At 65.6% G+C, this 55,701-nt stretch carries 59 protein-coding genes and 1 tRNA gene (2 of these 60 only partly in view); 20 read left to right on the top strand and 40 right to left on the bottom strand.

The genetic code is table 11. The features are described 5' to 3' along the window. On the top strand, positions 1-312 hold the 3' end of the coding sequence (phoU, locus tag HOP03_00805; protein NOT86703.1) for a phosphate signaling complex protein PhoU. Its footprint begins 393 nt before the window's first position; only the last 312 of its 705 coding nucleotides appear in the window; its start codon lies off the left edge, out of view; it ends in the stop codon at positions 310-312. A gap of 107 nt (positions 313-419) precedes the next feature. Here the strand turns inward: phoU and HOP03_00810 are convergent, their stop codons facing one another. Next, positions 420-764: a helix-turn-helix transcriptional regulator gene (locus HOP03_00810; GenBank protein NOT86704.1), complete on the bottom strand. Its 345-nt coding sequence runs from the start codon at positions 762-764 to the stop codon at positions 420-422. Between the two features lie 236 nt (positions 765-1,000). Here HOP03_00810 and HOP03_00815 point away from each other — a divergent pair, with 236 nt between their 5' ends. The 5 genes from HOP03_00815 (at position 1,001) to rnt (ending at position 4,598) form a co-directional block, all read left to right on the top strand. After that, positions 1,001-1,564, top strand: a complete 564-nt coding sequence (locus HOP03_00815) for an RNA polymerase sigma factor (protein ID NOT86705.1) — start codon at positions 1,001-1,003, stop codon at positions 1,562-1,564. A 49-nt stretch (positions 1,565-1,613) separates the two neighbouring features. Continuing rightward, positions 1,614-2,189 carry an EF-hand domain-containing protein gene (locus tag HOP03_00820; protein ID NOT86706.1) on the top strand — a complete coding sequence of 192 codons (576 nt, stop codon included), beginning with the start codon at positions 1,614-1,616 and terminating at the stop codon, positions 2,187-2,189. Between the two features lie 106 nt (positions 2,190-2,295). Continuing rightward, positions 2,296-3,153, top strand: coding sequence for a DUF692 domain-containing protein (locus tag HOP03_00825; GenBank protein NOT86707.1), 858 nt, complete (start codon positions 2,296-2,298; stop codon positions 3,151-3,153). A 1-nt stretch (position 3,154) separates the two neighbouring features. Next, entirely contained in the window at positions 3,155-3,922 is a 768-nt protein-coding gene (locus tag HOP03_00830; GenBank protein ID NOT86708.1) for a DUF2063 domain-containing protein, read from the top strand. An 85-nt stretch (positions 3,923-4,007) separates the two neighbouring features. Continuing rightward, entirely contained in the window at positions 4,008-4,598 is a 591-nt protein-coding gene (gene rnt, locus HOP03_00835; GenBank protein ID NOT86709.1) for a ribonuclease T, read from the top strand. Between the two features lie 59 nt (positions 4,599-4,657). Here the strand turns inward: rnt and HOP03_00840 are convergent, their stop codons facing one another. Together HOP03_00840 and rlmB are read right to left on the bottom strand one after the other, a co-directional pair. Continuing rightward, the gene (locus HOP03_00840; protein NOT86710.1) at positions 4,658-4,927 is read right to left on the bottom strand and encodes a hypothetical protein; all 270 of its coding nucleotides are present in this window, start codon (positions 4,925-4,927) and stop codon (positions 4,658-4,660) included. A gap of 26 nt (positions 4,928-4,953) precedes the next feature. After that, positions 4,954-5,730 (bottom strand): 23S rRNA (guanosine(2251)-2'-O)-methyltransferase RlmB, encoded by a 777-nt coding sequence (gene rlmB, locus HOP03_00845; protein ID NOT86711.1) that lies wholly within the window; start codon positions 5,728-5,730, stop codon positions 4,954-4,956. Between the two features lie 76 nt (positions 5,731-5,806). On the opposite strand from rlmB, the gene HOP03_00850 reads away from it, so the two are divergent. Further along, entirely contained in the window at positions 5,807-7,096 is a 1,290-nt protein-coding gene (locus tag HOP03_00850) for a TIGR03862 family flavoprotein (GenBank protein NOT86712.1), read from the top strand. A 48-nt stretch (positions 7,097-7,144) separates the two neighbouring features. Here HOP03_00850 and rnr read toward each other — a convergent pair whose 3' ends face one another. Continuing rightward, on the bottom strand, positions 7,145-9,694 hold the full coding sequence (gene rnr / locus HOP03_00855; GenBank protein NOT86713.1) for a ribonuclease R: 2,550 nt from the start codon (positions 9,692-9,694) through the stop codon (positions 7,145-7,147). 105 nt (positions 9,695-9,799) lie between these two features. Between rnr and HOP03_00860 the strand changes: the two genes are divergently transcribed. Further along, positions 9,800-9,884: transfer RNA gene (locus HOP03_00860), tRNA-Leu, on the top strand. Between the two features lie 384 nt (positions 9,885-10,268). Further along, positions 10,269-11,252: an NAD(P)-dependent alcohol dehydrogenase gene (locus HOP03_00865; GenBank protein ID NOT86714.1), complete on the top strand. Its 984-nt coding sequence runs from the start codon at positions 10,269-10,271 to the stop codon at positions 11,250-11,252. A 150-nt stretch (positions 11,253-11,402) separates the two neighbouring features. Here the strand turns inward: HOP03_00865 and HOP03_00870 are convergent, their stop codons facing one another. The 6 genes from HOP03_00870 to ffh form a co-directional block, all read right to left on the bottom strand. Beyond that, a complete protein-coding gene (locus HOP03_00870; GenBank protein NOT86715.1) occupies positions 11,403-11,801 on the bottom strand; it encodes an RNA-binding S4 domain-containing protein in 399 nt (132 codons plus the stop codon). Positions 11,802-11,898: 97 nt separating this feature from the next. Next, positions 11,899-12,297 carry a 50S ribosomal protein L19 gene (gene rplS / locus HOP03_00875; protein ID NOT86716.1) on the bottom strand — a complete coding sequence of 133 codons (399 nt, stop codon included), beginning with the start codon at positions 12,295-12,297 and terminating at the stop codon, positions 11,899-11,901. A 122-nt stretch (positions 12,298-12,419) separates the two neighbouring features. Next, positions 12,420-13,190 carry a tRNA (guanosine(37)-N1)-methyltransferase TrmD gene (gene trmD / locus HOP03_00880; protein NOT86717.1) on the bottom strand — a complete coding sequence of 257 codons (771 nt, stop codon included), beginning with the start codon at positions 13,188-13,190 and terminating at the stop codon, positions 12,420-12,422. A 17-nt stretch (positions 13,191-13,207) separates the two neighbouring features. Continuing rightward, positions 13,208-13,720 carry a ribosome maturation factor RimM gene (gene rimM / locus HOP03_00885; GenBank protein NOT86718.1) on the bottom strand — a complete coding sequence of 171 codons (513 nt, stop codon included), beginning with the start codon at positions 13,718-13,720 and terminating at the stop codon, positions 13,208-13,210. A gap of 35 nt (positions 13,721-13,755) precedes the next feature. Continuing rightward, positions 13,756-14,037: a 30S ribosomal protein S16 gene (gene rpsP, locus HOP03_00890; protein NOT86719.1), complete on the bottom strand. Its 282-nt coding sequence runs from the start codon at positions 14,035-14,037 to the stop codon at positions 13,756-13,758. A gap of 196 nt (positions 14,038-14,233) precedes the next feature. Next, positions 14,234-15,601, bottom strand: a complete 1,368-nt coding sequence (gene ffh / locus HOP03_00895; GenBank protein ID NOT86720.1) for a signal recognition particle protein — start codon at positions 15,599-15,601, stop codon at positions 14,234-14,236. Between the two features lie 75 nt (positions 15,602-15,676). Between ffh and ccsA the strand changes: the two genes are divergently transcribed. The 3 genes from ccsA to aqpZ all read left to right on the top strand — a co-directional run bounded on the left by ccsA (position 15,677) and on the right by aqpZ (position 17,949). Next, positions 15,677-16,465: a cytochrome c biogenesis protein CcsA gene (ccsA, locus tag HOP03_00900; GenBank protein NOT86721.1), complete on the top strand. Its 789-nt coding sequence runs from the start codon at positions 15,677-15,679 to the stop codon at positions 16,463-16,465. A gap of 203 nt (positions 16,466-16,668) precedes the next feature. After that, complete coding sequence (locus tag HOP03_00905) at positions 16,669-17,136, top strand: hypothetical protein (protein NOT86722.1); 468 nt, start codon at positions 16,669-16,671, stop codon at positions 17,134-17,136. Positions 17,137-17,232: 96 nt separating this feature from the next. After that, a complete protein-coding gene (gene aqpZ / locus HOP03_00910) occupies positions 17,233-17,949 on the top strand; it encodes an aquaporin Z (GenBank protein ID NOT86723.1) in 717 nt (238 codons plus the stop codon). A 78-nt stretch (positions 17,950-18,027) separates the two neighbouring features. On the opposite strand, the gene HOP03_00915 is transcribed toward aqpZ, so the two are convergent. Beyond that, entirely contained in the window at positions 18,028-18,900 is an 873-nt protein-coding gene (locus HOP03_00915) for a pirin family protein (GenBank protein ID NOT86724.1), read from the bottom strand. Between the two features lie 178 nt (positions 18,901-19,078). Between HOP03_00915 and HOP03_00920 the strand changes: the two genes are divergently transcribed. After that, positions 19,079-20,242 carry an extracellular solute-binding protein gene (locus HOP03_00920; GenBank protein ID NOT86725.1) on the top strand — a complete coding sequence of 388 codons (1,164 nt, stop codon included), beginning with the start codon at positions 19,079-19,081 and terminating at the stop codon, positions 20,240-20,242. Positions 20,243-20,294: 52 nt separating this feature from the next. Here the strand turns inward: HOP03_00920 and rlmKL are convergent, their stop codons facing one another. The 3 genes from rlmKL to HOP03_00935 are packed head-to-tail and all read right to left on the bottom strand — an operon-like array spanning position 20,295 to position 23,514. After that, positions 20,295-22,463 carry a bifunctional 23S rRNA (guanine(2069)-N(7))-methyltransferase RlmK/23S rRNA (guanine(2445)-N(2))-methyltransferase RlmL gene (gene rlmKL, locus HOP03_00925; GenBank protein ID NOT86726.1) on the bottom strand — a complete coding sequence of 723 codons (2,169 nt, stop codon included), beginning with the start codon at positions 22,461-22,463 and terminating at the stop codon, positions 20,295-20,297. Continuing rightward, entirely contained in the window at positions 22,460-23,014 is a 555-nt protein-coding gene (locus tag HOP03_00930) for a hypothetical protein (protein ID NOT86727.1), read from the bottom strand. The genes rlmKL and HOP03_00930 overlap by 4 nt, the downstream gene beginning before the upstream one ends. Then, a complete protein-coding gene (locus HOP03_00935; protein NOT86728.1) occupies positions 23,014-23,514 on the bottom strand; it encodes an MOSC domain-containing protein in 501 nt (166 codons plus the stop codon). The genes HOP03_00930 and HOP03_00935 overlap by 1 nt, the downstream gene beginning before the upstream one ends. A 23-nt stretch (positions 23,515-23,537) precedes the next feature. On the opposite strand from HOP03_00935, the gene HOP03_00940 reads away from it, so the two are divergent. Beyond that, positions 23,538-24,116 (top strand): N-acetylmuramoyl-L-alanine amidase, encoded by a 579-nt coding sequence (locus tag HOP03_00940; GenBank protein NOT86729.1) that lies wholly within the window; start codon positions 23,538-23,540, stop codon positions 24,114-24,116. Between the two features lie 25 nt (positions 24,117-24,141). On the opposite strand, the gene HOP03_00945 is transcribed toward HOP03_00940, so the two are convergent. From HOP03_00945 to putP, 9 genes are all read right to left on the bottom strand, one after another. Beyond that, entirely contained in the window at positions 24,142-25,434 is a 1,293-nt protein-coding gene (locus HOP03_00945) for an adenylosuccinate synthase (protein ID NOT86730.1), read from the bottom strand. A gap of 270 nt (positions 25,435-25,704) precedes the next feature. Beyond that, positions 25,705-27,456: a hypothetical protein gene (locus tag HOP03_00950; protein NOT86731.1), complete on the bottom strand. Its 1,752-nt coding sequence runs from the start codon at positions 27,454-27,456 to the stop codon at positions 25,705-25,707. Between the two features lie 276 nt (positions 27,457-27,732). Further along, positions 27,733-27,918, bottom strand: coding sequence for a DUF2065 domain-containing protein (locus tag HOP03_00955; GenBank protein NOT86732.1), 186 nt, complete (start codon positions 27,916-27,918; stop codon positions 27,733-27,735). A 16-nt stretch (positions 27,919-27,934) separates the two neighbouring features. Continuing rightward, positions 27,935-28,798 (bottom strand): protease modulator HflC, encoded by an 864-nt coding sequence (gene hflC / locus HOP03_00960; GenBank protein ID NOT86733.1) that lies wholly within the window; start codon positions 28,796-28,798, stop codon positions 27,935-27,937. Then, on the bottom strand, positions 28,795-29,922 hold the full coding sequence (hflK, locus tag HOP03_00965; protein NOT86734.1) for an FtsH protease activity modulator HflK: 1,128 nt from the start codon (positions 29,920-29,922) through the stop codon (positions 28,795-28,797). The genes hflC and hflK overlap by 4 nt, the downstream gene beginning before the upstream one ends. A 77-nt stretch (positions 29,923-29,999) precedes the next feature. Further along, positions 30,000-31,370, bottom strand: a complete 1,371-nt coding sequence (gene hflX / locus HOP03_00970; protein NOT86735.1) for a GTPase HflX — start codon at positions 31,368-31,370, stop codon at positions 30,000-30,002. 221 nt (positions 31,371-31,591) lie between these two features. Continuing rightward, complete coding sequence (gene hfq, locus HOP03_00975) at positions 31,592-31,879, bottom strand: RNA chaperone Hfq (protein ID NOT86736.1); 288 nt, start codon at positions 31,877-31,879, stop codon at positions 31,592-31,594. 168 nt (positions 31,880-32,047) lie between these two features. Continuing rightward, entirely contained in the window at positions 32,048-33,007 is a 960-nt protein-coding gene (gene miaA / locus HOP03_00980; protein NOT86737.1) for a tRNA (adenosine(37)-N6)-dimethylallyltransferase MiaA, read from the bottom strand. Between the two features lie 72 nt (positions 33,008-33,079). Continuing rightward, positions 33,080-34,588: a sodium/proline symporter PutP gene (putP, locus tag HOP03_00985; GenBank protein ID NOT86738.1), complete on the bottom strand. Its 1,509-nt coding sequence runs from the start codon at positions 34,586-34,588 to the stop codon at positions 33,080-33,082. A gap of 122 nt (positions 34,589-34,710) precedes the next feature. Here putP and HOP03_00990 point away from each other — a divergent pair, with 122 nt between their 5' ends. Both HOP03_00990 and HOP03_00995 read left to right on the top strand, forming a co-directional pair. Further along, on the top strand, positions 34,711-35,781 hold the full coding sequence (locus HOP03_00990; protein ID NOT86739.1) for an alkane 1-monooxygenase: 1,071 nt from the start codon (positions 34,711-34,713) through the stop codon (positions 35,779-35,781). A gap of 455 nt (positions 35,782-36,236) precedes the next feature. Next, complete coding sequence (locus HOP03_00995; GenBank protein NOT86740.1) at positions 36,237-38,525, top strand: hypothetical protein; 2,289 nt, start codon at positions 36,237-36,239, stop codon at positions 38,523-38,525. A 26-nt stretch (positions 38,526-38,551) separates the two neighbouring features. Here HOP03_00995 and folP read toward each other — a convergent pair whose 3' ends face one another. From folP to rlmE, 3 genes are all read right to left on the bottom strand, one after another. After that, complete coding sequence (gene folP / locus HOP03_01000; GenBank protein ID NOT86741.1) at positions 38,552-39,454, bottom strand: dihydropteroate synthase; 903 nt, start codon at positions 39,452-39,454, stop codon at positions 38,552-38,554. 68 nt (positions 39,455-39,522) lie between these two features. Further along, positions 39,523-41,430 carry an ATP-dependent zinc metalloprotease FtsH gene (gene hflB, locus HOP03_01005; GenBank protein NOT86742.1) on the bottom strand — a complete coding sequence of 636 codons (1,908 nt, stop codon included), beginning with the start codon at positions 41,428-41,430 and terminating at the stop codon, positions 39,523-39,525. Between the two features lie 63 nt (positions 41,431-41,493). Further along, positions 41,494-42,129, bottom strand: coding sequence for a 23S rRNA (uridine(2552)-2'-O)-methyltransferase RlmE (gene rlmE / locus HOP03_01010; GenBank protein NOT86743.1), 636 nt, complete (start codon positions 42,127-42,129; stop codon positions 41,494-41,496). Positions 42,130-42,260: 131 nt separating this feature from the next. Here rlmE and yhbY point away from each other — a divergent pair, with 131 nt between their 5' ends. From yhbY to HOP03_01025, 3 genes are read left to right on the top strand one after another with little or no spacing between them, the layout of a single operon-like run. Continuing rightward, on the top strand, positions 42,261-42,566 hold the full coding sequence (gene yhbY / locus HOP03_01015) for a ribosome assembly RNA-binding protein YhbY (GenBank protein ID NOT86744.1): 306 nt from the start codon (positions 42,261-42,263) through the stop codon (positions 42,564-42,566). Between the two features lie 15 nt (positions 42,567-42,581). After that, on the top strand, positions 42,582-42,956 hold the full coding sequence (locus HOP03_01020; GenBank protein ID NOT86745.1) for an Xcc1710-like domain-containing protein: 375 nt from the start codon (positions 42,582-42,584) through the stop codon (positions 42,954-42,956). A gap of 36 nt (positions 42,957-42,992) precedes the next feature. Next, positions 42,993-43,640, top strand: a complete 648-nt coding sequence (locus HOP03_01025) for a peptidase M15 (protein ID NOT86746.1) — start codon at positions 42,993-42,995, stop codon at positions 43,638-43,640. A 28-nt stretch (positions 43,641-43,668) separates the two neighbouring features. Here the strand turns inward: HOP03_01025 and HOP03_01030 are convergent, their stop codons facing one another. The 6 genes from HOP03_01030 to surE all read right to left on the bottom strand — a co-directional run bounded on the left by HOP03_01030 (position 43,669) and on the right by surE (position 49,576). Next, positions 43,669-45,993: a TonB-dependent receptor gene (locus tag HOP03_01030; GenBank protein ID NOT86747.1), complete on the bottom strand. Its 2,325-nt coding sequence runs from the start codon at positions 45,991-45,993 to the stop codon at positions 43,669-43,671. Between the two features lie 125 nt (positions 45,994-46,118). Then, entirely contained in the window at positions 46,119-46,553 is a 435-nt protein-coding gene (locus tag HOP03_01035) for a DUF2946 family protein (protein ID NOT86748.1), read from the bottom strand. 114 nt (positions 46,554-46,667) lie between these two features. Further along, on the bottom strand, positions 46,668-47,441 hold the full coding sequence (locus HOP03_01040) for a peptidoglycan DD-metalloendopeptidase family protein (protein NOT86749.1): 774 nt from the start codon (positions 47,439-47,441) through the stop codon (positions 46,668-46,670). Next, positions 47,438-48,052, bottom strand: a complete 615-nt coding sequence (locus HOP03_01045; GenBank protein NOT86750.1) for a DedA family protein — start codon at positions 48,050-48,052, stop codon at positions 47,438-47,440. Before HOP03_01045 ends, HOP03_01040 begins: the two co-directional genes overlap by 4 nt. A 13-nt stretch (positions 48,053-48,065) precedes the next feature. Beyond that, on the bottom strand, positions 48,066-48,752 hold the full coding sequence (locus tag HOP03_01050) for a protein-L-isoaspartate(D-aspartate) O-methyltransferase (protein NOT86751.1): 687 nt from the start codon (positions 48,750-48,752) through the stop codon (positions 48,066-48,068). Then, positions 48,749-49,576: a 5'/3'-nucleotidase SurE gene (surE, locus tag HOP03_01055; GenBank protein ID NOT86752.1), complete on the bottom strand. Its 828-nt coding sequence runs from the start codon at positions 49,574-49,576 to the stop codon at positions 48,749-48,751. The genes HOP03_01050 and surE overlap by 4 nt, the downstream gene beginning before the upstream one ends. Positions 49,577-49,716: 140 nt before the next feature. Between surE and HOP03_01060 the strand changes: the two genes are divergently transcribed. After that, the gene (locus tag HOP03_01060) at positions 49,717-50,304 is read left to right on the top strand and encodes an SMR domain protein (protein ID NOT86753.1); all 588 of its coding nucleotides are present in this window, start codon (positions 49,717-49,719) and stop codon (positions 50,302-50,304) included. A 25-nt stretch (positions 50,305-50,329) separates the two neighbouring features. Here HOP03_01060 and HOP03_01065 read toward each other — a convergent pair whose 3' ends face one another. From HOP03_01065 to kdsA, 8 genes are all read right to left on the bottom strand, one after another. Next, positions 50,330-50,575, bottom strand: a complete 246-nt coding sequence (locus HOP03_01065) for a hypothetical protein (GenBank protein ID NOT86754.1) — start codon at positions 50,573-50,575, stop codon at positions 50,330-50,332. Positions 50,576-50,715: 140 nt separating this feature from the next. Beyond that, complete coding sequence (gene truD / locus HOP03_01070; protein ID NOT86755.1) at positions 50,716-51,747, bottom strand: tRNA pseudouridine(13) synthase TruD; 1,032 nt, start codon at positions 51,745-51,747, stop codon at positions 50,716-50,718. Between the two features lie 41 nt (positions 51,748-51,788). Beyond that, entirely contained in the window at positions 51,789-52,274 is a 486-nt protein-coding gene (gene ispF, locus HOP03_01075) for a 2-C-methyl-D-erythritol 2,4-cyclodiphosphate synthase (GenBank protein NOT86756.1), read from the bottom strand. A 24-nt stretch (positions 52,275-52,298) separates the two neighbouring features. Further along, positions 52,299-52,817 (bottom strand): hypothetical protein, encoded by a 519-nt coding sequence (locus tag HOP03_01080; protein ID NOT86757.1) that lies wholly within the window; start codon positions 52,815-52,817, stop codon positions 52,299-52,301. A 24-nt stretch (positions 52,818-52,841) separates the two neighbouring features. Further along, positions 52,842-53,555, bottom strand: a complete 714-nt coding sequence (locus HOP03_01085) for a 2-C-methyl-D-erythritol 4-phosphate cytidylyltransferase (protein ID NOT86758.1) — start codon at positions 53,553-53,555, stop codon at positions 52,842-52,844. Continuing rightward, positions 53,552-53,887: a cell division protein FtsB gene (gene ftsB / locus HOP03_01090; GenBank protein NOT86759.1), complete on the bottom strand. Its 336-nt coding sequence runs from the start codon at positions 53,885-53,887 to the stop codon at positions 53,552-53,554. Before ftsB ends, HOP03_01085 begins: the two co-directional genes overlap by 4 nt. 22 nt (positions 53,888-53,909) lie before the next feature. Continuing rightward, positions 53,910-55,199, bottom strand: coding sequence for a phosphopyruvate hydratase (gene eno, locus HOP03_01095; protein ID NOT86760.1), 1,290 nt, complete (start codon positions 55,197-55,199; stop codon positions 53,910-53,912). Between the two features lie 156 nt (positions 55,200-55,355). Next, on the bottom strand, positions 55,356-55,701 hold the 3' portion of the coding sequence (gene kdsA / locus HOP03_01100) for a 3-deoxy-8-phosphooctulonate synthase (protein ID NOT86761.1). Its footprint extends 494 nt past the window's final position; 346 of the gene's 840 nt are visible here — the last part of the coding sequence; its start codon lies off the right edge, out of view; its stop codon occupies positions 55,356-55,358.

Here is a 55,701-nt window from a genome sequence, read left to right on the forward strand (position 1 = left end):
CTGGTCGTGCGCCAGGTGCGCAAAGTGCTGGCCGCCTATCGCGATGGCGATATCGAAGCCGCACAGCAGGTGCGCGCCGAGGACGCGGAGATCGACACGCAATACACCGGCCTGTTCCGCGAACTGCTGACCTACATGATGGAAGACCCGCGGGTGATCACGCCCTGCACGCATCTGCTGTTCATGGCCAAGAATCTGGAGCGCGTGGGCGACCACGCGACCAATATCGCCGAGAACATCTGGTTCCAGGAATACGGCGAAGGCCCGATGCCGCCGCGCGTGAAGCGCGACGAAACCAATATCGCGGGTTGAAGCATTTGCGATCCGGAACGAGGCCGCCGCAGGGCGGCCTCTTGCGTTCAGGCAACTATGGCCTGCGCATGCCTGATGCGAACGAAGGCCGGACTCGGCTGAGCCGCTTAAGGCTTGCCCTTCGTGGCCCTGCCCGGCCCGCAGGCCATCGGTGCGCAGACGTCGGCATTGCCGCCGCAGCAGTTTTCGGTCAGGAATCCGAGCAGCGCACGCATGGCATCGAAATCGGCGCGATAGCAGATGAAGCGGCCACGCGGCTCGGCCTGGACCAATCCGGCCGCCGCCAGCTCCTTGAGATGAAAGGACAACGTGGCCCCGGCGAGCGACAGGGCTTCGGCGATCTCGCCCGGCATGCGCCCCTCCGGTCCAGCCTGGACCAGGCATCGGAAGACGGACAGACGGGTGGACTGGCCGAGGGCGGCAAGGGCGGCGGTAGCCTGCTTGATTTCCATTAATCCATAATCCCGGAATGATGGAAGGATTATCCTTCAAAGACGGCACTTTCCACGAAGGGCGTCCGGACTGCCGATGGCCTGACCCGCCGCCTCCTGATTCTCGACTTTAAACGACGCCTGAATCCAGTCGCCATCGAAGCACCCGCTGCGCACCCGGCACGCCCCGGCCTAACTCTTTGTGCACAACCGCAGACGCCGCAACGCGTAGATTGCGGACCTTCGAAGGAGAGACCGTGCAACAACAGCCCCCCGCATTCCAGGATTCGCTCGCCGCCGCCCGCGACGGAGACCTCCGTGCGCTCGAACGGGTTCTGGTGCGTTCGCGCCAGGATCTGCGCCGCTACGCCGAGTATCACTGCGGGATCAACGACATCGAAGATGCCGTGCAGGAGAGCCTGTTGCTGGTGTCGCGCAAGCTCAAGGCGCTGCGCGAACTCGACGCCTACAACTCGTGGCTGTTCCGGATCGTCAAGCGCGAATGCACGCGGATGAAACGCGCCACGCGCTACCTGCTGATGCAGCCGACCGATCTCGAAGAAATCGATGGCCCGCATTACCCCGCACCTACCGGGCTGCTCCGCGATGTCGCCCATGCGCTCGCCGCGCTGCCCGCCCATTACCGCGAGATCATCCTGCTCCGCGATCTTGAAGGCCACACCATCGGTGAGATCGCGGCGTCACTGTCGCTGCACCCGGAAGCCGCCAAAGCGCGGCTGCACCGCGCACGCAGTCTCGCCAGACAATATCTCGCGCCGCAGCCGGCGCCGCAGATGCAAACCGTTGCTGTTCCACGCTAGGATTCCCCACCCCAGCGTCCCGATTCCACCACTCAGGAGTAATACGTTCATGACCAGCACCAAGAAACCCGTCGCGATCGCCGTCTCCGCAGCCTTGGCCAGCGGCCTGCTGCTGTCCGGCTCCGCGTTCGCTTCGACCCACCTGACCCAGGGCTATCTGCTCGGCGCCGACGCTGCTGCTGGCGACAAGGCCACACAGGGCAGTTGTGGTGCCGACAAGAAGCCGGCCCAAGGCAGCTGTGGCGGCGACAAGAAGCCGGCCCAGGGCAGCTGTGGCGGCGACAAGAAGCCGGCCCAAGGCAGTTGCGGCGGGGCCAAGGCCGCCGAAGGCAGCTGTGGCATGGCGAAGATGGACACCGACAAGGACGGCAAGCTCTCCCGCGCCGAATTCGCTGCCGCCCATGACGGCAAGGACGACAAATTCGCATCGCACGATGGCAATGGCGACGGCTTCATCACCGCCGAAGAAATGAAAGCTGCCCACGAAGGCAAGTGCGGCGGTGACCACAAGGCCGCTGGTGAAGGCAAATGCGGTGAAGGCAAGTGCGGCGGCACCCAGCCGGCTGCCGACGGCAAAGCCGCCGAAGGCAAGTGCGGCGAGGGCAAATGCGGCGGCAGCATGTAATGCGATCGCGCCGTCGTCGCTGACGACGGCCTTCGTTCCGGGGCGGCCGCACTGCGGCCGTCCTGCGTTTCGGGCCAAGCATGCTTTACCAGCCACGGTTCACCCGATGACACCATTTCCGCTCCCGACAGACGCCGCTGCTGGTCTCGGCCTGCGTCGCCCGCTGCTGGCGGCGATGCGCAACGCCCCCGCCGGCAGCTTCGATTTCCTCGAAACCGCACCGGAGAACTGGATCGGCGTCGGCGGCGCGCTCGGCGAGGGCTTCGCCGATCTGGCTTCGCGCTATCCGGTGGTCTGCCACGGCCTGTCGCTGTCGGTAGGGGGGCCCGCGCCGCTGGACGACACGTTCCTGATCAAGGTGCGCAGGTTCATGGAGACGCACCGCTGTCCTCTGTACAGCGAACACCTCAGCGCCTGCGGCGACAGTCGCGGCCAACTGTACGACCTGCTGCCGCTGCCCTTCAGCGAAGCCTCCGTGCATCACGTCGCCGCGCGCATCCGCCGCACCCAGGAGATCCTCGGCCAGCGGATCGCGATCGAGAACATCTCGTACTACGCAGCGCCATTCCAGCGCATGAGCGAAATCGACTTCATCAACGCCGTGCTCGCCGAAGCGGACTGCATGATGCTGCTCGATGTGAACAACATCATCGTCAACGCCACGAATCACCGCTACGACCCGTCGGAATTCCTCGCCGCATTGCCTGGGGAACGCGTGGCGTACATCCACGTTGCCGGCCATTACGACGAGGCCGAAGACCTCAAGATCGACACCCACGGCAGCGCGGTCAACGCGCAGGTCTGGGCGCTGCTCGAGGAAGCGTATGGATTGTTCGGTCCGCGCCCCACCCTGCTGGAACGCGATTTCAACCTGCCGCCGTTCGAGGATCTGCTCGACGAACTCGGCCAGGTCCGACGCCGCATCGCCGGAGCGCCCGCGCATGACCAGCGCCACGCCGCCTGACATGAACGACATCCTTGCGAAGCAACAGGATGCGCTGGCTGCGCATATCCGCGATCCGGAACGCGTGCCACCGCCGTCCGGCATCGAAGAGCGCAGAGTGAAGATCTATCGCGAACTGTTCTTCAACAACGTCGAGAATCTGCTGGCCGGCAATTTTCCGGTGCTGCGCAGGCTTTACGGCGACGGTGGCTGGCAGGCGCTTGTCCGTGCGTTCTATCGCGATCACGACTGCCAGACGCCGCTGTTCACCGAACTGGCGCGCGAATTCCTGCGCTATCTGGATGCGCGCGCCCATACCGACGCGGGTCGCGACGATCCACCATGGCTGCGCGAGCTGGCGCATTACGAATGGATCGAACTCGCGCTGCAGATCAGCGAAGCGCGCAACGACGAGACCGCGCACGACCCGGAAGGCGATCTGCTCGAAGGCCGCCCTTGGGTCTCGCCGCTGGCGTGGCCGCTCGCGTATGCCTGGCCGGTGCACAGGATCGGCCCGGACTACCGGCCGGACACGCCGCCCGAGGCGCCGACCCTGCTCATGCTGCGCCGCGAAGCCGACGGCACCGTCAGCTTCCATGCGCTGACTCCGCTCGTGTTCCGGCTGCTGCAGCGACTCGACGCCGAACCGGCGCTGAGCGGCCACGAACACTTGCTGGCGCTGGCCGCGGAAGCCGTCGCGACTGATCCGGATGCTTTCCTCCACGAGGGCGCGACAATGCTCGCGCGGATGCGCGCGGAAGGCACGATCCTCGGCACCCGTCTGGACTGAGACTTCCGACAGCGGGGATGCGTGCGGCGTCTGCTAGGCTTGCCGCATGACCGAAGTCGCTGCCGCCCCCGTGCGCCATAAAAAGATGTCGGAGCGTTTCCGCGGCTATCTGCCGGTCGTGGTCGATGTGGAAACCGGCGGCTTCGACTGGAACCGTCACGCCCTGCTCGAAATCGCGGTGCAGCCGGTCGATCTCGACGAAAACGGCCTGCTCGTGCCCGGCGAAACCGCCAGCGCGCACCTGATCCCGGCGCCGGGCACCGAAATCGACCCGAAATCGCTGCAGATCACCGGCATCGATCTCGATCATCCGTTCCGGCTCGCCAAGGAAGAACGCGACGCGCTGGATCATGTGTTCGCCGCCGTGCGCGCCGCCGTGCGCAAATACGACTGCCAGCGCGCGATCCTGGTCGGTCACAACGCGCACTTCGATCTGAATTTCCTCAACGCCGCAGTCGCGCGCACCCAGCACAAGCGCAACCCGTTCCACCCCTTCAGCGTCTTCGACACCGTCAGTCTGGCCGGCGTGGCCTACGGCCAGACCGTCCTCGCGCGCGCGGTGCATGCCGCCGGGCTGTCGTGGAACAGTGAGGAAGCGCATTCGGCGGTGTACGACACCGAACGCACCGCCGAACTGTTCTGCAAGATCGTCAACGCCTGGCCACGGATGGCCTGAGCACGGCCGTTCGATGCTGATCCGCAGTCATCGCATGGCGACCGATACGGTCGCTGGCGTCAGCCGGGCTGCACAGTGATGGTTTGCCTCTGACGCCACCCGCGCGCGATGCCATAGATGCTGATCACGATCCACGTCATCTGCAGCAGGCAGACCGCAAGATTGAAACCGCCGAACAGCGAGACCAGGATGCAGCTCGATCCGGCGATATTGATCAATTGATAGGGCAGGCCAGTGCCGGAAAGCCGTCCACTCTGCAGCAGGAAATAGCTGCCGACCACCAGGAAAGAGCCCAGCAATCCAACCCAGTCGTACCATTGGAGATTCATTCGCGCTTCTTTCCTTCTTGTGATTTTTATTGCCGCTGACGCACGGCTTCGAACAACACGACACCGGTCGCGACCGACACGTTGAGGCTTTCCACGCCGGGCGATGACGATGCGAGGCCCGGCATCGGAATCATCACCAGCTCATCGCAATGCTCGCGGGTGAGCCGGCGCAGGCCATCGGCTTCTCCGCCGAGCGCCAACGCGACATTGCCGCGCAGATCGAGTTTGTACAGCGAGCCCGTGGCTTCGCCGGCAAGCCCGTAGATCCATACCCCGAGCTGCTGGATGTCGCGCATCGCACGGGCGAGATTGGTCACCCGCACCACGGGGATGCTGTCGGCCGCGCCGGCCGAAGTCTTGCGCACGGTCGCATTCACCTGCACCGCCTTGTCTTTGGGAATGATCACGGCGGTCACGCCTGCCGCAGCCGCACTGCGCAGGCACGCGCCCAGATTGTGCGGGTCCTGCACGCCGTCGAGCACCAGCAGCAGCGCCTTGCCGGCGGCGGCTTCGATAAGCTCGGGCAGATCGTCTTCGTTGTAGGTCTTGGCGGCGGCATAGCGCGCGACCACGCCCTGGTGGCGCAGGCCGCCAGCGACACCGTCCAGCGCATTGGTCGCGACCCGGCGCACGTCGATCTCCTTGCGCCGCGCGTTCTCTTCGATCTCGGTCAGGCGCGGATTCTTGGCGCTGGCTTCGATCAGCACTTCGCGGACATGCTCGGCATCGTGCTCGACCGCGGCAGCGACCGCGTTGATACCGACGATCCACGCTTTCTGGCTATTGGTTGATGGGTTGCTCATGGCGCTATTGTGCCGGGATGGGCAGCATTTTGCCCGCACCGCGCTATCATCCGCCGCCCTGCCCGAACCCTTGCGCATGTCGCCCAACCTGCCTTCCAGCACCGATGTCGCCATCGTCGGCGGCGGCCCCGCCGGGCTGATGGCGGCCGAGGTCGCGATCGCGGCCGGATTGCGGGTCGATCTGTTCGAGGCCAAGGGCTCGGTCGGGCGCAAATTCCTGATCGCCGGCAAGGGCGGACTCAACCTCACCCACAGCGAGCCGCGACCGGCATTCGATGCGCGCTACCGCGAACGGGCGACGCAGGTCGGGCACTGGCTCGATGCCTTCGACGGCGATGCGCTGCGCGAATGGACGCGTGGATTCGGCATCGAAACCTACGTCGGCAGCTCCGGACGCGTGTTCCCGATGGATCGCAAGGCCGCACCGCTGCTGCGCGGCTGGGTACGGCGGCTGCGCGAGCGCGGCGTGCGCATCCACGTCCACCATCGCTGGACCGGTTGGAACGAAACCGGAGCACTGCGCTTCGATACTGCCGACGGCGAACGCAGCACCGATGCCAAAGCCACGGTACTCGCACTCGGCGGCGCGAGCTGGCCGCAGCTCGGTTCCGACGGCATCTGGGTTCCGGTGCTGGACGAACGCGGCATCGACATCGCACCACTGCGCCCGTCGAACTGCGGTTTCGATATCGGCTGGAGCGAACATCTGTCGACCCGTCACGCGGGCGCACCGCTGAAACCGGTCATTGCGCACTGGCAGGGGCCGGACGGCGCGATGCATTCGCTGCAAGGCGAGTGCGTGATCACGGCCACCGGCATCGAAGGCAGCGCGATCTATGCGATCTCCGCCGACCTGCGCGAACGCATCCTGCGCGACGGCGAAACGATGCTGTGGCTGGACCTGGCGCCGGGTCGCGACGAAACGCGCCTGCATCGCGACCTGGAAAAACCGCGTGGCAAACGCAGCCTCGGCGAACACCTGCGTCGACAAACAGGGCTGGACGCCATCAAGATCGCGCTGCTGCATGAAGGATTGCCCCGCGATGCGATGACCGACATCGACACGCTGGTGCGCACGATCAAACGCCTGCCGCTGCGCCTACGCAGCGCGCGACCGATCGCCGAAACGATCAGCACCGCCGGCGGCGTGCGGCTGGAGGCGCTCGACGATGCACTGCAGGCGAACGCAATGCCCGGCGTGTTCTGCGCCGGTGAAATGCTGGACTGGGAAGCACCGACCGGCGGTTATCTGCTCACCGCGTGCTTCGCGAGCGGAATCATTGCGGGACGCGGGGCAGTGGCTGCATGTGGAAGCGACGGAAGTCGCGATCTGTCACCGGATTGCGGATCACACGACGGGGCTTGACCAGCCATTCGGCTCTTGAGAACCGCCCCTTCAACACACCCCACTTCGTCAATACTTCTGCTTCGGTCGCTTCGCCGGCTGCCCACGCGGCGGCGGCGGTGCGACGCCGCGTTCTTCCGCCAGCCGGAAATCGATCTTGCGTTCTTCCAGGCTGGCTTTGAGCACGATGATGGTGACGGGGTCGCCGAGCCGGAATATACGGCCCGTGCGTTCGCCGCTGAGCGTTTTCCGGATCGGATCGAAGTGGTAATAGTCGTTCGGCAACTGGGTCACGTGAATCAGGCCGTTGACCTTCGAGTCGTTCAGTTCCACGAACAGTCCGAAACTGGTCACGCCGCTGATGATGCCGTCGAACTTGCTGCCGACGTGTTTTTCCATCCATGCCGCACGATAACGCTCGTCGACTTCGCGCTCGGCTTCATCGGCACGGCGCGCGCGCTCCGAACACTGCAAGGCCAGCGCGGCCATGCCGCTCGAGGAATACGCGAACGCGGCGGGTTTCGCGCCGCTCAACGCATGTTTGATCGCGCGATGCACCAGAAGATCGGGATAACGCCGGATCGGAGAAGTGAAATGCGCGTAGGCATCGAGTGCGAGCCCGAAGTGGCCGATATTGTCGGGCGCGTACACGGCCAACGACTGGGTGCGCAGCAGCACCGACTCCAGCAGCGCGGCATCGGCGCGCTCGCGGATCTTGCCGAGGAATACCGTGAAATCCCGCGGCTCCACCGTCGCCCACGGCGGCATCCGCAGCTTGAATTCCTTCAGGAATTCGAGCAGATCGGCATACTTCGATTCCGGCGGCTTGTCGTGGATCCGGTAGGGTGCAGGTACCCGCTGCTTCAACAGATAACGCGCAGCCTCGACGTTCGCCGCGATCATGCATTCTTCGATCAGCTTGTGCGCGTCGTTGCGCTGGACCATGCCGGCCTGCACCACTTCGCCCTGCGGACCGAGCACGAAACGCACTTCGGTCGATTCGAATTCGATCGCGCCGCGCGCCTTGCGCGCCTTCGCCAGCACCTGATACAGCTGATGGAGTTGCTGGACCTGCGGCAGCAGCGAACCGATCCTGGCGATGGCGTCGGCGTCTTCCTCACCGACCGCCTGCCACACCTGGTTGTAGGTCAGGCGCGCATGCGAATGCATCACCGCTTCGTAGAACTTCGACTTGCCCACTTCGCCATCGAGTCCGACCTGCATGTCGCAGACGAAACACAGGCGGTCGACTTTCGGGTTCAGCGAGCAGATGCCGTTGGACAGGGTTTCCGGCAACATCGGCACCACGAAGCCCGGGAAATATACCGATGTCGCGCGCTTCTGCGCTTCGTCGTCGAGTGGTGCGCCGGGACGCACGTAATGCGAGACATCGGCGATCGCAACGATCAGGCGGAAACCGTTGCGGTTCGGTTCGCACCAGACGGCATCGTCGAAATCCTTGGCGTCTTCGCCATCGATGGTCACCAGCGGCAATTGGCGCAGGTCGACGCGTCCGACGATGTCGCGATCAGTCACCTGCAGCGGCACCGCAGTGGCTTCGGCGCTCACCTCGGGCGGAAATTCGTGCGGCAGGTCGTGGCCGTGGATCGCGGCTTCGACCACCAACGAGGGCGTCAGCTTGTCGCCCAGCACCGCCAACACCCGGCCGATCGGCGGCCTGTACGCATCGGGGGCGTGAACGATCTCGCACACCACGAGCTGGCCATTGTTCGCGTCCAATCGTGCGTCGGCGGGAATCTGCACATTGCGCTGGATACGGGCATCGTCCGGAATCACATAGCTGATCCCCGCTTCGAGCGTGAACCGGCCGATCAGGCGGTTGATGCGACGTTCGAGCACTTCGACGATCGCGCCCTCCCGACGACCGCGACGGTCGACGCCGGTGACACTGGCCATGACCCGATCGCCGTGCAAGACCTTGCGCATTTCCACCGGCGACAGGAAGAGGTCGTCGCCGGGGCCGGTGTCGGGGCGCAGGAAGCCGAAGCCATCGGGGTTGGCGATCACCGTACCGGCGATCAGATCCATCCGCGCCGCCGGCAGATAGCCGCCTCGGCGGTTCTGCAGCAGTTGCCCGTCGCGCAGCATCGCCGCCAGGCGCTTGCCTAGCGCATCGCGACGTTCAGGAGTGTCGAGACCAAGACGGTCGGCCACGATCTCCAACAGCATCGGGCCGTCTGCATCGCCCAGGAGCTTGAGGATCGCCTCGCGGCTCGGAATGGGATCGGCGTAACGGGAGGCTTCACGGGCCGCATGGGGGTCCTGTACGAAAGCACCGTGATGGGCAGGTTTGCGTACGGACGGTTTCGACGCACCTGTCGTGCCGAAGCTGTCGGGCAGCCAAGGCGCCGCCTTGGCGGACTTTCCGGCGGGCTTGCCTGAATTTCGTGATTTGGCTTGGCCGCTTGGCTTCGGACGCTTGGCCGAAGGTTGCGATGCCGTCGCTTTGGGGGCCTTGCCCGGTCCGGACGACGCAGGTTTGCGTGGATCGGGGCGGGGGGCGGAATTGGCGGGGGCGCCGTCAAGGGGCGCGCGTGGCGCGAGGGCCGGTCGTCTTCTTGGTGGTTTTTGACATCGGCCGCAAGTATACGTCGGCAAGCCCTGAACCGAGCCGATCCCGGCGGTGATCGGCCCTGCGATCGATCGCGGCTGCCCCTGCGGGCGTTGACATCGCGCGCGTCGCAACGCAACATACGCGCCCTTGCCCTGGTGGCGGAATTGGTAGACGCACTAGTTTCAGGTACTAGCGGGTAAAACCGTGGAGGTTCGAGTCCTCTCCTGGGCACCAAGCAATCGTCCGCAGATGTTCCTCTTACATCGCGCAGACAAACACCGGAACCCCGCGAAAGCGGGGTTTTTGTTGCCTGGATATCCCTTGGGCATACCGCACCGGCGATCAGTCAACGGTCACGTTTCCCGTGCTCTTCGCGGACCTGAAACCCAGAAGGGGCACTCACTGGCATCAGCACGACAGCATCAGCGCGACCAACGCCCCGACGCCATTCCGCGACGTTCCAGCTCAATGCGGATATCCGTTGGCTTTGGTCGCAGCCTCTCTCTGCAATACTGGCGTCTGACATGCCGCGTTTTTTGCGCGACATGAATCAGACGTAACATTTCTCGGATCCATGCCGTTTTCCCCATTCGAATCAATCGCGTCGAGGTCACTGCCGTGAAAGGAATCATCTACAAGAGATACGGAGATCCGGAAGTGCTCGAGATGTGCGAGCTTCCCAAGCCCGTCCCGCAGGATCACGAACTCCTGATTCGGGTCCGTGCCACCACAGTCAGCGCAGCGGACTGGCGGGTACGCAGCATGAAGTTGCCCTTGGGCTTCAACCTGCTTGGACCTCTCGCCTTCGGTATCCGGGCACCCAAGCAACCGATCCTCGGCACCGAACTTGCCGGCGATGTCGAAGCGGTGGGAAAGGCGGTGACGTCATTCAAAGCCGGGGATCAGGTCTTTGCCTATCCGGGCGGACGCATGGGCGCATACGTCGAATACATGTGCATGCCTGCGGACGGTGCGGTCGTCATCAAGCCATCGAACCTCAGCCATGAACAGGCAGCCGCCCTGTCCTTTGGGGGGTCCACCATGCTGGATTTCTTCCGAAGAGGCGCTCTTCAGAGTGGTGAGCGCGTCCTCATCAATGGCGCTTCCGGGGCGGTCGGTACTGCTGCGGTCCAACTCGCCAAACATTTCGGGGCGCATGTGACCGGCGTCTGCAGTACTGCCAACCTCGATCTGGTGAAATCCATCGGAGCCGACCAGGTGATCGACTACACCAAACAGGACTTCACGGCATCGGGCGAACAGTACGACGTGATCGTCGATACCGCGGGCACGGCGCCGTTCTCCCGCAGCCGTTCTTCGCTCTCCAGCGGCGGACGCCTGCTTCTGGTTCTTGCCGGCCTTCCTGAAATGTTGCGCGCGCCGTGGCACACGATGACGAGCAACAAAAAAGTCATCGCCGGGCCGTCGGTTGAACGCAACGAGTACCTGTACCAGCTTGCCGAACTGGCGGCGTCGGGAAAATTCCTGCCGGTCATCGACCGGACCTACGCTTTCGAGGAGATGGTTGCTGCGCACCGTTACGTCGATAAAGGCCACAAGAAAGGCAATGTCGTGATCACGATTGGCGCAAGAGACGAGTAATGCTTGCCGTGGTTCAAGGCAACGTTCCGCGGCATGGCGTAGCGTCGTGCCGCGCGCCTTGGTTGGCACGCACCGACCGCCGATTCACGTCCGTCATCGGCCGGTGATCTCATCGCTGATCGGATCCTGTCCCAACAGCCATCGGCATCTTCAAATGGCGTCGATGTCGCCCAAGGCGCGGATCAGGCGCCGCGCGCGTTTGTCGGGCTTGTGCTGCGGCGGCTGATAGCCCGCACGTCCGGCCCGCAGGCTCGCCAATGTCTCCAGCCGCCGGGTCTTCGCTGCTTCCGATTCGCTGTACAGCGTTTGCGCTGCCGATGCCGGCCCTCGCTGATCGCTCAAACCCGCGACGATGATCTCGAACGCCTCCTCGCCGCGCACGATCCGCATGGCGTCGCCCACGCGCACCGTGCGCGATGCTTTCGCGCGCTGCCCGCCGACATCGACCTTGCCGGTATCGATCGCCTGCTTGGCGAGACTGCGGGTGCGGTAGAAGCGCGCGGCCCACAACCAGAGATCGAGGCGAACGGTGGCGTCTTCGGTAGGCATGGCGGCGCGAGGAGTGGTCGAGAATGCGAGTGTAGCGCCAGCAACGAAAAGGCCACCTTGCGGTGGCCTTTTGCGGTACGGCTCGGAATCCAGCGGATCAGCCGGCTTTCGCTTCGCTCTTCGCCTTGGCGTGCATCGACAGATCTTCCTTGATACGCGCCTTCTTGCCTTCAAGGTTGCGCAGGTAATACAGCTTGCCCGCGCGCACCGCGCCGCGACGCTTCACCGTCACCGACTCGATCACCGCACTGTGGGTCTGGAACACGCGCTCGACGCCATAACCGTGCGAGATCTTGCGGACGGTGAACGCGGAATTGAGTCCGCCGTTCTTGATGCCGATCACCACGCCCTCATAGGCCTGCACGCGCTCGCGATTGCCTTCCTTGACCTTGACGTTGACGATGACGGTGTCGCCCGGACCGAAGTCCGGAAGCTTGCGCACGACCTGCTCGGCTTCGAACTGCTGCAGCAGCGTGTTGAGTGAGGGTTTGTTCATGGGACGGGCCTGTTGTTGATTGCCTTCGGGAGGCATGTTGTTGCGCGAGTGCACGTGGACCCGCGTCATGGCATGGGTAAAACGGTAAGCCGGGCATTATAAGGGGCAATTCCCTTGCGATGCTAGGGTTTGGGGAGACTGTGCGGCCCGTCGCGCTGTTCCGCCAAAAAGTCGTCCAGCAGGGCTCGATCCGCCTTTGACAGCGCCTCCCGATCAATGAGCTCCGGACGCCGCTGCCAGGTTCGTCCGAGCGACTGCTTGCGGCGCCAGCGGGCAATCTCGGCATGGTTGCCCGACAACAGCACCGCTGGAACACCGCCGATGGGGTGTTCCAGCGGACGCGTGTAATGCGGGCAATCGAGCAGCCCGCCTTCGCCTTCGAAGCTGTCCTGAATGGCCGATTCGGCATCGTTCAGCGCGCCCGGCAGCAACCGCGCGGTCGTATCGATGACCACCGCCGCCGCCAGCTCGCCGCCGGACAGGACGTAGTCACCGATCGAAAGCTCTTCGTCCACCCCCGCCTGCAGCAACCGCTCGTCGACCCCTTCGTATCGGCCGCAGAGCAGGATCAGCCGGTCGCGGCAGGCCAATTCCCGGGCCTTGGCCTGAGTCAGTGGTGCGCCCTGCGGACTCATGTAGATGACGCGGACGGGGCGCGGGTCCGCTTCTCGCGCCGCTTTCAGCGCAGCCTGCAGGGGATCGATCAACATCACCATGCCCGGGCCACCGCCGAATGGGCGGTCATCGACCCGACGGTAGTTCCCTTCGGCGTAATCGCGAGGATTCCAGCCGTGGATCGACAGCAGTCCCCGCTCCTGCGCGCGCCCGACCACACCGTGACCGGCGATCTGGGAGACGAATTCTGGAAACAGACTGACGACATCGATGCGCATGGCGTCGGAAGCTTCCATCAAAAATCCGCATCCCAATCGACGATGATCCGCCCACTCTCGAAATCGAGTGTTTTCACGTAATCCGGACGCGCGAACGGGATCAGCCGCTCACGGTCGCCGCGCACCACCATCACGTCGTTCGCGCCATTGGAGAAGACGCTGCCGACCGTGCCGAACTCGACGCCTTCAAGATTCGCGACGCGCATGCCTTCGAGGTCGACCCAATAGAATTCGCCGTCTTTCGGTGGCGGCAGCGCGCTGCGCAGCACGAAGAGCTCGGCCCCGCGCAAGGCTTCTGCGGCATCCCGGTCTTCGATGTCCGGGAGCGTACCGATCAGGCCTTTGCCGCCGACGCGTCCGCGTGCACCATCGATCTCGCGTTCGCGGCCCTGCACATCGCGCAGGATCAACGGCTGGTAGCGCAGCAGGTTGGTCTGCGGGTCGGTCAGGGATTCGAGTTTCAGTTCGCCACGCACGCCAAACGCGCCGTGGATCCTGCCTACCAGGATGCGGCGCGTTGGTGTATTCATCGGGGCGGCAGCCGCGAAGACTCGCGGCCAGACGCTCAGGCGGCGGGAGCCGCAGCGACAGCGGCGGCAGCGGCCTGCTTCGCGAACTGCTTGTAGAGATCAGCGACCTTGTCGGTCATCTGCGCGCCGTGGCCGATCCAGTGCTGGGTGCGCTCGACGTCGAGCTCCACGCGCTTTTCGCTACCGGTGGCGATCGGGTTGTAGTAACCCAGGCGCTCGATGTTGCGGCCATCGCGCGAGCTGCGGCTGTCGGTAACGATGATGTGATAGAAGGGACGCTTCTTCGCGCCGCCGCGGGTGAGACGAATCTTGACCATGAGACGATCTTTCCTGTGAAGCCCAGCTGCCGGAGTGGCAGGGTAAGCCGGCCATTATAGACGGCGGTTGTTTCCGGGGGAACCCTGTTCCCACCAAACCGCCAGCATGGCCGGCAAGGCGACCGGCAGAGCGGCCTTCAGTCCCGCCAGAAGGCCGGGAGCAATCTTATGGGAGCAGGCTGCTGTACGGGTTGGGTCACCGGAACGGCATGCCGCCCCTCCCACCCATCATGCCCTTCATGCCCCGCATCAGGCCCTTCATCCCGCCGGCGCTGAGTTTGCTCATCATCTTTTCCATCTGCTGGTACTGCTTCATCAGCTTGTTGACGTCGGCCGGGGTCAGGCCAGAGCCACGGGCGATGCGGGCGCGGCGCGAGCCGTTGAGCAACGCCGGGTTGCGGCGCTCCTTCTTGGTCATGGAGTTGATGACGGCGATCATGCGCGGCACTTCTCTGCCGGTGACCTGATTCTTGACCGCGTCCGGGATCTGGCCCATGCCCGGCAGTTTGTCCATCAGGCCACTGATTCCGCCCATGTTCTGCATCTGTTCGAGCTGGTCCTTCATATCGTTCAGGTCGAATTTCTTGCCCTTGGCGACCTTTTCGGCCAATTTCTGGGCCTTGTCCTTGTCGACCTGCTGTTCGACCTGCTCGACCAGCGAGAGCACGTCGCCCATGTCGAGGATGCGGCCTGCGGCGCGATCCGGATGGAAGACATCCAGACCATCGGGCTTCTCGCCGACACCGATGAACTTGATCGGCCGGCCGGTGATGTAGCGCACCGACAGGGCCGCACCGCCACGGGCATCGCCGTCGGTCTTGGTCAGCACCACGCCGGTCAACGGCAGCGCTTCGCTGAATGCCTTGGCGGTCGTCGCCGCGTCCTGGCCGGTCATCGCATCGACCACGAACAGGGTTTCGACCGGATTGACCGCCGCGTGCAGGGCCTTGATCTCGGCCATCATCGCGTCGTCGATGGCGAGGCGACCGGCGGTGTCGACGATCAGCACATCGACGTAGGACTTGCGCGCATCGTCGATCGCGGCGCGGACGATGGCTTCCGGCTTCTGCGACGCATCGGACGGGAAGAACAGGACATCGACCTGCTCCGCCAGCGTCTTGAGCTGCTCGATCGCGGCCGGGCGATACACGTCGGCGCTGACCACCATCACTTTCTTCTTGCGCTTCTCTTTCAGATGCTTGGCGAGCTTGCCCACCGTCGTGGTCTTGCCCGCGCCCTGCAGGCCGGCCATCAGGATCACCGCGGGCGCAGGCACGTTGAGGTTCAGATCGCTCGCCGTCGAGCCCATGACAGCGGCCAGTTCGTCGCGGACGATCTTGATCAGCGCCTGCCCCGGGCTCAGCGACTTCAGCACCTCCTGACCGACCGCGCGGACCTTGATCCGCTCGATCAGCGCCTGCACCACCGGCAGCGCGACATCGGCTTCGAGCAACGCAACGCGGACATCGCGGGTGGCCTCGCGGATGTTCTCCTCGGTCAACCGGCCGCGACCACGGAGGCGCTCGATGGTGCCGGACAGACGTTGGGTGAGGGACTCGAACATGGGCGCGGACCGCAGCGGAAAAGATGCCGATTATAAGCAGTGCGGGAAGGTATCGCCGTATGCGACACTGATTCGATGGCAATCGTTCTCATCGCATCGGCTCTGTATCTGTTGTCCACGGGATTGCTCGCGCGCCGGTTGGCGCAGTCCGGGCCCGTGGCGCCGCTCGGATTGTGGGTGTCGCCTGCGATCGCGGCCCTGCTGCATGGTGCTGCCCATGTGCTGACCTGGAGGGAGGCAGGCGGTGCGAATCTGCATTTCTTCTCGGCACTGTCGCTGGTCGGTCTGGGCATGGCCGTATTGACCCTCTTGATGGGGACGCGCGGGCGCATGGCCGCACTCGGCGTGATCGTATTTCCGATCGCCGCAGCGACGCTGATGCTCTACGGCTGGGTCGGCCGGCAGGACCCCCAACCCCTGGATTGGCGCCTGCAGTTGCATGCATGGTGCGCGTTGCTGGCCTACGCCACGCTGGCGATCGCTGCGGTATTGGCGATGCTGCTATGGCTGCAGGAGCGCGCACTGCGTCGACGCCGGCTGCACGGCTGGCTGCGCGCGTTGCCGCCGTTGGTGGAACTGGAAACGCTGCTGTTCCGCACGATCGCGGTCGGATTCATCCTGCTCACGGCCACCCTGCTGACCGGGGTGCTTTTCGTCGAAGATCTGATGGCCCAGCATTTGGCGCATAAAACCGTTTTCAGCGTGCTGTCGTGGCTCGGATTCGGCGCGTTGCTGATCGGCCGCAGGCGTTATGGCTGGCGCGGAGCGACCGCCGCAAGCTGGACTCTCATCGCGATGGCGCTGCTGGTGCTGGCGTTCTTCGGCAGCAATCTGGTGCTGGAGCTGTTGCTGCAGAGACGCTGATGGCCCGTCATCCCGATGACCGGGGTGGGTTCAGCTAACTGACCGAAAAAAAAATCGCCGCACCTCTGGAAACCCGAACTCGTGTAGCTTAAGTTTCAGTCGACGGACGCGACGCTTCGGGCTCGCTACGTTTTACGAGGACATCCAGATGTCCGGCGAACCGCCTGCATGGACGCGACACGTTCAAACACGGGGGAACTGTTGTGAAATCGAAGGTACCGACTTGGCTGTTGTCGCTCGCCGCACTCTGGGCAAGTGGCGCCTGTGGGCAAACCCACGCCCAGGACGCGTTCTCCGACTGTCCGGCCTTCCCGGCCGAGACCGCAACGTCCCTGCGCTGGGAAGTCTTGCGCATTCCCAACATGCTGCTGTGCCGCGCGATGCGGACCGACGATGCGACCGAAGCGTTCGCGATGACGATCAGTCCCGAATCGCCGTTCAAGCCACGCCGCGGCGACCGCGCCGAAGTCGGAAATCTGAATGGTCGGACGGTCCAGTGGTATCGCGGCATAGTCCCCAACGAACCTGATGTCCTGATCCGGGAAACATTGATCGAAGTCAGGAAAAATCTGGTGATCCACATTTTCATGCGCGCCAAGGACGCGGAGACCTTGGCGCAACACCAGCAATTCGTGCTGTCGCTGCCGATCCCTCCGCCGACCAACGACTGAGCCCCCGCAAAACCGCCCTCCCCCAGAGATGCGGCCACGCCCGGCATCACTGCGATACCGGGTCATGACATTCCGCTGTCGTCCAGGAGAAGGAGCATGCTCAAACGTCTGACCGCCGAGTTCCTCGGCACGTTCTGGCTGGTACTGGGCGGGTGCGGCAGCGCGGTACTCGCCGCCAATTTCGGCGGCGACGGCAATCCACTCGGGATCGGGCTGCTCGGCGTCTCGCTGGCCTTCGGTCTGACCGTGCTCACCGGCGCCTATGCGCTGGGGCATATTTCGGGTGGACACTTCAATCCGGCGGTGAGCTTCGGCCTGTGGGCTGGCGGCCGATTCCCCGCGAAGGATCTCGCACCCTACATCGTGGCGCAGGTGATCGGCGCCGTCGCTGCAGGATTCATCCTGTTCCAGATCGCCAGCGGTCGCCCCGATTTCGCCATCGACCCGTCATCCGCCGGGGCGTTTGCCACCAACGGTTACGACGCCTTGTCGCCCGGCGGCTACAGCGCAGCGGCGGCATTCCTGTGCGAAGTGGTCATGACCGCGTTCTTCCTGGTGGTGATCCTGGGCGCAACCCACAAGAACGCTCCGGCCGGCTTCGCACCGATCGCCATCGGCCTGGGCTTGACCCTGATCCATCTGATCAGTATCCCGGTCACCAACACATCCGTGAACCCGGCCCGTTCGACCGGTGTCGCGCTGTTCGTGGGCGGAGGCGCAGTCGAGCAGCTGTGGCTGTTCTGGCTGGCGCCGATCCTGGGCGGGCTGATCGGCGGCTTCCTCTACAAGTGGCTGGGCAACGACCGGAACTGATCGTCGACGCCAGAGGTCACGAACCAGGGTCGCGTCGCAGGACGCGGCCTTGAGTTTCGGCGATCGCCGGCGCCTGTTTCAGAACCGCCCCTCCTGGTAATCCACGAAGGCCTGCATCAGTTCCTCGCGGGTGTTCATCACGAACGGACCATGGCGTGCGACCGGCTCGCGCAACGGACGTCCCGCAACCAGTATCAGCCGCGCACCGTCCGCAGTCGCCCGCAGCGACAGCTCGTCGCCGCCACCCAGCACGCCGAGCTCCTGAGTTTCGACCGGGCGCGCATCAGCACCCTCTCCGACCGAAATGCCGCCTTCGTAGACGTACAAGAATGCGTTGTGACCCACGGGCAGCGCGCGTGCCCACACCGTGCCCGGCGCAAGCTCGATATCGAGATACAGCGGGTCGGTCGCCGGCTGCACGATCGGCCCGCGCACCGCAGCCCCGCTGGCATCCGCGACATCGCCGGCGATGACTTTCACCGTGACGCCTTCAGCCGGGTGCACCACCGGCATCCGCTCCGGCGCGAATTCCTGATACTGCGGCTCGCCCATCTTCAGCGCCGCCGGCAGGTTCACCCACAGTTGGAAGCCACGCATGCGGCCTTCCTGCTGTTCGGGCATTTCGGAATGGACCACGCCACGGCCAGCGGTCATCCACTGCACGGCACCCGGCACCAGCAGGCCTTCATTGCCGTGGTTGTCGCGGTGGCGCATGCGGCCATCCAGCATGTAGGTGACGGTTTCGAAGCCACGATGCGGATGTTCCGGGAAGCCGGCGATGTAATCCTCGGCGCGGTCGGTACCGAATTCGTCGAGCATCAGGAACGGGTCGAGGTCGGGCAACTGCTGGGTACCGATGACCCGGCGCAGCTTCACCCCGGCGCCATCGGAGGTCGGCATGCCGCGGACCTTGCGGGTGATGTGGGCATGGTTGACGTGGGGGTCGGACATGGTCGCTCCGGGTCAGTTTGGATCGCTACAGGATGTGGCCGCTGCCGAGCCGGCCCCAGCAACGGCGCTGGAACGGATCGTTTCGATTGGCATGCATATTGCTTTGAACGGCGGAACCGCGACGCTTATCACAGCATGCGCGGGATCCAGCACACAGCACTCTGGGAGACGCAACACGATGAACCGGAATATCGGAACCCTGATGGTCGGCGCGATGGCCCTTGTCGGCCTCGCTTCCTGCGGTAAGGATGCAGCCCCGGAGGCGGCAGCGCCGGAAGCGGCAGCGGCAGGCCCCCAGGTCCTCAACGTCTACAACTGGCCTGACTACATCGCCGAAGACACCATCAGGAACTTCGAAGCGAAGACCGGCATCAAGGTCAATTACGACCTTTACAGCAACAACGAAGTGCTCGAGCAGAAGCTCGCAGCATCGCCGGACGCCTACGATGTCATCTTCCCGTCGGCGCAGCCGTATGCGCAGCGGATGATCGCAACAGGCGGCCTGGCGTCGCTCGACAAAACCCGACTGGGCAACCTCAAGCACATCGATGCGGCGATCCTGGCGGAGCTGGGGAAATTCGATGCGGGCAATTCGCATGTCGTCCCGTACATGTGGGGAACGACCGGTCTGGGCATCAACGTCGGCAAGGTGCAAGCCGTGCTGGGCGCAGGCGCCCCCCTCGACAGTTGGAGCCTGCTCTTCGATCCGGCCACTGCGGCGAAACTGTCGAGTTGCGGCATCGGCCTGCTCGACAACGAGCTCGAATCGTTCTCGCCGGCCCTGATCTGGAAAGGCCGCGACCCCAACGATTTCAGCGCCGACGCCAACACCGTGGTGCGCGACATCTATGCCGCGATCCGTCCGCATATCCGCAAATACGGCAACGACAGCGAACTGATCGAAGGCCTCGCCAATGGAGAGCTGTGTCTGGTGCTCTCGTTTTCGGGCGACGTGCAGCAGGCACAGGCCCGCGCGCAGGAAATGGCGGACACCGCCAAGACCAAAGCCCCTGAAATCCGCTACGTGATTCCGCGCGAAGGCGCGATGCGCTGGACCGATGTGGTCGCGATTCCCAAGAGCGCCAAGAACATCGAGAACGCTCACCGCTTCCTGCAATACCTCATGGAGCCCGAAGTCATCGCCGACATCAGCAACTTCGTCGCCTATGCCAATGCGAACACCAGCGCCACGGATCTTCTGGACGATGCCGTGGCCGAAGACCCGGGCATTTATCCGCCCGCGGACGTCCGCGCCAAACTCAGCACCGCGCGCCCGCCCACCGAGGCCGAAGCCAAGGAACGCAAACTGGTCTGGAACAACATCATCTACGGCCTGATGTGACGCTTTGCGACCAGCCCGGGCGGCGATCGCGCCGTCCGGGTGGGGTTGCCGATCAGCGCGCGCGCAGCCGCCATGCCCGGTGGATGCGCGGATTGCGCGCGAAGTCCGGCGGAATGGTCTGCGGACTGATGTCCTCGCAGACCGCGAACGCCGCGATCGCGGCTTCGTCGAAACGGAAGCGGCGATAGTTGTTCGAGAAATACAGCGTGCCGCCGAAGGCCAGGCGGGTCATCGCCGCTTCCAGCAGGCGGACATGGTCTTTCTGCACATCGAAATCGTCCGCACGCGCGGAGTTCGAGAATGTCGGCGGGTCGCAGAAGATCAGGTCGTACTCGCCGCGATCCGCCAACAGCCACGGCAGCACATCGGCCTGCGCCAGGCGGTGCCGTGCGCCGACGATGCCATTGAGCTTGAGGTTGTCCGAGCACCACTGCAGATAGGTCGCCGAGAGATCGACCGACGTCGTCTGCGCTGCGCCGCCCACTGCGGCATGCACGGTCGCTGCGCCGGTATAGGCGAACAGATTGAGGAAGCGCGCGTCCTTGGCTTCCTCGGCGATGCGCAGGCGCATCGGCCGATGATCGAGGAACAGCCCGCTATCGAGGTAGTCGAACAGATTCACCCGAAGCCTGGCCGCGCCTTCGCGGACATCCAGGAATTCGCCGCGCTTTGCCGTGCCGCTGTCGGCGTATTTGCTGCCGCCCTTGCCGATGGCGCGCGTCTTCACCGCCACACGCTCGCGCGGGACCGCGAAGGCATCGCGCGCACCGGCGAGCAGCTCCTGCAGGCGTTTGCGGGTGGTCGCTTCCGGGATTTCGGCCGGTGCGGCGTATTCCTGCACGTGCAGCCAGAGTTCGCCGGTCGTCTCGCCGATGTAGACATCGACCGCCGCAGCGTATTCGGGGATATCCGCATCGTAGACGCGATAACACGTCACGCCCTCGCGCGAACGCCAGGCTTTGCTCGCCTTGAGATTCTTGCGCACGCGGTTCGACACCATCTGTGCGCCTTCGCCGAGCGCGGGCGTCGGCGCATCGGCCGCGACTTCGCGCTGCGGCGGGCGGATCGGGTCGCAGACGATCAGCACGCATTCGATCGCACTGTTGAAGACCTGGTATTTCTTCGCCGCGCGCAACCCGGTGGCGCGCGCCAGTTCGGCATCGCCGCAGAGCAGGCTCGCTTTCCATTCCGGCGTCGCGCGTTTGAGCGCATCGCCCAGCGCGCGATACAGCTGCGGATCGGCGGCGAGCCGCGCATCGTAGGGCGGATTGCAGACCACGAGGCCGCGCGTCTCCGTTATCGCCGGCAGTTGTCTGACATCGTGGACCGTGAAATCGACGACTTCGACGACACCCGCACGCTCGGCATTGTCACGCGCGGCGCGGATCGCATGCGGATCGAGATCGCTGCCATGGAAGCGCGATTGCAGGGCCGCGCGTCCGCGCTGTTCCCGTCCGGTCGCCTCATCGATCAGTTCGCGCCACTGCGGAGCATCGAAACCGAGCCAGCGCGTCGGCGGCGTACCGGCACCCTGCAGATCGCGCAACAACCCGGGCGCGACATCGGCCGCCATCAACGCACCTTCGATCAGCAGCGTGCCGCTGCCGCACATCGGGTCGAGCAGCGCGCCGCCCTCGATGTAGAGCTTCGGCCAATCGCCGCGCATGAGCACCGCTGCGGCCAGATTTTCCTTCAGCGGTGCCTCGCCCTGCATCTGCCGCCAACCGCGACGATGCAGCGGGCCGCCGCCCAGATCGATCGACAGGATCGCTTTGTTGCCGATTTTCGAAGGACGCACCACCAGGTTCAGGCGCAGATCCGGCGATTCCAGATCGACGCTCGGCCGTTCGCCGCCGCGTCCGCGCAGGGTATCGACCACCGCGTCCTTGATCCGCTGCGCGGCGTAGCGCGCGTGGGTGATGACATCGCCGGACACATGCGCATCCACCGCCAGTGTCATGTCCGCACGCAGATGCTGCGACCAGTCGATGGCAGCCGCGCCTGCGTAGAGCGCGTGCTCGTCCGGGCAGTCGTATTCGCCGACCGGCCACAGCACGCGGCTCGCGAGTCGCGACCAAAGTACCGCGCGCTGGGCATCGTGCAATGTGCCTTCCGCATTCGCACCCGCGCGTGCGGCGGTCGCGTGCGCGCAGCCGAGTGCGAGCAGTTCGTCGACCAGCAGATATTCCAGGCCTTTGCCGCAACTGACGAAGAATTTCATGCGCACAGACTCGATAGCAAAGCGGCGAAGGCGTCGGCGGACGTCTGTACGTTCGCGGACAGACGATGGCTGTCGTCGACCATGAGCAGGCGCGCGCGGCGTGCCTTTGCCCATTCCGCGACCGCCATCGCGGGGATCAGCTCATCGTCCCAGCCGTGGATGATGGAAATCGGCACCTGCGGCGCATCCAGCGCCGGCAACGGCCCCATGGTCAGCGGCGGCGCCATCAGGAACAGCGCCTTCACCGGCACGCCGTCATTGGACAACTCGAGCGAAATGCGCGCGGAAATATAGGCGCCGAGGCTGGAGCCGGCCATCACCAGCGGACCGCGTGAGGCCGCCGCTTGCGCCAGCGCGCGCAGGCGCACCAGCCGCTGCGGGACATCGCCGAGGGGGCCGATCTCACGCCGGGCATCAAGGTCGCTGTAATCCGGTCGCTCGTGCGTCCAGCCGAAGCGCTCGGCGATGTCGGCGAGGGCCGTGACCTTGGTCGCATCGGGACCGCTTTCGAAGCCGTGGGAAAGAATGCAATGTCCGCGCAGTTTCAACATCAGTCCTCGATCCAGGTGACCGCATCGTCGATGCGGAAGGTGCCGCCTTGCAGAACCCGCGCGCACAGGCCGCCATGGCCGCGCATCGCGTTGTATCCGCCCGGACCGAGCGCGGTTTCCATCCGCGAACAGGGATCGCAGGGCGCGGTGCCTTCGCAGAGCACGTCGCCGATCAGGAAACGACGCCCTTTCAGCGCGATCAGCGGAATGCCGGACACCACCAGATTGCGCCGCAGCGCCGCCGTCTCGACAGCGTCGAGCCCGGCCAGCGCAGCGATGGCCGGCAGGTGCTCGGCCTGGATCAGGGTGATCCCGCGCTTGCCGCTGGCGCTGGCATAGCGGTCGCCGCGCAGACCTCCGCCGGCCACCGCCTCGGCGCTGTCGACCGCGCGCATCGGCACGCTCCGCGCCGGACGCAACCCGATCCATCGCACCTGCCCGGCGCGTGGAAACTGCGTCATCAGGCGATGGAGTTCGGACTCGGGGGGCGGCAGCGACATCCGCAAATGCTAGCATCCGGACCATGCTTCCCGACTTTCCGCCGATGCCGCCCGTGGTCATTGACCCGCTTCCCTACGAGCTGAAGCTCGACGCGCGCCCACTGTCGCAGATCGATCTGATCGTGATCCACTGCACCGAAACGCCGACGCTGCGCTCCGCGCGCGAGTTCGGCGAAAAGATCCTCTACGAAGGCAGCGGCACCGGCAACAGCGGTCATTACTACATCGACCGCGACGGCAGCACCACGCTGTACGTGCGTCCGGATCGCGTCGCCCATCATGTGCGCGGCTACAACCCGCGCTCGATCGGCATCGAGCTGGTCAATACCGGTCGTTACCCGCACTGGCGCGATTCGAAACATCAGGCGATGGACGAACCGTATCCCGAGGCGCAGATCGTCGCGCTGCTGGCGCTGCTGATCCAATTGCAGCAGCAATTCCCGAGCGTGAAATTCATCACCGGCCACGAAGACCTGGATCGCGAGATGGAGCAGGCCCTCGACGATCCTGCCGCGCAGGTGCCGCGCAAGCGCGATCCGGGGCCGCTGTTCCCATGGGCGAGGGTGATGGATGCAGTGCGCCTCGAGCGCCTGCATCCTTGAGCGATTGAGCGGGCGCGAAAGCGCCTTACGCGAACGGATCCCGCAGGATGATGTTCGCGTCGCGATCCGGGCCCGTGGAGACGATCGCCAGCGGGCAGCCGGCGAGTTCTTCCAGCGAGCGCAGATACGCGCGTGCCGCGGCGGGAAGCTTGTCCCACTCGGTGATGCCGGCGGTGGACTCGCTCCAGCCGGGAAATTCGAGATACACGGGCGTGCACTCGTCCCAGCCGTCCGCGTCCAATGGCGCATATTCGGTGCGCTTGCCGCGATATTCGTAGGCGACGCACATCTTCAGCTTGTCCATGCCGTCGAGGATGTCGAGCTTGGTGATGCACAGGCCGGTGATGCCGTTGATGGCGACGGCGCGCTTGAGCGCGACGATGTCCATCCAGCCGCAGCGGCGCGGGCGGCCGGTGGTGGCGCCGTATTCCTGGCCGCGATCGCGGATGCCCTGGCCGATGGCGTCGTCGAGTTCGGTCGGGAACGGGCCGCCGCCGACGCGGGTGGCATAGGCCTTGGCGATGCCCAGCACGTAGTCGATCGCATCCGCGCCCACGCCGGTGCCGGCGAGCGCGCCGCCGACGGTGGTGTTGCTGGAGGTGACGTACGGATAGGTGCCGTGGTCGATGTCGAGCAGCGAACCCTGCGCGCCTTCGAACAGTACGCGTTTGCCCTGTTTGCGCAGGTCGTGGAGGATGCCGGCGACATCGAACTTCATCGGCTCGACGTATTCACCGAAGGCCAATGCATCGTCGAGGGTCTGCTGGAAATCGACGGCGTCGACGCCGAGATATTTCGTCAGCACGAAATTGTGGTAATCGAGGGTGCTGCGCAGTTTTTCCGCGAGCTCCTTCGGGTAGCTGAGGTCGGCGACGCGGATGCCGCGACGCGCGACCTTGTCTTCGTAGGCCGGGCCGATACCGCGGCCGGTGGTGCCGATGGCCTTGCCGCCGGCGGCTTTTTCGCGGGCCTGATCCAGCGCGATGTGATACGGCATGATGATCGGCGTCGCCGGGGAAATCTTCAGCCGGGCGCGGACATCGACGCCGGTGGCTTCGAGTTCGGCGATCTCCTTCTGCAGCGCGCCGGGGTGCAGCACCACGCCGTTGCCGATCAGGCACAGCGCGTCGGGGCGCAGGATGCCGGAGGGAATCAGGTGCAGCACGGTCTTCTTGCCGTTGATGACCAGCGTGTGGCCGGCGTTGTGGCCGCCCTGGAAACGCACGACGGCGCCGATGTTCTCGGTGAGCAGGTCGACGATCTTGCCCTTGCCTTCGTCGCCCCATTGCGCGCCCAACACCACGACTGACTGACCCATGACGTACTCCGGATATTTCGATGTGGGCGCGACGGAAGTCACGACCCGATGCGTCGTCGGAATCGGGCCCGGGATCGCGGCGTCCACCGCTCCCACAGAAACCGCCTTCACCGACACGGAAAAAGCCGGAGGGGCAGATGCCCCATCCGGCTTTTGTGCATTATCCGGGTTTTCGGGCTGGGGACCACCCTTGATCCGGATTTTTACCCGCGCCAGTCGATCGCTGCGAATGGGGCGAACCGATGGACGGCCCGCCCCGCCGCATCCCGATCAAGGTTTCACGGCTTTGGGCTGGCGGTCGATGAAGTCGTCGATGCCGTTCTGATTGACGTCCAGGCGTCGGCCGGACATCTGGTAGTACGTACGGCTGGCCAGGGGACCACGCACATACTTCCTCAGCTCGGGGTTCCAATAGGTGGCGTTGGGATCGACGGTGTCTCCGGTGAAATACATGGTGGTGGACGGAAACAGGTCGATATTCGTCCCCGGGAAGCAATCGGTGGTATCGGGTCCGCCGCTGATGCGGTCGCTCAGCGCTTTCAGGCAATCGTCGGCGGTGATCACCTCGTAGACATGGCGGGGCTGGTCCAGGCGGGCGATCTGCAGGCTGAGCGCTTTGCCGGGTTCGAGGGTGGCCTTGTCGACCAGCGTGCGCGTCGTGTTGGGCCAGGGGTCGAATGGCATGCCGGTGAAATCGGCGATGCGTCCGCCGCGGACCATCTGATCGAGCGCGACCACACGCGGCAATTCGCGGGCCTGCAGGTTGTTCAACTGCAACGGCACAGCGGCCAGATTGAACACGCCGAGATTCAGGCGCCCGCCCGCGGTATCGAGCGTGCCGGCATCGAAGGCATGCAATCTCGGGTTGAGCGCCATCGCGACGTTGGCGGCGTTTTTCAGGATGACATCCTTGATCACGATCGGATTGAGCGTGCTCAGGCTGAAGTTCACCGTCGTGAACGTCGCGCCGATATGAAACAGCACGCCACCGGGTGCCTGGCCGGGCGTGCCGACGCAGCTGCCGGGATTGGGCGTACTCCAGCGCAATGTGTACGGATAGTAGGTGCCTCCCTGGAACACCTGCGAAGGCCCCGTGGGCCCGATGACGGTCGGATTGATCCATGGGCTGCTGCAGCCGTTGAACGACCAGGCGATCACCGGCGGCGTGGCCGATGGATACAGCACGGTCATGTCGAGACTGTGCGCCGCTGCCGCGTTGGGATTGACCATGTCCCAATTCCACATCGTCTGCAGCGAGAGGCCCAGGTTGGAGGCGAGGGTCGAGAATTCGCCATCGCTGAAATGGCGCCGATAGCCGGCGCGATTCTCGGCGGTCAAACTGCCGCCCGCCGGCATGATGTGATGCTGATAGATGTCTTCGCCGGGCGCGAGCGTGGTGTTGTGGGCCAGACCGTAATTGTGGCCGGCTTCGTGCGCGGCGGTGCCGCCGATGGAGTTGGCCCAGCGGTCGAGCGTCGAGTTGGCGCCGTTCAACGCGCCGCCCGGTCCACCGGTCCACGCCTGGTAGGTCCCGCCCCAGACATACGAATAGTCGACGGCGGTGGCATCGCCCGTATCGACTGCCTGCGCCAGCCCGAACAGATAACCGTCCGCCACATCGGAAGCGGTCGTGACTGCGACGGTACTGCGACGGGGAAACGTCGTCGGCGGTAGTGAGGACGTCGGAATCACTTGCACGTTGAATTCGCAGTAGTCGAGTTCGACGACATGCGTCACCGCGTCGCGCAGTGCGGTGGTGGTACCCGTGTAGCTGGGCAGATCGGCGGCGCTGAACGGCGCGGCGGGATTGGTCGCCGATGCGGCCGAGAAGCCGAACGAGGGATACGCCATCGACGCGGTCGGATACAGCAGGTAAAGCTTGTTGGCCTTGTTGGCCGGATTGTAGGCGAGGCAATTGGCCGCAAGGGACGGGAGGCTCGGTGCAAGCAGCGCGAGCGCGAGGGCCAGTGATGTACGGCGCAGCGTACGTGCGCGATGGCGCGGGTTCGTCGAATCTTTCATGTCGGATCACTCCTTGACCATACGAAAGGAACATCGGCGACATGTACCTTCATCGCCGACGACGATGGGACACGGAAAGGACCCGGATCGAGATGCCTGCCTTGGCGTGTCACGGATCGATTGTGCGCTTCATGCCTTCGGAATCAAGGAAGAAACAGGGCAGAAATCGCATGCCGGCGGCAGCGTTTCCGGAGTCGCTGTCGCAAAAAACGGATCGGGATGAACCGTCCTGCCGGTCGGGCGGCACGCCCTGTCGGCACCGGCGGGTTGGCCGGGCTAGCTGCGAACGAGGGTCAGCGCGATCAGACCACCCGCCAGGACAAGCCCGCCGATCAGCCGCAGCTGTCTCGCGGGCATGGCCAGCAGTTGCTCGGCGGTCCGCTTCCAGACGTTGGGAAAAGCGAACAGCAGCAATCCTTCGAGCACCGCGACGAGCGCGAGCGCGGCCCAGAGATCGTTCATGGGCAACGCGCAGCGATCAACGATCGCTGCGCATGTACTGCAGGAACGGGTCGTCCTTGTCGAGCACGATCACCGCATCGCCGTCGGAGAACGAGCCGCGATAGGCTTCGAGGCTGCGCTGGAACGCATAGAAGCTGGGGTCGGCGTTGGCGGCGTTGCCGTAGATGCGCGCGGCTTCGCCATCGCCCTCGCCGCGCATTTTCTGCGCGTCGCGTTCGGCTTCGGCCAGGATGACGTTGCTGTCGCGATCGGCCTGGGCGCGGATCTGGTTGGCCTGTTCCTCGCCTTCGGCGCGGAGCTTGCTGGCGACCTGCTGACGCTGTGCGCTCATCCGGCGATACACGTCGCGGATCACCTGGCTGTCGGTGGGCAGGTCGATCTGCTTGATGCGCAGATCGACGATGCGCACACCCAGCGTGGCGGCGGCCTTGTTGATGGCAGCAAGCTGCGCGCCGGCGATCTTGCTGCGTTCGCCGGACACCACCTGCGAAAGCGTGCGCGCGTTGATCTCGTTGCGCAGCGAGTCCTTGATGATCGGTGCGAGGCGGTCGATGGCGGCGGCTTCATCACCGGCGGTGGCGCGGTAGAACGCGCGGCTGTCGCGGATCTGGCCGACGGCGAAGAAGTCGACGCTCACGTCCTTGCGCTCGGAGGTGAGGTAGCGCTCGGGTTCGGCGGGCAGCACCTGGAAGCGACCGTCGAAGATGCGGGCGCTCTCGACCAGCGGCACCTTGAAATGCAGGCCGGGGCCAAGGTCGCTGCGTACGACCTTGCCGAGATTCAGCACGATGGCGGTGTGACCTTCGCGCACGACGAACATCGAGCCCATCAACGCGAACAGGGCGATCGCGGCGAGCGGGATCCAGAGGGAAATTCTCATCGGCTGCCTCCATTGCGGCCCGCACTGCGGGCTTTGCGGGCGGTCGTGGGTTCTTCGGGGGTGGCAGTCACGGTGGGCGCGATCAGCTCTGGCGGCGGCGCTTCGCTGGTGACCGGCGCGGCCCCGCGGCCCGGGGCGACGGGCAGATACAGCAGCTGACGGCTGTCGCCGCCGACGATCTTGCGGTTATCGGCCAATACTTTCTGCACGGTTTCCAGCCACAGGCGTTTGCGGGTGACCTCAGGCGCAGTGCGGTATTGCTGCAACAGCAGCGTGAAGCGGGTGGCGTCGCCGGTGGCGCGGGCGATGGACGCGGTCTTGTAGCCTTCGGAGACGGTGCGTGTGCGCGCGGCCTCGCCTCGGGCCTCCGGCACGACCTTCGCGGCGTAGGCGCGGGCTTCGCTGATCAGGCGATCCTTGTCCTGCTGGGCGCTGTTGACGTCGTCGAACGCGGGTTTCACTTCTTCGGGCGGGCGCGCGTTGGGCAGGTTCAGTTCGGTGACGGCCAGGCCGGTGTTGTAGTTCTGCAGCGATTTCTGCAGGCGCACGCGCGCGGCCACGGCCAGCGCGTCGCGCGCGCCGAGCACGGTGTCCAGCGTGGAACGGCCCACTTGCTCGCGCACGGAACTCAATGCGGCCTGTTTGAGCATTTCCTCGGCGTCGCGGGTACCGAACAGCGCGAGCCGCGGGTCGCTGATGCGGTACTGCACGTTGATCTCGACCTGGACGATGTTCTCGTCGCTGGTCAGCACCGGCACGCTGTCGCTGTAGTTCTTGATCTCGGTCGCGTTGACCTTGTAGACGCTTTCGATCGGCCACGGCAGCTTGAAGCTGGGGCCGGGATCCATGGTCCGCACGAACTTGCCGAAGCGCAGCACCACGCCGCGCTCCTGCTCGGTGACCAGCACGAAGGAGCTGAAGACCAGCCACAGACCGATCGCCGCCAGACCCCAGCGCAGCGGATGGTTGCCGCCGCCACCGTCGAAGATCCCGCGCAGGCGGGCGAGGATGTCGTCGAATCCACCGCCGCCACGACCGTTCTGGCGGGGTTTCCATGGCGAGCGTTGATTGCCCCCACCGGAAGAGGAATCGTCGTTCTTGTTACCGGGAGTATTCCAGGCCATGCCTGCTCCAAAGCGAATGCGCTCCGCAGGAATGCGGGCGTGGGGTGGATATTACAAGTGGACGTTTCATGAGGATGTTACCCGGGAAGCCCGTCGTCTTCGGGCGGCAGCAGCGGCTCGAGCGCATCGCCACCGGGCCCGGCGGCCAGTTTCTCCGCGTCGCTCAGGGCCAGATCGATCTCGATGACCCAACCGCCACCATCGTCTTCGTGGGTTTCGGTGCGCACCGCTTCCAACTCGTACAGGCGCGCACGGAGTCGACCAGACCGTGCCGGCAGGTGCACGGTGCCCGCGACCCGCCGCAGACCCAGCCGCGCGACCAGCGCGGCGCGCAGCAGGTCGAAACCGCTTCCGTCGCGCGCCGACAGCCAGACCCGTTCGCGGGCGACCTCTTCCAGCCCGTGACCGTCGGCGGCGATGGCGCTGCTGTCGCCCTCGCCCGCCGCCTGCAGGGCGATGTCGTGTCGCGGCACGGCGCCTTCGATCCGGTCGATCTTGTTGTAGACCAGCAACTGCGGAATCCCGCCCGCGCCCACTTCCTCCAGCACCGCTTCGACCTGGGCGATGCGTTCGTCGCGCAGCGGGTCGGCGGCATCGATCACATGCAGCAGCAGATCGGCTTCACGTGCTTCGGACAGCGTGGAACGGAACGCCGCGACGAGATCGTGCGGCAGGTCGCGGACGAAACCCACGGTATCGGCCAGCATCGCCGCGCCGCCGGGCAGCGCGATCCGGCGCACGGTCGGATCGAGGGTGGCGAACAGACGGTCGTCGGCATACGCGTCGGCGCCGGTCAGCGCGTTGAACAGCGTCGATTTTCCGGCGTTGGTGTAGCCCACCAGCGCGACGCGCGGAAGTTCGCTGCGGACCCGGGCGCGACGCATCTGGGTGTGCTGCACTTCGACCTTGTCGAGGCGCTTCTGCAATTGTTCGACCCGCTTCTGCAGCAGGCGGCGATCGGTTTCGAGCTGGGTTTCGCCCGGCCCGCGCAGGCCGATGGCGCCGCCGCGCTGGCGTTCGAGATGGCTCCAGCCGCGCACCAGGCGCGTGGCCATGTGCCGCAGTTGCGCAAGCTCGACCTGCAGTTTGCCTTCGTGACTGCGCGCGCGCTGGGCGAAGATGTCGAGGATCAGGCCGGTGCGATCGACCACGCGGCGACCCAGCGCTTTTTCGAGATTGCGCTCCTGCACCGGGCTCAGGGTGTGGTTGACCAGGACCAGATCGGCGCCGGTGGCGTCGGCCGCAGCCTTGACCTCTTCCAGCTTGCCGCTGCCGATCAGGATGGCGGCGTTGGGGCGGTCGATGCGGGCATGCAGCATCGCCGCGACCGTGGCGCCTGCGGAGCGGGCGAGATCGGCGAATTCTTCCAGCACGTCCGGCTCCGGCGGGCCGCCGGCATGGGTCTGGATCAACAACGCGATTTCGCCCTTGCGGGATCGTTCGAACAAACCGGGGATATCCGTGGGGGAAGCGGGTGTGCAGTATGACCCGCGCAGGGCGAGGACGGGCGTCGGCGCGGCAAAAGACCGGAACGATCGAGCGCGGAAATGTCGAGCCCGAACGATCGAACCCGGACATATCGAGCCCGAACGATCGAACCCGGACATATCGAGCCTGGACGACCAGGCCAGGGCAACCGGACGCCCCCGGGCGGGGGGCGCCGCCGCGATCAGTCCGCGATACCGCCGCCGACCGGCCCGCTGTCGTCGTCGTTCTCGGACGAATGCACATAACCGCCACCCGGCCCCACGCGCACATTGCGTGCCGGCACCACGGTGGAGATCGCATGCTTGTAGACCATCTGGCTGACGGTGTTGCGCAGCAGGACGACGAACTGGTCGAAGGATTCGATCGTGCCCTGCAACTTGATGCCGTTGACGAGGTAGATCGACACCGGCACGCGCTCGCGGCGGAGCGCATTCAAAAAAGGATCCTGCAAAGACTGCCCCTTGGACATGGTGTTCCCCATTCGGGTTCTTGTTATTGGATGCCGCACGATGGCGACGACTGCGTGCCAGCGGTTCCGGTCGCAATGCGACACGGCACTCCCCTGCCGGACCCTTCGATGTTTACACAACTGCGCGCGGACCGGAAGCCGGCGGAAGGTCCAGGCACTGCCGCCCGATCAGCCCCCGAGGAATCCGCGCAGCGCCGCCTGCAGCCGCGCGCGGTCGGCTTCAGGGTCGAACCACTGCAGGCCCGGATCGCTGCGCAACCAGGTCAGCTGGCGCTTGGCGAGCTGGCGGGTGGCGAAAATCGCGCGGTCGCGGAATCCGCTGGCAGACAACGTACCGTCGAGATGTTCCCAGGCTTGCCGGTATCCGACTGCGCGCAATGCGGGCAAGTCCAACGGCGCCGGATGCGTCCGCAGTTCCGGCAACGCGCGCAGGCTGCGGACTTCATCGAGAAAGCCGGCATCGAGCATCGCGTCGAATCGCCGCTCGATCCGCGCGTGCAGCACGGCGCGATCGCGTGGCGCCACCGCGACTTTCAGCACACGGCACGGGAATCGCTGCGCGGCGGCGGCCGTCTCACGCTGCCAGTCGCTGATCGATCGGCCGCTGAGGCGATACACCTCCAGCGCACGCTGGATCCGCTGCGGATCGTTGACATGGATACGCGCGGCGGCAGCAGCGTCGACGAGCGCAAGCTCGGCGTGCATCGCTGCCCAGCCGCGCGCATCGGCTTCGGTCGCCAGCTGCGCGCGCATCGCCGGATCGGCCTCGGGCATCGGCGACAAGCCCTGCAGCAGTGCGCGGAAATACAGGCCTGTGCCGCCGGTCAGGATCGGCAGACGCCCGCGCGCGACGATGTCGTCGACCGCAGCGCGCGCATCGTTGGCGAAATCGGCCGCCGAATACGGCTGCCACGGCGCGCGCACATCGATCAAATGATGCGGCACCGATGCGCGTTCCGCTTCGGAAGGTTTCGCCGCGCCGATATCGAGCCCGCGATAGACCAATGCCGAATCGACGCTGACGATCTCGCCGCCGAAGCGCTGCGCCCAGTCGAGCGCAAGCGCGGTCTTGCCCGATGCGGTCGGACCCATCAATGCGATGGCGAGGGGGCGGGTGTCGGCGGTCATCGAATGCTTGCGTCTACTGTGGGAGGGGCTTCAGCCCCGACAGTCGGGGCTGAAGCCCCTCCCACAAGCAGATCAATAGCCATGCACCTTCAGCGTCTCCATCACGCCCTTGTGCCGGAACTGCACTTCATCCGAAGGTGCCTTGCCGAGACGGCTGATCACGAAGATCGCGATGCACGCGGCGATCACGCCCGGCACCATTTCGTAGAGTTCGCTGCCGTGCTGCTTCACCGCGATCTCCTTCCACAGGATCACGGTCGCAGCGCCAGCCAGCATCCCGGCAAGTGCACCATTGCGGGTCATGCGTCCCCAGAACAGCGAACACAACACCACCGGGCCGAACGCGGCGCCGAAACCGGCCCAGGCATACGACACCAGTCCGAGGACGCGGCTGTCCGGATCGCGCGCGATCCAGATCGCCAGCAGCGCCACCATCAGCACCATCGTGCGGCCGAACCACACCAGTTCGCGCTGAGTCGCGTTCGGGCGCACGAAACCCTTGAAGAAATCCTCGGTGAGCGCGCTGGAACACACCAGCAGCTGGCACGACAGCGTGCTCATGATCGCGGCCAGAATCGCCGACAGCAGCACGCCCGCGACCCACGGGTTGAACAGCACGGTCGCGAGCTGGATGAAGACGCGCTCGGAATTTTCGGCGACCGGGCCCACCTGGTCCGGATGCTGGGCGAAATAGGCATTGCCGAAGAGCCCCACCGCCATCGCACCGAACAGGCACAGCACCATCCAGGCCATGCCGATGCGGCGTGCCTTGGGAATGGTGGAGAGCGAATCGGCGGCCATGAACCGGGCGAGGATATGCGGCTGCCCGAAGTAACCCAGGCCCCACGCGAGCAGCGAGACGATGCCGACGAACCCCAGCGCGCCGCCCTTGAACCAGTCGAGCTTGGCCGGATCGGTCTGTTCGATCAGTGCAAGGCTGGCATCGACGCCGCCGCTGCCCAGCACCACCATGATCGGTGTCAGCACCAGCGCGAAGATCATCAGCGATGCCTGCACGGTATCGGTCCAGCTCACCGCGAGAAAGCCGCCGATCAGCGTGTACAGGATCGTCGCCGCCGCGCCCCACCACAGCGCTTCCGCGTAGGGCACGCCGAACACGCTCTCGAACAAACGCGCACCGGCGACGATGCCGCTGGCGCAGTACACCGCGAAGAACACCAGGATCACGATCGCCGAGAACACGCGCAGCACTTTGCTGCGATCCTCGAAGCGGTGGGTGAAATAGTCGGGCAAGGTCAGTGCGTTGCGGGTGCGCTCGGTGTAGACGCGCAGCGGGCCGGCGACGAATTTCCAGTTGCACCATGCACCGACGATCAATCCCAGCGCGATCCACGCCTCCGACACGCCGCCGAGATACAGCGCGCCCGGCAGGCCCATCAACAGCCAGCCGCTCATGTCCGAGGCACCCGCCGACAGCGCGGTCACCACGCTGCCCAGCGAACGCCCGCCGAGGATGTAGTCGTCGAAACTGCGGGTGGAACGCCACGCCCAAAGGCCGATGAGGATCATCGCGATCAGATAGACGCCAAAGGTGATGAGCAGCGGCTGGCCAGCGGTCATGCGCGGTTCCCGGATCGAGACGGATGTCGCGCAGGATACCCCGGCGGACGCCAGCGACGAATGTCGCACTGCAGCGCACGGCGGACTTGCCACCGATCGGGGTTTGCGTACACGCTTGAACGATGCCTCCATGGAAACGCTTCGGCTTCCTGTTCGTGTTCGTGGTGCCCGCACTGATGCCGGCCGCCGCGTGGCTCGGCGCGCGCAGCGGGCATCCGGACCTGATGGCGTGGTTTCCGCTGTTCTTCCTGTTCGTGCTGCTGCCGGTGGCCGATTACGGCCTCGGCCACGATCCGCGGAATCCCACGGTGGAAGCAGCGAAAACGCTCGAAACCGACCGCTGGTTCCAACTGATGACGCTGGCCGCGCTGCCGGCGCAACTGGGCGTGCTGATCTGGTCGGGCTGGCATTTCGTGCACGCCGATTTCGGACCCGCTGGTATCGCAGGCTGGCTGCTGTCGCAGGGCATCGTCGGCGGCGTGCTGGCGATCAACGTCGCCCACGAACTCATTCACAAGGACACCGCACTCGAGCGCGCTGTCGGCGGCCTGCTGCTGACCAGCGTCGGCTACCACGGGTTCAAGATCGAGCATGTGCGCGGTCATCATGTCCACGTGTCCACGCCCGAGGACGCGTCGAGCGCGCGCTTCAGGCAATCGCTGTGGCATTTCCTGCCGCGTGCGCTCGTCCGCAACACCGTCAACGCATGGACACTCGAAGCGCAACGCCTCGCCAGACAGAACCAGCGCTGGTGGAGCATCGACAACGAGCTGGTTCGCTGGAGTCTGCTGTGGCTGGCGTCGATCGTCGCCTTCGGCGTCTGGCTCGGCCCGCTTGGGCTGGCGTACTTTCTCGCGCAGGGTTTCTTCGCCGCGTGCGCGCTGGAAATCATCAATTACATCGAACACTACGGCCTGGAACGGCAGCGCCTCGCCGACGGCCGCTACGAGCGCACGACGCATCTGCATTCGTGGAACTCGGACTATCTGATCAGCAACCTGCTGCTGTTCCATCTGCAGCGGCATTCGGATCACCACGAAACGCCGCGCCGCCGCTATCAGACGCTGCTGCATCATGCCGACAGCCCGCAGCTGCCCGGCGGCTACGCCGCGATGTTCCTGCTCGCGCTGTGTCCGCCGCTGTGGTTCCGGATCGTGGATCCCCGGGTGCGGGCTTTCCACGCCAGGCGATAGCCTGAAAACGCAGCACACAGGAGCGATGCAGGAGAGATGTAGGAGAGATGTAGGAGCGACTTCAGTCGCGAAGCCCATATCACCGCACATGCATCAAGATCCAAATTTCGCCATTCGATCGAACAGTGCATTCTCTGGTTCTATGGGACATGTCGCCTGAAGGTTGGCCGGCTTCGCGACTGAAGTCGCTCCTACAAGGCCGTGAACCGCGATGTCCTCAAGACGAACGCCCGCGTCCTGTTCTGGGCACTGCATCACATTCGCACTGTGTCTCAAGCTGCAGCCCACGATCGATGAGGCTGCTAGCCTCAGCAACGAGCGGGTGCATTCGCGCACTGCCCATCCCCCGGGGCGTCCAAAAGATGATCGTTGCCACCAGAAACGTCGCACGGCGCAGCATGCTTCTGTGCGCGACTGCAAGTCTTTCGATACTGCTCGGCGGCTGCGGCGCCGACATGAGCGCGGGCACGACCGGCGGAACAGGCAAGGCCGCAGATGCCGCGACTTCGCCATTGCCGGCCGTGCATCCGGTCTCGCGAGCGGCGACGGCCGCGGCGATCCAGAACCCGATCCTGTTCGTGACCCAAGTACCGACGCCCGGAGAGGTCTTCGCCACCCGGGGCTCGACATTCGCCAACCACCTCGGCGGAATCAACTCGGCGCCGCGCGGTGGCGATCTGATGATCCGGTATCCGGACGGCACCCTGCGCAATCTCACCAAGGAAGCCGGCTACGGCATGGAGGGCCAACAAGGCGCCAACGCGATCGCCGTACGCGAACCGGCGGTGCACTGGAGCGGTACCAAAGCCATTTTCAGCATGGTCATCGGCGCGCCGCCCACCCAGTACACGCAGATCGACAAGCAGTGGCAACTGTATGAAGTGACCGGCCTGGGCAAAGGGCAGACGGTGGCCATCACCAAGGTGTCCGGGCAGCCCGCGAGCTACAACAACGTCTCGCCGTTCTACGCCAGCGACGATCGGATCCTGTTCACCTCCGACCGGCCGCGCGGCGGCGAAGCGCATCTGTATCCGCAGCTGGACGAATACGAAAGCACCGCCACGATCACCGGCATCTTCAGCCTGAACCCGGAGACCGGGCAGGTGTCGATCCTCAACCACACGCCGAGCGGCGCGTTCTCGCCGTTCATCGACAGCTACGGCCGGATCATCTTCACGCGCTGGGATCATCTGCAGCGCGACCAGCAGGCGGATGCCGGCACCTACGGCGCGTTCAATTCCGCGAGCGAAGCGGCGAACGCCGCGAAGCTCACGCAGACCGAGGTGTTTCCGGAATCCCGCCTCGGCATGGGCAGCCCGTACGGCAACGTCAGGGGCTTCACCTACAATCTGTTCACGCCGTGGGAGATGAAGCAGGACGGCAGCGGCGAACTGTCGCTGAACCACATCGGCCGGCACGAGATGTCGTTCGGCTATCTGAGCAAATCCTTCGATACCGACCCCGCGCTGCAGGAGTTCACCAACGAAGCGATCATCGCCAACCGCAAGCGGATCGGCGACGACGCCGGCATTTTCCATATCCACGAAAGTCCGCAGGCGCCCGGGATCTACTACGGCATCTATGCGCGCGAATTCGGCTCGCTGACATCGAGTCAGATCGTGCGTTTCACCGGCGCGCCCGGCCTGAATCCGGAACAGATGACGATCGTCGATGCCTCCGCGCCCGAAGCGAACGGGAGCCTGGTCGGTGGACGTTACCGCAACCCGCTGCCGTTGACGTCGGGACAGATGGTGGCGTCCTACACCGCGAGCGCCATCGTGCAGGACGGCATGCAATTCCGTCTGCACCAGCTGGCGACCGACGCCAACGGCCTGTTCACCGCCGGCACACCGCTGACCACCGGCATCAACAAGACCGTGTCGTGGTGGAGCCCCGATGTGAAACTCACCTACAGCGGCCCGCTTTGGGAATGGGAAGCGGTGGAGGTCGTTGCCAGAGCAAGGCCCACCGCGGGCGTGTCGCCGATCGACGCGATCGAGAAGGCAGTGCTCAATGAGGAACAGGTCGACGAGCGCATGCTCCGCGACTGGATGAAAGCCAACCAGCTCGCGCTCATCGTCACCCGCAACCAGACCAGCCGCGACCGCGCCGACCGCCAGCAACCGTTCAACCTGCGTATTCCTTCGGGCCTCAAGACCACCGGCGATGGCGGGCGTGTCTACGACATTGCGCACTACCAGATCTTCGAGGCCGCGCAGATCCGCGGCTACAACAATTTCCGCTCGGGGCGACGCCCGCTGGCGCAGCCGATCGCCGGTTCGAAGAACCCCGGCAATCCATCGGGCCCGCCGAGCAGCGTGAAGATCGCCGCCGACGGGTCGACCGCCGCGTTCGTTCCGGCGAACCGCGCCTTGACCTGGCAGACCACGGATGCGAGCGGCGCGGCGATCGTGCGCGAACGCATCTGGGTGACGATGCAGCCGGGCGAAATCCGCACCTGCGCCGGCTGCCATGGCGAGAACACGAAGAATCAGGCCGGGCAGCCGGCACCGGTCAACAAGCCCGAAGCGCTGCGCGAACTGCTGCGTTACTGGAAACAGAATCTCGCGCCGACAGAACGCAACGGCTCGCGCGCGCGGGTCCGGCCGCGGACAACGCAGGCATCGATGGCTGCGCCGCCAACCGCGTCAAACGCTGCGGCCGTGTCCGCACGTCTCCGGGACGGTGCGCACTTGGAAGGCAAGCACTTGGAAGGCACGTACCGGGACGGCACGCGGAGATAAGCACCCGGCCGCGTTTGTACCGCCGGCTAATCCTCGTCCGGCCAGCGGATACCCGAAGACGAAGCCGAAGACTTCTTCGGCTTCGGCATCCCGGCAATCGCATTCCAGACTTTCAGTGCATCGACGGTCGCGGCGACATCGTGCACGCGCAGGAGTTTCGCGCCGCGCTGCGCGGCGATGACGTGCGCGGCGACGGAACCATGCACGCGATCGTGCGGGTTGTCGCGGCCGGTGAGTTCGCCGATCGTGCGCTTGCGCGAAAGCCCGGCGAGCACCGGCACGCCCAGATCGGTGAAGCGTTCCATCTGCGCGAGCAGCGCCAGATTGTGCGCGGTGGTCTTGCCGAAACCGAAACCGGGATCGACCACGATTTTTTTCTTCGGAATGCCGGACATTTCCGCAGCGAAGAGGCGTTCGGCGAGGAAACGATGCACGTCGGCGACGACATCGTCGTAGTCGGGCGAGTCCTGCATCGAACGGGGTTCGCCCAGCATGTGCATCAGCACCACCGGCACGCCGAGTTCGGCCGCCGCATCCAGTGCGCCATCGCGACGCAGCGCATACACATCGTTGATCATGCCGGCGCCGGCCGCGACCGCCGCACGCATCACTTCGGGCTTGGAGGTGTCGATGCTGATCGGCAACGACGTCGTTTTCGACAGGCGCTCGATCACCGGAATCACCCGCCGCAGTTCCTCTTCCACCGGCACGTCGTCCGCACCGGGCCGGGTGGATTCGCCGCCGATGTCGAGGATGTCGGCGCCCTCCTCCGCCAGAAGCAGCGCGTGCGCAACCGCGGCTTCGACGGTCGCATGTTCGCCGCCATCGGAAAACGAATCCGGGGTGACATTGACGATGCCCATCACGCGCGGGCGATCGAGCACGAGGATCCGGCCGGCGCAGTCGAGTTGGGGCGAGAGATCGAACATCGGGGTTCCCGTCAGTAAAAAAGGCCAGAGAAACTCTGGCCTTTCAGGTGGCGCGATGCAAACCGCCTTCAGGTCTGCGCGGCAGGCCCGCCGATCATCGGTGCCGGCGGATGCGCGTCGTCCTTGGGCGGAGGATTGCGATCCCAACCCATCGGCGGCGGCGGCTCGCGGTTTTCCATGATCGCGTCGATCTGCGGTGCGTCGATGGTTTCGTACTGCAGCAGCAGCTTCGCCATCGTATGCAGCTTGTCGAGATTGTCGGTCAGCAGTTTTTTGGTGCGGGCGTGTGCGTTGTCGAGGATGCTGCGCACGACCTCGTCGATCTTGCGCGCGGTGTCGTCGGACACGTTCTTGTGCTGGGTGACCGAACGGCCGAGGAACACCTCGTCCTCTTCTTCACCGTAGGCGATCGGACCGAGCTCTTCGGACAGGCCCCACTTGGTGACCATGTTGCGGGCCATCTTGGTCGCGCGCTCGATATCGTTCGATGCGCCGGTGGTGACCTTGTCTGCGCCGAAGATCAGTTCTTCGGCGACGCGTCCGCCGTACAGCGAGCACAGCCGGCTGTGCAGACCTTCGCGGGTGATGCTGTAGCGGTCGCCTTCGGGCAGATACATGGTCACGCCCAGGGCGCGCCCACGCGGGATGATCGTCACCTTGTAGACCGGGTCGTGATCCGGCACCAGGCGGCCGACGATGGCGTGGCCGGCTTCGTGGTACGCGGTGTTGCGCTTCTCTTCCTCGCTCATGGCCATCGAGCGGTTCTCGGTGCCCATCATGATCTTGTCGCGGGCCTTGTCGAAATGCTCCATGCGCACTTCCTTGCCGTTCTCGCGCGCCGCGAACAGCGCGGCCTCGTTGACGAGATTGGCGAGATCGGCGCCCGAAAAACCGGGCGTACCGCGCGCGATCACCATCGGCACGACATCGTCGGCCAGCGGCACTTTGCGCATGTGCACGCGCAGGATCTGCTCACGGCCGCGCACGTCCGGCAGGCCGACCACGACCTGGCGGTCGAAACGTCCCGGGCGCAGCAGCGCCGGATCGAGCACATCGGGACGGTTGGTGGCGGCCACCACGATCACGCCTTCGCCGCCCTCGAAACCGTCCATCTCGACCAGCAACTGGTTGAGGGTCTGCTCGCGTTCGTCGTGACCGCCGCCCAGACCGGCGCCGCGATGACGGCCGACCGCGTCGATTTCGTCGATGAAGATGATGCAGGGCGCGTGCTTCTTGGCCTGATCGAACATGTCGCGCACGCGGCTGGCGCCGACGCCGACGAACATCTCGACGAAGTCCGAACCGGAAATACTGAAGAACGGCACCCGTGCCTCGCCGGCGATGGCCTTGGCGAGCAGGGTCTTGCCGGTGCCCGGCGGACCGACCATCAGCACGCCGCGCGGAATCTTGCCGCCGAGCTTCTGGAATTTGCCGGGATCGCGCAGGAATTCGACCAGTTCGGCCACTTCCTCCTTCGCTTCATCGCAGCCGGCGACATCGGCGAATGTCGCCTTGGTCTGGTCCTCGTTGAGCAGCTTGGCGCGCGAGCGGCCGAAGGACATCGCGCCCTTGCTGCCGCCCTGCTGCATCTGCCGCAGGAAATAGAAGAAGAAGCCGACGATCAGCGCGATCGGCAGCAGATTGAACAGCAGGCCGAGGAACAGGTTGCGTCCCGACGACGGCGGCGTCTGCACGATCTCGACCTTGTGGTTGATCAGGTCGCCGACCAGTTCGGGATCGCCCGGACTGAACGTCTGGAATTCGCTGTCGTCCTTGTTCACGCCGCGAATGGTCTTGCCGTCTTCTTCGATGACGACTTTCTTCACCTTGCCGGCCTGGACCTGTTCCACGAACTGGTCGTAGGTCAACGGCTTGTTGGCCGTGCCCAGCCCCGGCGGGGTGAAGCTCTGGAACACCGCCATCAGCACGATGGCGACGATCACCCACAGCAGCAGATTCTTGGCCAAGTTGTTCATCCTTCTTGCGCGATCGGCCCCATGCGGGACCGGATATTCGGAATTCCGGAGCTTGCCACCGCGTCAATCGACCGCGGTGCGATGCTTGCCCTGTGCCAGAGCGTAAACCTCCGGCGACCGCTTGCGCGATGCCGCCGGCTTGCGGATGACGACACGGGTATAGCGCTTGCGCAAGGCCCGGACGTAATCGTCGAAACCCACTCCCTGGAACAGCTTGATCAGGAAGGCGCCGCCGGGCCGCAGGTGACGGTCGGCGAAGTCCATCGCCAGTTCCGCCAGATGCATGGCCCGGGGCAGGTCCACCGCATCCACACCGCTCATATTGGGGGCCATGTCGGAGAGCACAAGGTCCACGGCCTGCCCGTTCAGCATGGCCTCGAGCCCGGCCAGCACCGCATCCTCGCGGAAGTCGCCGTGGATGAATTCCACCCCGGCCAGCGATGGCATCTCGAGGATATCCAGGGCCACCACCCGGCCGTTGTCGCCCATGGCCTGGCGGACCCACTGCGACCAGCCGCCCGGGGCGGCGCCGAGGTCCACCACCACCATGCCCGGCTTGAGCAGACGATCGCGTTCGACCAGTTCCTCGAGCTTGTAGGCCGCACGCGAACGCAAGCCCTCCGCCTGCGCCTTCTTGACGTAGGGGTCGGCGAAATGCTCTTTGAGCCAGCGTTGGCTGCTCTTGCTGCGTGTGGCCATGGGGGAAGAGACGGAAGCGGAGGCGAAAAGGAGGCAAAGCCCGAAGAATCGGGCGGGTTGCTGGCCATGATACCCTGCGCGCCAGCTCGTGCTCGTCTTACCCCCGCCCGCCTTCCAAGTCCCTTTCCCGCATGCCGATCGCACTTACCAACGCCCAGAACCGGTTCCTCCGCGGCCAGGCCCATGGCCTGAAAGCGATGCTGCAGATCGGCGCCAAAGGTCTCACCGACGCCGTGATCGCCGAAGTGGGCGCCGCGCTGGAGCATCACGAACTGATCAAGGTGAAGGTCGCCGCTGCGGATCGCGAGGCGCGCGATGCGATGATCTCGGATCTGGCCGGCCGCTGCGAAGCGGCGCTGGTGCAGCGCATCGGCAACGTCGCGGTGCTCTACCGTCCCAGCACCGACCATCGACAGATCGTCCTGCCACGCGGTTGATACGCGGCGGCGTCCATGCAACTGCATCTCGAACGCCCCGATTACACCTACTTCCTGCGCGGCGCCGACGGCACCAGCGCACTGCTCAATGAGCGTCGCTTGACCGCGAGTTTCGTGCTGGCGCCGAATACGCTGGTCGAGGACTGGCCGGTGCACGATGTCAAAACGATGGTGCCCGCCGATCTGGACGCACTGTTCGCGCTGCAGCCGGAGCTGATCCTGCTCGGTTGCGGCGCCACCCAGGCGTTTCCGCCGGCAGCGACGATGGCGGCCTGCCTGTCGCGAGGCATCGGCCTGGAAACCATGACCAATGCCGCCGCCGCGCGCACCTTCAACGTACTCGCGAGCGAAAGCCGGCGTGTGGTCGCGGGTTTCGTGCTGGCCGGTTGACTCGCGCACTCGAATCACGCAACCCTCATCCTGCACATGCGCAACATCGCCAGCACTGCATCCGCTACCAAGCCCGCGTTCGCACTGGCGTTGACGCTGGCATTCGCGCTGACGTCCTGCTCGATCATCCGGCCTTCGCCGGAAGCGCGTTACAAGCGATGGCAGGCAAGCCACGCGTCCGAAATCCGGGAATACCGCACCTTCCTGCAAAGCAACGACAGTGCCGACACCGTGCCGATGCACGCGCTGCTGCGCACCGCGCGCCGCTGGCGCCTGTGCGGGAACCGCGAATTCGCGACCCCGCCACCCGAGCTGTGGCCGAACATGCCGCCGACGCTGCGGGTGGTGGCGCAGCTGCGCGATGCGGGCATTCTCGACACCACGCTGGCGCGTTCGGTGTACCGCGATGAAGCCATGAATACCTGCGCCGGCGGCAGTTCCGGCAGCAAACATCGCGAGAACCGGGCGATCGACTTCGACCTGCCGCCGAATACCGACAACGTCGCGCGCCTCTGCGACTTCTGGCGCACGCAGGGCCCCGCACTGAATCTCGGCCTCGGCTTCTATACGCCGACGGCGATCCATCTGGACACCGCCGGCTTCCGCACCTGGGGCAGCGATCATCATCGCGGCACCTCGCTGTGCATCACCGAAGTGGACGCATCGCCCCCGCACCAGCCGTAGCCGCTGGTGCAGGGACGATGCGCTACGATCAGAACTTCACGTTCACTGCGGCGTAAATCGAACGGCCCGGTCCGGGCACGGCCACGGCCCACTGCGGATAGTTCGGCAGCGTCGGATTCATCGACATCGTGGTGCCCTGCCCGAGATAGGCGCCGCCGGTCGGCAAGGCATGGAACCTGTCGAACAGGTTTTCGACGCCCACATCGAGACGCACGCGATCCCATTCGCGCGCCACGCGCAGGTTGACCAGGCCATAACCGGCCGTCTCCAGCTCGTTGCGCACCCGCGAGACGCTGTTCTTGCTGGTCACGCCCACCATTTCCAGCGCGTTGTCCCAACCGCCCAGCTTATGGGTCAGCGCGATGCGCGCATTCAACGGCATCAGGTTGTAGAGGTTGTCGTGGCTGATGCTGTTCTCGCCCTTGGCGTAGGCGAGCTTGCCTTCCAGTCCGAATACGCCGAAGCGGACATCACCCAACCGCAGCTTGCCGGACACATCCAGTCCGTAGAGCCTTGCGTTGGCATTGGCGTACTTCAACACGGAGAACGCGCCCTTCACCGGCACCGCGCGCGGCGCATTGGTGGCCGCGTCCCACTGCACGGCATCGATGTAGTCGGTAACGCGCGTGTAGTACGGCGTCGCCTGCAGCTCCCAGGCCCTGTCGGCCGCATGCCAGTCGAAGGTCACCGACGTGGTCACCGCACGCTCCGGCTTGAGGTCGAGATTGCCGATGTAACCATTGCCGTCGCCGACGAAGTTGTTCATCACCGCCGCCATCGACCATGTCGACCATGGATAGACTTCGTACAGCCCGGGAGAACGCGTCTTGCGCGCGATCCCGAACGCGATATCGGTGTGTTCGTCCTTGGCGAAGCGGAAGATCGCGCTGGCATCCAGATTGCCGTCGCTGCGCGAACGGTTCGCCGCATTGAACAGACCCGCATCGCGCATCTGGTACGAGCCCATCATGTTGCTGGAGGGGTTGTAGCCCTGCGCATCGCCGGCATCCATGCGCACGCGTTCGTAGCGCACACCGAGCTCGGCCACCCAGCGCGCATCGAAATGGTGTTCCCATTCGGCATGGGCCGCGCTGCGTTCGCGCTCGCCGTCGCGGATGTTCCAGAACGTGCCGGGCCACATCATTCCGCCCGACGGCGGCCACCAATCATCGAGCCGGTAGAGGCGATGTTCCGCACCGACGCGGAGCAGATCGTCGCCGGCCAGCTTGAATTCGGCATCGACCGTCAGCGCCGTGGTGTCGCTTTCGGTGTCCATCGGCATGCCCGCAGCGCAGTTCATGCCGATCGGCGCGCACGACACCGCTGCGCTGCCGGGCGGATTGCCGACGTTCGTGGCCATGCCGTACCAGTAACGCTTGTCGGCGCCGAAATCCATGTGGTGCTCAAGGGTTTCGCGATACACGCGCGCGTCCAGCCGGCCCCAGTCGAAATCGCCGCGATAGCGCAGTTTGAAACGGCGCTGCCGGTTGTCGAGCAGATCCATGCGCTGGTTCGGGAAGCCCTGCTCGGGCATGCCCTGCCAGCCGACCGTCGCCTCCAGCAGATGGTCGCCCCAGGCATAGGCCAGATCGAGCGTCTGGTTGCGCGTGGTGTAGGCGCTTGAACCCACTTCATCGCGACCGAGCGTATGGCCGGCACGTCCGCTGAAATCGTAGGTCTTGAAATCGTCGCCGGCAACGTAGTTGTCGGCCTTCGCGACGGAACCTGCGTAGCGCAGGCTGAAACGTTCGGTGGCGAAGGTCGCGGCCACGTTCGCGCCGTGCGCATCGCCGTTGCTGCGATAGAACGCGCCGATTTCGCCGGACAACACGTGGCCGCTGCCTGCGGCGGCGAACACCGGCGGCTTGCGGTCGACGACGATGCTGCCGCCGATGGAATCGCCGCCCACCGAGACCGGGGTGATGCCCGGATAAACGGTGATCCGGCCGATATCGCCCGGCGCCACGTACGACAGCGCCGGATTCATGTGATTCGGGCACGAGGCGGTGATGTCCGCGCCATCGACCTGGATGCGCAGACGGTCGTCGCCCAGACCGTGGATGGCGGGCAGGCCCGACACCCCGCCGGCGGCGTTGATCGACACGCCGGGCAGGCCGTCGAGCAGACGCGCGGCGTCGCTGGTGGCGGCCTGGCGGGCACGGGTGGCATCGCCGTCCATCTGCCGCGCCGGTGCGATCGAAGCGCGATCGCCTTCGACGAATACTTTCGGCAGGACGGTGGCGGCATCGCTGCCGTCGGGAGAGATGGGCGCATCGGCGGGCTCGGCGGCGAGCGCGCACAGCGGCAGTGCGGCAAGGATCGCCGCGAACAGGGGATTGAATCGGAACGACATGGATGACTCCGGAAACTCGGGCGTGCGCGCGAACGCATGACACGCATGGGGGTGTTCCGCCGCAGACGGTTACGGGCACGCGGGATGGGCCCGGTGCGGCGATGAAGAGGGTGCTATCGGCGCGATCAGATCGCGATGCGCGCCTGCGGCGGCCCGCGTGGCCCCAATCCCAGGAGATATCGATCGAGGCTGTGCGAACCCCGACGCTGCGCGAAGGCCGCGTCGTGGAGACGCGGCGACAGCCACGCCAGCAGCATGCCGGCGAGCAGTACGACCGCCGCCAGCAGCGGGCAATACGGGCAATCGTCGCCGGCATGCTCGCCACGGCTGCGATCACCGCGATCTTCCGCAGCGGCATCGGTTCCGGCGAAGAGACCCTGCAGCGGCGCAGGCAAGACCACCAGCCCGCGCATCGTGCACATCGCGTTCCACGCCGACGCCATCGGATCGGGATTCAACGCCTGATGCAGGCGTCCGATGGTGGGCAACAACGACAGCAGCAGGCTCGCGGCGAACGCGAGCGACAGCAGCAAGGGACGTTGGCGGCGCAGTGGCGACATGATGGCGCGGATTAAAGCCGGATCGAAAAGACAGGGCCTTGCGCGAGGTCAATTTCGATGGCGCGGGACGCGCTTCCGTGCATCAGCAGCATGGGTGTCCTCGGCGTATTCTCATCAACGCTTCGGCAGCGCCAGCAGCGGATCCTGCGGTTTGCCGTTGTAGCGGATCTCGAAATGCAGCATGTCGCGCGAAGCGCCGCTGCGGCCCATCTCGGCGATCTGTTCGCCGGCTTTCACGCGCTGGCCTTCGTTGACCAGCCGCGAACGGTTGTGGCCATAGGCCGACAGCCACTGCTCGCTGTGTTTGACGATGATCAGTTCGCCGTAGCCGACAAGGCCGGCGCCCGAGTACACCACCACGCCATCGGCCGCAGCGCGCACCGGCGAACCGCTCTTGCCGGCGATATCGATGCCCTGCCGGGTTGGATCGCCGGCAGAAAAACGGCCGACGATGGTCCCGTCCGCAGGCCAGCGCCAATCGAACGCGGCTTCCGGTGGCTGGGTCGGCGGCTTGGGCGTCGGCGTGGAAGGTGCCGGTCCGACCGGTGGGCGCGTCGTGGGCGGCTTCGGCGGCGTACCGGCCACACGCGGCGGCGCGTTCGGTGCGGGTGCGGTCAGGCGCAGGCGCTGACCGGGATAGATCGTGTACGGCGGCGGGATGCGGTTCCACATCGCCAGATCCAGCGGGCTCACGCCGTGCATGGTCGCGATGCGATAAAGCGTCTCTCCTTTGCGCACCAGCGCGGACGAGCCCGGCTTCGGCGGCGACACCGGGCGCGAGACGGACGGCTTGCCGCGCGGCGGCGTGCGCACGACCGTGGTGCGCGCGCAGGCCGCGAGCAGCGCCAGCATCGCGAATACGGCGACAAGAGTACGCAGACGCCTCATCCGCCCCTCGCCTTGAACACGAGATAGCTGATCGCGACCAGCAGCACCGCCGTGGCGCCCCAGCCGATCGGTTCGACATAGCGATGCAGCGCGCGCTCGGCGCGCTCGCCACCGAGGCGGATCGCGATCGCGACCAGGAAGACACGCTTGCCGCGACCGATCGCCATCGCCGCCAGATACGGCACCCACGGCACGCCGACCACGCCGGAGGCCCAGGTAAAGACTTTCATCGGAATCGGCGCGAAGCCTCCGGCGACCAGCAGCCAGAACACCGCCCACGGCGATTCGGCCATCTTGGTCCGGATCGTGTCGATGCCGGATTCGATGCCGTGCATCATGCCCAGCCACTCGAAGAGCGGTCGCATCAGCTCGAAGGCGTAGTGGCCGAGCAGATAGCCGATCACCGCGCCGGCGATCGAGCCGATCAGGCTCAGCGTGGCGAACCACAGCGCGCGCTTGGGCTGCGCCAGCGACATCGGCGCCAGCATCACTTCCGGCGGCACCGGAAAGATGATGGCCTCGACGAAGCTCAGGCCGGTGAGGAAGGCGGGTGCGCGCGGGTGACGGGACCACGCGATCGCACGCGCATACATCGGTGCGAATATCTTCATGCGGTGCGCCGACTCATCCGTCGATCATCCCCGAGAGCAGCGGCACGAACACCACCGGCGCCAGATCGCTGCGCTCGATGTGGCCGTCCGCGTCCTTGCGCAGTTTCACCAGCGACTGTCCGCCGCTGCCGCCGACCGGCGCGATGAGCGTGCCGCCCACCGCGAGTTGTCCGGTCAGCGCATCGACCAGGGCCGGCGCGGCGGCGGTGACGATGATCGCGTCGAATGGACCGTTCTCCGGCCAGCCGATGCGGCCGTCGTCGTGCTTGCTGCGGATGTTCAGGCCGAGCGTGCGGAAGCGCTTGCGCGCGGTGCGCAGCAGGTCGCCGATGCGTTCAACGGTATGGACTTCCAGCCCGAGCGCGGCGAGCACTGCGGCCTGATAGCCTGAACCGGTGCCGATCTCCAGCACTTTCTTCGGCGCGGCGCCGTCCTCGAACAGCGCCTCGGTCATCCGCGCGACCACCCAGGGCTGCGAGATGGTCTGGCCATGGCCGATCGGCAGCGCGTTGTCTTCGTATGCGCGTGCGGCGAGCGCTTCATCGACGAACAGATGCCGCGGCACGGTGCGGATCGCATTGAGCACGTTTTCGTCGACGATCCCTTTCTCCCGAAGCCGTTCGATCAGGCGGTCGCGCACGCGCTGCGAGGTCATGCCCATGCCGATGGCTTCCGGCTGCAGGCGCATGCGTGCGGTCATGCCGCATCCCCGTCGCCGATCGGGGCATCGCCGGCGCGGGCATCGCCAGCACGATCGCCCAGACCGGCCGCGAGCCCGCCGACCCAACTCGCGACATGGTCGAGCGCCTGATAGCGGGTCAGATCGACATGGATCGGCGTGATCGAAATACAACCGCGTCGCACTGCGTCGAAATCGGTGCCGGGGCCGGCGTCCTGTTCCGCGCCTGCGGCGCCGATCCACCACCACTGGCGACCGCGCGGGTCTTCCTGTGGCGTGCAGGCCTCGGCGCGATGACGATTGCCCAGGCGGGTGACCTCGAAGCCGGCGATCTCGCCCCAAGGCAGGTCGGGTACGTTGACGTTGAGGATGGTATCGGCCGGCAGCGGATCGGCGCGCAGCCGGGCGACGATCTCGACCGCGGCGCGCGCGGCGGTTTCGTAGTGCCTGCCCTTGTGATCGGCGGTGACCAGCGACATCGCGACCGCCGGCAGGCCCAGGAAACGGCCTTCCATCGCAGCGGCGACGGTGCCGGAATAGATCACGTCGTCGCCGAGGTTCGCGGTGTTGTTGATGCCGGAAACCACGATATCGGGTTCGTGCTCCAGCATGCCGGTGATGGCGACGTGGACGCAGTCGGTGGGCGTGCCGTGCACGCGCCAGGTGTGTTCGTCGTGGCGGACCACGCGGATCGGCATGTCCAGGGTCAGCGAATTGCTGGCGCCGGAGCGGTCGCGGTCGGGCGCGACCACCAACACCTCGTGCCCGGCCTCGCGCAGGCCAGCGGCGAGGATGCGGATGCCCGGGGCGTCGACGCCATCGTCGTTGCTGACCAGAATGCGCATGGGTTCGGAAAGTCGCCTTGTCGCGGAGGAAGAAGTCCGCGCCATGATACCGGAAGCGCCTGTCCGATCCGCAGCGACCCTTCGCAGCGGGCGCGGTTCTGCTGTCCTGCGGTCATGCGGCCCTGCTAACCTTCGATGCGATGAGCGCACGCGACCGCAAGCCCGAGAAAACCCGTGTCGTCGAGCTGCCTGCCTGCGTCGACGATGCCGACGTCGATGATGCCGAGCTGTTCCGTTCGGCGATCGGCCCGGTGCGCGAGCTTCCGGCAGCGCCGACCGGTCCGCAGAAACCCAGGCCGAAGCCCGACGCACGCATGCGCGATCGCGACGAGGCCGATGCGCGCAGCGAATTCCAGCGCGCACTGGACGCTTCGCCGCTGTTGGCCGGAGACGTGTCGAGCTATCGCCGCGACAACGTGCCCAAAGGCGTGCTGCAGCGACTGGCGCGCGGCGAGTACGCGGCCCAGGACGAACTCGATCTGCACCACGTCAACGCCACGACCGCCGAAGCAATGCTGCGGCAGTTCATCAAGGAGGCCTTCGAGACGGGCATGGGCTGCGTCCGGGTGATCCACGGCAAGGGCCTGAACTCGCCCGACGGCGTGCCGACGATCAAGAATCTGGTCGACCGCATGCTGCGTCACCGCAGCGACGTGTTGGCGTTCCACTCGGCGCCGCCCGCGCAGGGCGGCACCGGCGCGGTGCTGGTGCTGCTGGGCCGGCGCTGAACGGCGTCGGCCTCAACGCAGCGCCTCACTCCTGGTCGACGTGGCGCTTGACCGGTTTGTTGACCCAACGCACGGTCAGGCCGCGACGGCGGGCCATGCTTTCGACCTGGGCGATATAGGCCGTGTTTTCCTCGATCCTCGGCGCATATTGCGTGCCGGGCGTCGCCGGCTTGGCAGCGGGAGCGATCGCACTGGATCCTTCCATCGTCTTGCAGCCCGACAGCGACAGGCCGGCGACGAGGACGACGAGCGAGCACATCTTGACGTTCATCAGAATTCTCCGAGACGACAGCAACGCGTGGATCGCCCGACGACATCGCCGGGCGTTCTTCCGGCTTATACGCCCGTGATGGAACGGCAGCATGGCCGCGTTTGGTTTTCCGACCAGCGGTCGGACAGAACCAGTGCCATTCAGTCGCGCCCGGGGTCGGCAACGATCGTGCCCAACTCGGCCAGCACGGTGGTGGCGTAGCACCCGGCCGGCAGTCCGAAGCGCAGCACCAGCGTGCGCGGTTCCGGCCAATCGAACGCCAGCGACTGCGGCCTCAGCCGCAGCGCGCGACGCTCCTGGTCCAAGCCGGCGCGCTCAAGACCCGCACGCAGGGCGTCGAGCGGCACGCCTTCGAGCGCCGCCAGCTCCAAGGCCCGCGCCTCGCCCTGACTGCGCAATTCGCCGCGACCCCAGAGCGGACCGCTGGGGTGGATATCGAACCGCGCCAATCGCTCCGCAAGCGCTTCGCTCCAGGGCTCCGGACCGAACACGCTGCGGCTGCCGTCGAGCATCCACACTTCGCCGTCGAGACCGCTGTCCCAGCAGGCCGTCCCGACCCGTGCGCCGAGCACGCGATTGAACAGTTCGGAGCGCGCCGCCGACAGCAGATGGCCGCGCTCCTCGCGCGCCACGCGCCGGCCGGCGAACATCGACAGCGCCTTGGACACATTGTCGCCGCCGCGTCCGAAGCGCTGTTCGCCGAAATAGTTGGGCACGCCGCGTTCGGCGATCGCGCGCAGCCGGGTTTCGATCGCCTCGGGATCGCCTTCGACCTCGCGCAGCGCCAGTACGAAACGATTGCCGGCAAGCGCGCCGCGCGGCAATTTGCGCGCATGCCATTGCGCGTCGAGCACCCGCAGGTCCTCGGACTGCAATGCATCGATATCCGGCGCGATCTTCTTCGGGATCCACACGCTGAAGCGCTGTCGCGTCAAGGCATGGCGATCCTTCAGGCCCGCATAACCGATCGCGGACTCGGCGACGCCCGCCCATGCGGCGATGCGCTTGGCCGCGAACGCGGTGTTCATTCCGCGCTTCTCGACGGTCAGCAGAAGGTGTTCGCCCGCGCCGCTGGCGTCGAAGGCGTCGATTTCCTCGACCGCGAAATCTTCCGGCACGCTGCGGATGCGCGCAGTCAGCACCGCTTCGCCGTGCGCGCGCGCCTGCGCCACTCCGCTGGCGCCAGCGCTGGCGTCCGCGCTCGAGTCCGGACTCACGTCCTGATCAACAGACACACCGCCTGCGCCGCGATGCCTTCGCTGCGCCCGGTGAATCCCAGCGTTTCGGTGGTGGTGGCCTTCACGCTGACCGCATCGGGTTCGATACCGAGATCCAGCGCGATCGTCCGTCGCATCGCTTCGGCGTGCGGCCCGAGCTTCGGCCGTTCGCAGATCACGGTGATGTCGACATTGCCGACCATCCAGCCCTGATGGCGGATCAGATGGTCGCAGTGGCGCACGAACGTACGGCTGTCGGCGTCCTTCCAGCGCGGGTCGGACGGCGGAAAATGCTTGCCGATATCGCCCAGCGCCAGCGCGCCGAGCAGCGCATCGCACACTGCATGCAGCACCACATCGCCATCGCTGTGCGCGACGATGCCCTGCGCATGCGGCACGCGCACGCCGCCGAGCATCACGTGATCGCCCTCGCCGAAGGCGTGGACATCGAAGCCTTGGCCGATGCGGATGTTCGCGGTCATGGGATCATCCTCGCGAAGCGCCGCTCACGGGACGATCAGCGCCAGCAGGATGCGCTGCATGTCCAGATGCTTCATCAATCCCGCGCCGCTGGCGACGACCTGCGGGTTCTGCAGCATGTCGGTCGCGGCGGACGTTCCCAGCGCCTGGAAACTCTTCCCGATGGCATCGGTGCCCGACTGCTTCATCGCCATGCGCAGCGGCCCGGCGCATTGATCGGCCAGCAGTTGCTCGAAGACCTTCGCCGCATCGCGATCGATCGCGCTGCGCTGCGCGGCATCGATCTGGGTCATCGAGGCAATGTCCGGATGCTGGGCGATCACCGCGAACACCCATTTCACCAGCACGCGCTTTTCGTCCGCCGATGTCGATTTCAACAGGCACTGGGTCAATGCCTCCTGCGGCGCGAGCAGCCGCACCGACTTCGGCACGGCCTGCGGCGCCTGCACCACGACCGGTGTCTGCGACTGCGCGGCCAGCGAAGGCGCGGACGCGGCGAAAACGATGAACAACACCGCCAACATGTTCGAAATGAAAATTCTCATGACACTCCTTTCATCGTCGTGGAATCAACGATGCCGATGCGAAAGTACGTACTCGAACCGCGCCAGATCCGCCGGCGTGGTGACCTTGAAATTGTCTTCGTTGCCCTCGATCAACAGCGGGCGCAGGCCCTGCCGTTCCATCGCCATCGATTCGTCGGTGATCGCCACGCCCGCCATGCGCGCGGCGTCGAGCGCGCGGCTCAGCTGCATGCGCCGGAACAGCTGCGGCGTGAACGCGCGCCACAGACGCTCGCGCGGCTCGGTGCGGTCGATGCCGCCATCGTCGCCGGCGAACTTCAGGGTGTCGCGCACCGGCGCGGCGAGGATCGCGCCGACCGGATCGCTCATGCCCACGTCGAGCAGGCGGTCGAGATCCGCATGCGAGAGATTCGGGCGCGCGGCGTCGTGCACCAGCACGAAGGCATCGGCGCGCACCGACTCGGGCAGCGCATCGAGACCGGCCAGCACCGAATCCGCGCGCTCGGCGCCGCCGATGCAGGTCATCACCGGCTTGTCGACCCGGACGTCAGCATCGCGCCAGTGACGATCGTCTTCGGCCAGCACGACCATCACTCCGCTCACGGACGCATGCGACAGCAGCACATCGAGGGTGTGCGCGATCAGCGGTCGACCCGCCACTTCGAGATACTGCTTCGGCAGTTCGCCGCCGAAGCGGGTGCCTCGCCCGGCGGCCGGCACCACCGCCCAGAGCCTGCCCCCGGCTTGATCCGGGATCATGGCGCTGGCGCCTCGCCGTCGACTGGATCGACGGCAGCGTCGACCGGCGTCGGCGATTCGACCACGCGATAGAACGTCTCGCCGGGCTTGATCATGCCCAGTTCACTGCGCGCGCGTTCCTCGGCGGCGGATTCACCGGATTTGAGGTTCTCGACTTCCGCCGCCAACTGTTCGTTGCGCTGCTGCAGGCCGCGATTCTCGACGCCCTGACGCTCGACCTTGCCCTGCAACGAGGACGTGGCGAACGCGCCGCCCTCGCCGAACCACAGCCGGTACTGCAGCCACGCCAACAGCGCGACCAGGATCAGCGCCAGCATCCGCAGCGTGCGCATCCCGTCGGTCATGCGCGCGACATCAACCCTGCTTCAGCGAGACGAACGCCGCGCGGCCGGCGTACTTCGCGGCCGAACCGAGCTGCTGTTCGATCCGCAGCAACTGGTTGTACTTCGCGACGCGATCGCTGCGGCACAGCGAGCCGGTCTTGATCTGCGTGGCGGTGGTCGCGACCGCGATGTCGGCGATGGTGGTGTCCTCGGTTTCGCCCGAGCGGTGCGAGACGATCGATGCATAGCCTGCGGCATGCGCCATCGCGATCGCTTCCAGCGTTTCGGTCAGCGTGCCGATCTGGTTGACCTTGATCAGGATCGCGTTGGCGATGCTCTTGTCGATGCCTTCCTGGAAAATCTTCGGATTGGTGACGAACAGATCGTCGCCGACCAGCTGGATCCTGCGGGTCAGGCGATCGGTGAGCAGTTTCCAGCCGGCCCAGTCGTGTTCGGCCATGCCGTCCTCGATGGTGATGATCGGATACTGGCGGCACCAGTCGGCGAGGAAATCGGTGAACTGCTCGCTGGTCAGGCGCTTGCCTTCGCCGGTGAGGTTGTACTTGCCGTTCTCGAAGAATTCGCTGGACGCGACATCGAGACCGAGCTGCACATCCTCGCCGGCCTTGTAACCGGCCTTGCCGATGGCTTCGAGAATGGTGTCCAGTGCTTCGGAGTTGCTGCGCAGGTCCGGCGCGAAGCCGCCCTCGTCGCCGACCGCGGTGCTCAGGCCGCGGCTCTTCAGCACCGATTTCAGCGCATGGAAGATCTCGGTGCCGCAGCGCAGCGCTTCGGAGAACGAATCGAAGCCGACCGGCAGCACCATGAATTCCTGCAGATCAACGTTGTTGTCGGCGTGCGCGCCGCCGTTGATGATGTTCATCATCGGCACCGGCAGGGTCACGTCTTGGCCATTGGCGAGGTACTGCCACAGCGCCTGCTTGCGCGAGGCGGCGACCGCATGCGCGGCGGCCATCGACACGCTCAGCAGCGCGTTCGCGCCGAGACGGCCCTTGTTCTCGGTGCCGTCGAGATCGATCAGGCGCTTGTCGAGGCCGGCCTGATCGGCGGCGTCGAAGCCGGTCAGCGCCTGCGCGATCGCGCCGTTGACGTTGCCGACCGCTTTCAGCACGCCCTTGCCCAGATAGCGGGTCTTGTCGCCATCGCGCAGTTCGACGGCTTCCTTGGTGCCGGTGGACGCGCCCGATGGCACCGCAGCGCGGCCGAAACTACCGTCGGCCAGGGTGATTTCGGCCTCCAGCGTCGGATTGCCACGGCTGTCGAGGATTTCGCGGGCGTGGATCTTCGTGATCGTGGTCATGTCGGTATCGATTTGAGTGGAATTCATAGGGTGCGCCTTGGCGCACCGGGGTGGTGGAATCGCGTGCGCCTTGGCGCACCGGGGTGGTGGAATCGCATGCGCCCTGGCGCACCGTGTTGGGCAAAAGCCCGTGAGAGCGGTGCGCCAAGGCGCACCCTATTCATGGGCTGACACTTCGAGAAAACCGTTGCGCTTGGTCACCGCATCCAGCGCCTGCAGCGTTTCCAGCAGCGCGCGCATCTTGCCCAGCGGCCATGCGTTGGGGCCGTCGGACAGCGCCTTGCTCGGGTCGGGATGGGTTTCCATGAACAGGCCGGCGATGCCGACGGCGGTCGCGGCGCGCGCCAGCACCGGCACGAATTCGCGCTGGCCGCCGCTGCTGTTGCCCTGCCCGCCCGGCAACTGCACCGAGTGTGTCGCGTCGAACACCACCGGACATCCGGTGTCGCGCATCACCGACAGGCTGCGCATGTCGCTGACCAGATTGTTGTAGCCGAAGCTG

The sequence above is a fragment of the Lysobacter sp. genome (genome assembly GCA_013141175.1).
GTDB lineage: Bacteria > Pseudomonadota > Gammaproteobacteria > Xanthomonadales > Xanthomonadaceae > Lysobacter_I.

Excerpts from the sequence above, each read along its gene's own strand:
- HOP03_00840 (NOT86710.1), bottom strand. The coding sequence starts at position 4,927 with ATGAATCTCCAATGGTACGACTGGGTTGGATTGCTGGGCTCTTTCCTG.
- HOP03_00990 (NOT86739.1), top strand. The coding sequence starts at position 34,711 with ATGCCTCCATGGAAACGCTTCGGCTTCCTGTTCGTGTTCGTGGTGCCC.
- HOP03_01020 (NOT86745.1), top strand. The coding sequence starts at position 42,582 with ATGCAACTGCATCTCGAACGCCCCGATTACACCTACTTCCTGCGCGGC.
- trmD (NOT86717.1), bottom strand. The coding sequence starts at position 13,190 with ATGCGCATCGATGTCGTCAGTCTGTTTCCAGAATTCGTCTCCCAGATC.
- HOP03_00915 (NOT86724.1), bottom strand. The coding sequence starts at position 18,900 with ATGTCCGACCCCCACGTCAACCATGCCCACATCACCCGCAAGGTCCGC.
- rpsP (NOT86719.1), bottom strand. The coding sequence starts at position 14,037 with ATGGTCAAGATTCGTCTCACCCGCGGCGGCGCGAAGAAGCGTCCCTTC.
- rimM (NOT86718.1), bottom strand. The coding sequence starts at position 13,720 with ATGAATACACCAACGCGCCGCATCCTGGTAGGCAGGATCCACGGCGCG.
- folP (NOT86741.1), bottom strand. The coding sequence starts at position 39,454 with ATGTTCGATCTCTCGCCCCAACTCGACTGCGCCGGCCGGATCCTCGTG.
- HOP03_00950 (NOT86731.1), bottom strand. The coding sequence starts at position 27,456 with ATGAAAGATTCGACGAACCCGCGCCATCGCGCACGTACGCTGCGCCGT.
- HOP03_01035 (NOT86748.1), bottom strand. The coding sequence starts at position 46,553 with ATGTCGCCACTGCGCCGCCAACGTCCCTTGCTGCTGTCGCTCGCGTTC.
- HOP03_01085 (NOT86758.1), bottom strand. The coding sequence starts at position 53,555 with ATGATCCCGGATCAAGCCGGGGGCAGGCTCTGGGCGGTGGTGCCGGCC.
- hflK (NOT86734.1), bottom strand. The coding sequence starts at position 29,922 with ATGGCCTGGAATACTCCCGGTAACAAGAACGACGATTCCTCTTCCGGT.
- HOP03_00850 (NOT86712.1), top strand. The coding sequence starts at position 5,807 with ATGTCGCCCAACCTGCCTTCCAGCACCGATGTCGCCATCGTCGGCGGC.
- hfq (NOT86736.1), bottom strand. The coding sequence starts at position 31,879 with ATGTCCAAGGGGCAGTCTTTGCAGGATCCTTTTTTGAATGCGCTCCGC.
- HOP03_00810 (NOT86704.1), bottom strand. The coding sequence starts at position 764 with ATGGAAATCAAGCAGGCTACCGCCGCCCTTGCCGCCCTCGGCCAGTCC.
- HOP03_00940 (NOT86729.1), top strand. The coding sequence starts at position 23,538 with ATGCTTCCCGACTTTCCGCCGATGCCGCCCGTGGTCATTGACCCGCTT.
- HOP03_01065 (NOT86754.1), bottom strand. The coding sequence starts at position 50,575 with ATGAACGTCAAGATGTGCTCGCTCGTCGTCCTCGTCGCCGGCCTGTCG.
- rlmKL (NOT86726.1), bottom strand. The coding sequence starts at position 22,463 with ATGAAATTCTTCGTCAGTTGCGGCAAAGGCCTGGAATATCTGCTGGTC.
- HOP03_01030 (NOT86747.1), bottom strand. The coding sequence starts at position 45,993 with ATGTCGTTCCGATTCAATCCCCTGTTCGCGGCGATCCTTGCCGCACTG.
- ftsB (NOT86759.1), bottom strand. The coding sequence starts at position 53,887 with ATGCGCACGCTGCGGATGCTGGCGCTGATCCTGGTCGCGCTGTTGGCG.
- HOP03_00820 (NOT86706.1), top strand. The coding sequence starts at position 1,614 with ATGACCAGCACCAAGAAACCCGTCGCGATCGCCGTCTCCGCAGCCTTG.
- ffh (NOT86720.1), bottom strand. The coding sequence starts at position 15,601 with ATGTTCGAGTCCCTCACCCAACGTCTGTCCGGCACCATCGAGCGCCTC.
- HOP03_01025 (NOT86746.1), top strand. The coding sequence starts at position 42,993 with ATGCGCAACATCGCCAGCACTGCATCCGCTACCAAGCCCGCGTTCGCA.
- hflB (NOT86742.1), bottom strand. The coding sequence starts at position 41,430 with ATGAACAACTTGGCCAAGAATCTGCTGCTGTGGGTGATCGTCGCCATC.
- HOP03_01045 (NOT86750.1), bottom strand. The coding sequence starts at position 48,052 with ATGAAGATATTCGCACCGATGTATGCGCGTGCGATCGCGTGGTCCCGT.
- HOP03_01050 (NOT86751.1), bottom strand. The coding sequence starts at position 48,752 with ATGACCGCACGCATGCGCCTGCAGCCGGAAGCCATCGGCATGGGCATG.
- yhbY (NOT86744.1), top strand. The coding sequence starts at position 42,261 with ATGCCGATCGCACTTACCAACGCCCAGAACCGGTTCCTCCGCGGCCAG.
- HOP03_00825 (NOT86707.1), top strand. The coding sequence starts at position 2,296 with ATGACACCATTTCCGCTCCCGACAGACGCCGCTGCTGGTCTCGGCCTG.
- HOP03_00945 (NOT86730.1), bottom strand. The coding sequence starts at position 25,434 with ATGGGTCAGTCAGTCGTGGTGTTGGGCGCGCAATGGGGCGACGAAGGC.
- HOP03_01080 (NOT86757.1), bottom strand. The coding sequence starts at position 52,817 with ATGAGAATTTTCATTTCGAACATGTTGGCGGTGTTGTTCATCGTTTTC.
- HOP03_00930 (NOT86727.1), bottom strand. The coding sequence starts at position 23,014 with ATGTTGAAACTGCGCGGACATTGCATTCTTTCCCACGGCTTCGAAAGC.
- hflC (NOT86733.1), bottom strand. The coding sequence starts at position 28,798 with ATGAGAATTTCCCTCTGGATCCCGCTCGCCGCGATCGCCCTGTTCGCG.
- ccsA (NOT86721.1), top strand. The coding sequence starts at position 15,677 with ATGGCAATCGTTCTCATCGCATCGGCTCTGTATCTGTTGTCCACGGGA.
- HOP03_00920 (NOT86725.1), top strand. The coding sequence starts at position 19,079 with ATGAACCGGAATATCGGAACCCTGATGGTCGGCGCGATGGCCCTTGTC.
- eno (NOT86760.1), bottom strand. The coding sequence starts at position 55,199 with ATGACCACGATCACGAAGATCCACGCCCGCGAAATCCTCGACAGCCGT.
- surE (NOT86752.1), bottom strand. The coding sequence starts at position 49,576 with ATGCGCATTCTGGTCAGCAACGACGATGGCGTCGACGCCCCGGGCATC.
- rplS (NOT86716.1), bottom strand. The coding sequence starts at position 12,297 with ATGAACAAACCCTCACTCAACACGCTGCTGCAGCAGTTCGAAGCCGAG.
- HOP03_00830 (NOT86708.1), top strand. The coding sequence starts at position 3,155 with ATGAACGACATCCTTGCGAAGCAACAGGATGCGCTGGCTGCGCATATC.
- HOP03_00935 (NOT86728.1), bottom strand. The coding sequence starts at position 23,514 with ATGTCGCTGCCGCCCCCCGAGTCCGAACTCCATCGCCTGATGACGCAG.
- rlmB (NOT86711.1), bottom strand. The coding sequence starts at position 5,730 with ATGAGCAACCCATCAACCAATAGCCAGAAAGCGTGGATCGTCGGTATC.
- HOP03_01060 (NOT86753.1), top strand. The coding sequence starts at position 49,717 with ATGAGCGCACGCGACCGCAAGCCCGAGAAAACCCGTGTCGTCGAGCTG.
- ispF (NOT86756.1), bottom strand. The coding sequence starts at position 52,274 with ATGACCGCGAACATCCGCATCGGCCAAGGCTTCGATGTCCACGCCTTC.
- HOP03_00955 (NOT86732.1), bottom strand. The coding sequence starts at position 27,918 with ATGAACGATCTCTGGGCCGCGCTCGCGCTCGTCGCGGTGCTCGAAGGA.
- HOP03_00995 (NOT86740.1), top strand. The coding sequence starts at position 36,237 with ATGAGCGCGGGCACGACCGGCGGAACAGGCAAGGCCGCAGATGCCGCG.
- putP (NOT86738.1), bottom strand. The coding sequence starts at position 34,588 with ATGACCGCTGGCCAGCCGCTGCTCATCACCTTTGGCGTCTATCTGATC.
- HOP03_00870 (NOT86715.1), bottom strand. The coding sequence starts at position 11,801 with ATGCCTACCGAAGACGCCACCGTTCGCCTCGATCTCTGGTTGTGGGCC.
- HOP03_01040 (NOT86749.1), bottom strand. The coding sequence starts at position 47,441 with ATGAGGCGTCTGCGTACTCTTGTCGCCGTATTCGCGATGCTGGCGCTG.
- rlmE (NOT86743.1), bottom strand. The coding sequence starts at position 42,129 with ATGGCCACACGCAGCAAGAGCAGCCAACGCTGGCTCAAAGAGCATTTC.
- aqpZ (NOT86723.1), top strand. The coding sequence starts at position 17,233 with ATGCTCAAACGTCTGACCGCCGAGTTCCTCGGCACGTTCTGGCTGGTA.
- miaA (NOT86737.1), bottom strand. The coding sequence starts at position 33,007 with ATGACCGCCGACACCCGCCCCCTCGCCATCGCATTGATGGGTCCGACC.
- rnt (NOT86709.1), top strand. The coding sequence starts at position 4,008 with ATGTCGGAGCGTTTCCGCGGCTATCTGCCGGTCGTGGTCGATGTGGAA.